General features: G+C 63.2%; 51 protein-coding genes (2 of these 51 only partly in view). 30 read left to right on the top strand and 21 right to left on the bottom strand.

Annotated features, from left to right (window positions below; all coding sequences use genetic code 11):
* Positions 1-127, bottom strand: partial view of a MarR family winged helix-turn-helix transcriptional regulator gene (locus tag JNB71_RS17830; RefSeq protein WP_220373154.1) — the 5' end (the start) only. It extends 320 nt beyond the left edge of the window; the window shows 127 of its 447 coding nt (coding positions 1-127); its start codon is at positions 125-127; its stop codon lies off the left edge, out of view.
* A gap of 75 nt (positions 128-202) precedes the next feature.
* Here JNB71_RS17830 and JNB71_RS17825 point away from each other — a divergent pair, with 75 nt between their 5' ends.
* The 16 genes from JNB71_RS17825 (at position 203) to JNB71_RS17750 (ending at position 25,145) form a co-directional block, all read left to right on the top strand.
* Complete coding sequence (locus JNB71_RS17825) at positions 203-931, top strand: DUF899 domain-containing protein (RefSeq protein WP_220373374.1); 729 nt, start codon at positions 203-205, stop codon at positions 929-931.
* A gap of 42 nt (positions 932-973) precedes the next feature.
* Positions 974-1,462 (top strand): DUF1579 domain-containing protein, encoded by a 489-nt coding sequence (locus JNB71_RS17820; RefSeq protein ID WP_220373153.1) that lies wholly within the window; start codon positions 974-976, stop codon positions 1,460-1,462.
* A gap of 47 nt (positions 1,463-1,509) precedes the next feature.
* Complete coding sequence (locus tag JNB71_RS17815) at positions 1,510-2,283, top strand: VOC family protein (RefSeq protein ID WP_220373152.1); 774 nt, start codon at positions 1,510-1,512, stop codon at positions 2,281-2,283.
* Positions 2,284-2,467: 184 nt separating this feature from the next.
* Entirely contained in the window at positions 2,468-5,797 is a 3,330-nt protein-coding gene (locus tag JNB71_RS17810; RefSeq protein ID WP_220373151.1) for a DUF2126 domain-containing protein, read from the top strand.
* Positions 5,798-5,804: 7 nt separating this feature from the next.
* Entirely contained in the window at positions 5,805-8,219 is a 2,415-nt protein-coding gene (locus JNB71_RS17805) for a circularly permuted type 2 ATP-grasp protein (protein WP_220373150.1), read from the top strand.
* 34 nt (positions 8,220-8,253) lie between these two features.
* Positions 8,254-9,132: a transglutaminase family protein gene (locus tag JNB71_RS17800; RefSeq protein WP_220373149.1), complete on the top strand. Its 879-nt coding sequence runs from the start codon at positions 8,254-8,256 to the stop codon at positions 9,130-9,132.
* Positions 9,133-9,390: 258 nt separating this feature from the next.
* Positions 9,391-11,856, top strand: a complete 2,466-nt coding sequence (locus JNB71_RS17795) for a glycogen/starch/alpha-glucan phosphorylase (protein WP_222857334.1) — start codon at positions 9,391-9,393, stop codon at positions 11,854-11,856.
* A complete protein-coding gene (glgB, locus tag JNB71_RS17790; protein WP_220373148.1) occupies positions 11,853-14,063 on the top strand; it encodes a 1,4-alpha-glucan branching protein GlgB in 2,211 nt (736 codons plus the stop codon). The genes JNB71_RS17795 and glgB overlap by 4 nt, the downstream gene beginning before the upstream one ends.
* Positions 14,064-14,186: 123 nt before the next feature.
* On the top strand, positions 14,187-15,446 hold the full coding sequence (gene glgC, locus JNB71_RS17785) for a glucose-1-phosphate adenylyltransferase (protein WP_220373147.1): 1,260 nt from the start codon (positions 14,187-14,189) through the stop codon (positions 15,444-15,446).
* Between the two features lie 3 nt (positions 15,447-15,449).
* A complete protein-coding gene (gene glgA, locus JNB71_RS17780) occupies positions 15,450-16,889 on the top strand; it encodes a glycogen synthase GlgA (protein WP_220373146.1) in 1,440 nt (479 codons plus the stop codon).
* A gap of 6 nt (positions 16,890-16,895) precedes the next feature.
* The gene (locus tag JNB71_RS17775; RefSeq protein WP_220373145.1) at positions 16,896-18,524 is read left to right on the top strand and encodes an alpha-D-glucose phosphate-specific phosphoglucomutase; all 1,629 of its coding nucleotides are present in this window, start codon (positions 16,896-16,898) and stop codon (positions 18,522-18,524) included.
* Between the two features lie 461 nt (positions 18,525-18,985).
* Positions 18,986-20,776, top strand: a complete 1,791-nt coding sequence (locus JNB71_RS17770; RefSeq protein ID WP_220373144.1) for a methyl-accepting chemotaxis protein — start codon at positions 18,986-18,988, stop codon at positions 20,774-20,776.
* Positions 20,776-21,255 (top strand): chemotaxis protein CheW, encoded by a 480-nt coding sequence (locus JNB71_RS17765; protein WP_220373143.1) that lies wholly within the window; start codon positions 20,776-20,778, stop codon positions 21,253-21,255. Before JNB71_RS17770 ends, JNB71_RS17765 begins: the two co-directional genes overlap by 1 nt.
* 280 nt (positions 21,256-21,535) lie before the next feature.
* A complete protein-coding gene (glgX, locus tag JNB71_RS17760) occupies positions 21,536-23,515 on the top strand; it encodes a glycogen debranching protein GlgX (RefSeq protein WP_220373142.1) in 1,980 nt (659 codons plus the stop codon).
* Between the two features lie 75 nt (positions 23,516-23,590).
* Positions 23,591-24,079 carry a MaoC family dehydratase gene (locus JNB71_RS17755; RefSeq protein ID WP_220373141.1) on the top strand — a complete coding sequence of 163 codons (489 nt, stop codon included), beginning with the start codon at positions 23,591-23,593 and terminating at the stop codon, positions 24,077-24,079.
* Positions 24,072-25,145, top strand: coding sequence for a DUF2332 domain-containing protein (locus tag JNB71_RS17750; RefSeq protein ID WP_220373140.1), 1,074 nt, complete (start codon positions 24,072-24,074; stop codon positions 25,143-25,145). The genes JNB71_RS17755 and JNB71_RS17750 overlap by 8 nt, the downstream gene beginning before the upstream one ends.
* A gap of 201 nt (positions 25,146-25,346) precedes the next feature.
* Here the strand turns inward: JNB71_RS17750 and soxG are convergent, their stop codons facing one another.
* From soxG to JNB71_RS17730, 4 genes are read right to left on the bottom strand one after another with little or no spacing between them, the layout of a single operon-like run.
* A complete protein-coding gene (gene soxG / locus JNB71_RS17745; protein ID WP_220373139.1) occupies positions 25,347-25,910 on the bottom strand; it encodes a sarcosine oxidase subunit gamma family protein in 564 nt (187 codons plus the stop codon).
* Positions 25,903-28,896: a sarcosine oxidase subunit alpha gene (locus tag JNB71_RS17740; protein WP_220373138.1), complete on the bottom strand. Its 2,994-nt coding sequence runs from the start codon at positions 28,894-28,896 to the stop codon at positions 25,903-25,905. The genes soxG and JNB71_RS17740 overlap by 8 nt, the downstream gene beginning before the upstream one ends.
* A complete protein-coding gene (locus JNB71_RS17735; protein ID WP_220373137.1) occupies positions 28,893-29,237 on the bottom strand; it encodes a sarcosine oxidase subunit delta in 345 nt (114 codons plus the stop codon). The genes JNB71_RS17740 and JNB71_RS17735 overlap by 4 nt, the downstream gene beginning before the upstream one ends.
* A 12-nt stretch (positions 29,238-29,249) precedes the next feature.
* On the bottom strand, positions 29,250-30,503 hold the full coding sequence (locus tag JNB71_RS17730; protein ID WP_220373136.1) for a sarcosine oxidase subunit beta: 1,254 nt from the start codon (positions 30,501-30,503) through the stop codon (positions 29,250-29,252).
* Between the two features lie 416 nt (positions 30,504-30,919).
* On the opposite strand from JNB71_RS17730, the gene rpsU reads away from it, so the two are divergent.
* Positions 30,920-31,156, top strand: a complete 237-nt coding sequence (gene rpsU / locus JNB71_RS17725) for a 30S ribosomal protein S21 (RefSeq protein WP_018327972.1) — start codon at positions 30,920-30,922, stop codon at positions 31,154-31,156.
* A 252-nt stretch (positions 31,157-31,408) separates the two neighbouring features.
* Positions 31,409-32,329, top strand: coding sequence for a tetratricopeptide repeat protein (locus JNB71_RS17720; RefSeq protein ID WP_220373135.1), 921 nt, complete (start codon positions 31,409-31,411; stop codon positions 32,327-32,329).
* A 174-nt stretch (positions 32,330-32,503) separates the two neighbouring features.
* Here JNB71_RS17720 and JNB71_RS17715 read toward each other — a convergent pair whose 3' ends face one another.
* The 4 genes from JNB71_RS17715 to JNB71_RS17700 all read right to left on the bottom strand — a co-directional run bounded on the left by JNB71_RS17715 (position 32,504) and on the right by JNB71_RS17700 (position 35,960).
* Positions 32,504-33,904, bottom strand: coding sequence for an NAD(P)(+) transhydrogenase (Re/Si-specific) subunit beta (locus JNB71_RS17715; protein WP_220373134.1), 1,401 nt, complete (start codon positions 33,902-33,904; stop codon positions 32,504-32,506).
* A gap of 12 nt (positions 33,905-33,916) precedes the next feature.
* Entirely contained in the window at positions 33,917-34,327 is a 411-nt protein-coding gene (locus JNB71_RS17710; RefSeq protein ID WP_220373133.1) for a proton-translocating transhydrogenase family protein, read from the bottom strand.
* Positions 34,328-34,388: 61 nt separating this feature from the next.
* Positions 34,389-35,540, bottom strand: coding sequence for a Re/Si-specific NAD(P)(+) transhydrogenase subunit alpha (locus JNB71_RS17705; RefSeq protein WP_220373132.1), 1,152 nt, complete (start codon positions 35,538-35,540; stop codon positions 34,389-34,391).
* A 195-nt stretch (positions 35,541-35,735) separates the two neighbouring features.
* On the bottom strand, positions 35,736-35,960 hold the full coding sequence (locus tag JNB71_RS17700; RefSeq protein WP_220373131.1) for an aa3-type cytochrome c oxidase subunit IV: 225 nt from the start codon (positions 35,958-35,960) through the stop codon (positions 35,736-35,738).
* A 358-nt stretch (positions 35,961-36,318) separates the two neighbouring features.
* On the opposite strand from JNB71_RS17700, the gene JNB71_RS17695 reads away from it, so the two are divergent.
* Positions 36,319-37,077, top strand: coding sequence for a gamma-glutamyl-gamma-aminobutyrate hydrolase family protein (locus JNB71_RS17695; RefSeq protein WP_220373130.1), 759 nt, complete (start codon positions 36,319-36,321; stop codon positions 37,075-37,077).
* Between the two features lie 18 nt (positions 37,078-37,095).
* Here the strand turns inward: JNB71_RS17695 and JNB71_RS17690 are convergent, their stop codons facing one another.
* The 3 genes from JNB71_RS17690 to JNB71_RS17680 form a co-directional block, all read right to left on the bottom strand.
* Positions 37,096-38,067, bottom strand: coding sequence for a 2-hydroxyacid dehydrogenase (locus JNB71_RS17690; RefSeq protein ID WP_220373129.1), 972 nt, complete (start codon positions 38,065-38,067; stop codon positions 37,096-37,098).
* Positions 38,068-38,095: 28 nt separating this feature from the next.
* The gene (locus JNB71_RS17685) at positions 38,096-39,124 is read right to left on the bottom strand and encodes a LacI family DNA-binding transcriptional regulator (RefSeq protein ID WP_220373128.1); all 1,029 of its coding nucleotides are present in this window, start codon (positions 39,122-39,124) and stop codon (positions 38,096-38,098) included.
* A 103-nt stretch (positions 39,125-39,227) separates the two neighbouring features.
* Positions 39,228-39,728: a MarR family winged helix-turn-helix transcriptional regulator gene (locus JNB71_RS17680; RefSeq protein WP_220373127.1), complete on the bottom strand. Its 501-nt coding sequence runs from the start codon at positions 39,726-39,728 to the stop codon at positions 39,228-39,230.
* 94 nt (positions 39,729-39,822) lie between these two features.
* Between JNB71_RS17680 and JNB71_RS17675 the strand changes: the two genes are divergently transcribed.
* From JNB71_RS17675 to JNB71_RS17665, 3 genes are all read left to right on the top strand, one after another.
* Positions 39,823-40,614, top strand: a complete 792-nt coding sequence (locus JNB71_RS17675) for a creatininase family protein (protein ID WP_220373126.1) — start codon at positions 39,823-39,825, stop codon at positions 40,612-40,614.
* Positions 40,615-40,758: 144 nt separating this feature from the next.
* Complete coding sequence (locus JNB71_RS17670) at positions 40,759-41,865, top strand: CobW family GTP-binding protein (protein WP_220373125.1); 1,107 nt, start codon at positions 40,759-40,761, stop codon at positions 41,863-41,865.
* Complete coding sequence (locus JNB71_RS17665) at positions 41,865-42,854, top strand: WD40 repeat domain-containing protein (protein ID WP_220373124.1); 990 nt, start codon at positions 41,865-41,867, stop codon at positions 42,852-42,854. Before JNB71_RS17670 ends, JNB71_RS17665 begins: the two co-directional genes overlap by 1 nt.
* 49 nt (positions 42,855-42,903) lie before the next feature.
* Here JNB71_RS17665 and JNB71_RS17660 read toward each other — a convergent pair whose 3' ends face one another.
* The 4 genes from JNB71_RS17660 to odc2 all read right to left on the bottom strand — a co-directional run bounded on the left by JNB71_RS17660 (position 42,904) and on the right by odc2 (position 46,569).
* On the bottom strand, positions 42,904-43,347 hold the full coding sequence (locus JNB71_RS17660; protein ID WP_220373123.1) for a glyoxalase superfamily protein: 444 nt from the start codon (positions 43,345-43,347) through the stop codon (positions 42,904-42,906).
* Between the two features lie 549 nt (positions 43,348-43,896).
* Complete coding sequence (locus JNB71_RS17655) at positions 43,897-44,580, bottom strand: OmpW/AlkL family protein (RefSeq protein ID WP_220373372.1); 684 nt, start codon at positions 44,578-44,580, stop codon at positions 43,897-43,899.
* A gap of 173 nt (positions 44,581-44,753) precedes the next feature.
* Positions 44,754-45,344 (bottom strand): GNAT family N-acetyltransferase, encoded by a 591-nt coding sequence (locus tag JNB71_RS17650; protein WP_220373122.1) that lies wholly within the window; start codon positions 45,342-45,344, stop codon positions 44,754-44,756.
* 91 nt (positions 45,345-45,435) lie between these two features.
* Positions 45,436-46,569: an ornithine/lysine decarboxylase gene (gene odc2, locus JNB71_RS17645; RefSeq protein WP_220373121.1), complete on the bottom strand. Its 1,134-nt coding sequence runs from the start codon at positions 46,567-46,569 to the stop codon at positions 45,436-45,438.
* A 700-nt stretch (positions 46,570-47,269) separates the two neighbouring features.
* Here odc2 and JNB71_RS17640 point away from each other — a divergent pair.
* The 3 genes from JNB71_RS17640 to JNB71_RS17630 all read left to right on the top strand — a co-directional run bounded on the left by JNB71_RS17640 (position 47,270) and on the right by JNB71_RS17630 (position 49,966).
* Positions 47,270-48,163, top strand: coding sequence for a LysR family transcriptional regulator (locus tag JNB71_RS17640; RefSeq protein WP_220373120.1), 894 nt, complete (start codon positions 47,270-47,272; stop codon positions 48,161-48,163).
* 118 nt (positions 48,164-48,281) lie between these two features.
* A complete protein-coding gene (locus JNB71_RS17635) occupies positions 48,282-48,923 on the top strand; it encodes a DUF1007 family protein (RefSeq protein WP_220373119.1) in 642 nt (213 codons plus the stop codon).
* On the top strand, positions 48,917-49,966 hold the full coding sequence (locus JNB71_RS17630; protein ID WP_220373118.1) for a nickel/cobalt transporter: 1,050 nt from the start codon (positions 48,917-48,919) through the stop codon (positions 49,964-49,966). The genes JNB71_RS17635 and JNB71_RS17630 overlap by 7 nt, the downstream gene beginning before the upstream one ends.
* A gap of 184 nt (positions 49,967-50,150) precedes the next feature.
* Here JNB71_RS17630 and JNB71_RS17625 read toward each other — a convergent pair whose 3' ends face one another.
* From JNB71_RS17625 to JNB71_RS17610, 4 genes are all read right to left on the bottom strand, one after another.
* Positions 50,151-50,366: a hypothetical protein gene (locus JNB71_RS17625; RefSeq protein ID WP_220373117.1), complete on the bottom strand. Its 216-nt coding sequence runs from the start codon at positions 50,364-50,366 to the stop codon at positions 50,151-50,153.
* On the bottom strand, positions 50,363-51,055 hold the full coding sequence (locus tag JNB71_RS17620) for a GNAT family N-acetyltransferase (RefSeq protein WP_220373116.1): 693 nt from the start codon (positions 51,053-51,055) through the stop codon (positions 50,363-50,365). Before JNB71_RS17620 ends, JNB71_RS17625 begins: the two co-directional genes overlap by 4 nt.
* Before the next feature lie 133 nt (positions 51,056-51,188).
* The gene (locus tag JNB71_RS17615; protein WP_220373115.1) at positions 51,189-51,953 is read right to left on the bottom strand and encodes a tellurite resistance TerB family protein; all 765 of its coding nucleotides are present in this window, start codon (positions 51,951-51,953) and stop codon (positions 51,189-51,191) included.
* 129 nt (positions 51,954-52,082) lie between these two features.
* The gene (locus JNB71_RS17610; RefSeq protein ID WP_220373114.1) at positions 52,083-52,721 is read right to left on the bottom strand and encodes a 2-dehydro-3-deoxy-phosphogluconate aldolase; all 639 of its coding nucleotides are present in this window, start codon (positions 52,719-52,721) and stop codon (positions 52,083-52,085) included.
* Between the two features lie 236 nt (positions 52,722-52,957).
* On the opposite strand from JNB71_RS17610, the gene JNB71_RS17605 reads away from it, so the two are divergent.
* The 5 genes from JNB71_RS17605 to JNB71_RS17585 all read left to right on the top strand — a co-directional run bounded on the left by JNB71_RS17605 (position 52,958) and on the right by JNB71_RS17585 (position 56,644).
* Positions 52,958-53,440: a CYTH domain-containing protein gene (locus tag JNB71_RS17605; protein WP_220373113.1), complete on the top strand. Its 483-nt coding sequence runs from the start codon at positions 52,958-52,960 to the stop codon at positions 53,438-53,440.
* Positions 53,424-54,329 carry a CHAD domain-containing protein gene (locus tag JNB71_RS17600; protein WP_220373112.1) on the top strand — a complete coding sequence of 302 codons (906 nt, stop codon included), beginning with the start codon at positions 53,424-53,426 and terminating at the stop codon, positions 54,327-54,329. Before JNB71_RS17605 ends, JNB71_RS17600 begins: the two co-directional genes overlap by 17 nt.
* Positions 54,330-54,466: 137 nt before the next feature.
* The gene (locus tag JNB71_RS17595; protein WP_220373111.1) at positions 54,467-55,159 is read left to right on the top strand and encodes a helix-turn-helix transcriptional regulator; all 693 of its coding nucleotides are present in this window, start codon (positions 54,467-54,469) and stop codon (positions 55,157-55,159) included.
* A 70-nt stretch (positions 55,160-55,229) separates the two neighbouring features.
* The gene (locus JNB71_RS17590; protein WP_220373110.1) at positions 55,230-55,598 is read left to right on the top strand and encodes a VOC family protein; all 369 of its coding nucleotides are present in this window, start codon (positions 55,230-55,232) and stop codon (positions 55,596-55,598) included.
* Between the two features lie 86 nt (positions 55,599-55,684).
* Complete coding sequence (locus JNB71_RS17585; RefSeq protein WP_220373109.1) at positions 55,685-56,644, top strand: rhodanese-related sulfurtransferase; 960 nt, start codon at positions 55,685-55,687, stop codon at positions 56,642-56,644.
* Positions 56,645-56,660: 16 nt separating this feature from the next.
* On the opposite strand, the gene JNB71_RS17580 is transcribed toward JNB71_RS17585, so the two are convergent.
* On the bottom strand, positions 56,661-56,743 hold the end of the coding sequence (locus JNB71_RS17580) for a GH1 family beta-glucosidase (RefSeq protein WP_220373108.1). The gene runs 1,291 nt beyond the window's last position; only the last 83 of its 1,374 coding nucleotides appear in the window; the start codon falls outside the window, past its right edge; the stop codon is at positions 56,661-56,663.

Below are 56,743 nucleotides of genomic sequence, written 5' to 3'. Positions count from 1 at the left end.
CGAGCGGACGCAGCGCCTCGTCGAATTTCCGCGCCAGTGCCCGCGCCGCACGCTGCACATGAAGGCACAGGCATGTGTCGCGCACATGAAGGGTGGTCTCGAACGGAATGACGCCAGGCTTTGACATTGGTCAATAATGTTGATATCAACGTATTTAGTCAAGCGGAATGAAACACGAATTCTTGAGGAGGAATGAACGATGTTGACAAATCCGGTTGTATCCCGCGAGGAATGGCTTAAGGCCCGCAAGGCGCTGCTGGTGCAGGAAAAGGAAGAAACGCGCCGGCGCGACAAGATCCGTGCAGCGCGCCAGAACCTGCCATGGGTCAGGATCGACAAGACCTATGCATTCGACACGCCGACGGGAAAGAAGACGCTCGCCGACCTGTTCGACGGCCGCAGCCAGCTGATGATCTACCATTTCATGTTCGGCCCCGACTGGGAGGCCGGCTGCCCCGGCTGCTCCTTCCTCGCCGACCATATCGACGGCACGCTTGCCCACCTCAATCATCATGACGTGACCTTTGTCGCCGTTTCCCGCGCACCCCTTGCCAAGATCGAAGCCTACAAGAGGCGCATGGGCTGGAAGTTCCCCTGGGTCTCGTCCTTCGGCAGCGATTTCAACTTCGATTTCCACGTCTCCTTCACCAAGGAAGAACTGGAAGGCGGCAAGGTCTTCTACAATTTCACCGAAATGTCCGGCGATCAGGCCAGTGACGAGCTTCCGGGCATGAGCGCCTTTGCCCGCGACGATGCCGGCAATGTCTACCACACCTATTCCGACTATGCCCGCGGCGGCGAGGAGATCCTGACGACGCTGATGATCCTCGACCGGGCGCCAAAGGGCCGCAATGAAACGTCGACCCTGAGCTTCGTGAAGCGTCATGACGAGTATGAGGATAAGGCGCAGCCGCACTCCTGCTGTGCCTGATTCTGTCGAGCCCGCCGATCGCCCGACGTGGAGGCCATTGCGATGAAAGCTGAAATTGTCGAGGAACACCGGTGGCTGGAGCAGCTGAAGGGCCGCTGGCGTGTCACCTTCGACATGCCGGCCGCCGACGGCGAACAGCCATCCGAGGCAGCATGGATCGACGAAACCCGCTCGCTGGGCGGCGCCTGGATTGTCTCGGAGATGACCGGGATCATGCCGGACGGCAGCAAGGCGACCAATCTCATGATGCTCGGCTATGATCCTGCGAAAAAGCGTTATGTCGGCTCTTTCGCCAGTTCGGTGATGACCTATCTCTGGGTCTACGAAGGCGCGCTCGACGAGACCGGCACGGTGCTGACGCTCGACTGCGAGGGTCCCGACTTCGAGAATGCTGGCAGGACGGCGCGCTACCAGGACATCATTACGATCAAGGACGAGAACACGCGGAATTTCTCGTCCCGCATGCAAAATCCCGACGGCACCTGGAAGCCTGTCATGTCTTCCGACTACAACCGAATTTCCGCAGCCTGAGACTTTGCCTTTTCGGCCACCGCGCAACCATTCAAGGGAGGATTGCAATGAGCAAAAAGCATGGAGCGTTCGTCTGGTACGAACTGATGACCACCGACATCGAGGCGGCCGAGGAGTTCTACGACGCTGTCGTCGGCTGGAGGTCCGAGGATGCCGGCATGCCCGGCATGGATTACACGCTGTTCAAGGCGGGCGACGTACGTGTTGCCGGCCTGATGACGATACCCGAAGAGGCCGCGAAGATGAACACGCCGCCGGCCTGGATCGGCTATATCGGTGTCGATGACGTCGATGCCGCGGCAAGGAAGATCGCCGAACTCGGCGGCAAGGTGCATCGCAAGCCGGACGATATCCCCAACATCGGCCGCTTCGCCATCGTCGCCGATCCGCACGGCGCGGTGTTCGCCCTCTTCAAGGGCGCTGGCGACGGCGAGATGCCCGAGATCGCCCGGGATGCCATCGGCAATGTCGGCTGGCACGAGCTGATGGCCGGCGACCTGTCCGTCGAGTTCCCCTTCTACCAGAAGCTGTTCGGCTGGGGGAAGGACGAGGCGATGGATATGGGGCCGATGGGCGTCTACCAGCTCTTCACCCACGACGGCGCGCAGATCGGCGGCATGATGACCAAGACGCCAGAAATTCCGGCGCCCTACTGGGGCTATTATTTCAACGTCGACGCGCTCGACGCCGCTGTCGAACGGGCAACCTCGCGCGGCGCCAAGATCGTCATGGGCCCCATGGAGGTCCCCGGAGGCGCCTGGGTCATTGGCGGCGTCGATCCGCAAGGCGCCCATTTCAGCCTGGTCTCGACGAAACGCTAGACCTGTCGTTTCATTTATATGCAACCACCGGCGGCTCGCTGCCGGTGGTCGCAGGCACCGCCGTCACCAGGTGCGGACACCGAGGGATCCTCCCTCGATATTTCAGCCTTGCAATCTTTCTTCGCATTGCACAAAGTCTTCCAAATGGTGGCAAAGACCCACCATCAAGGGGACAAAAATCCGCATGGCGATCAAGGCAAGCATTCACCACCTGACACACTACAAATACGACAAGCCGGTCCGGCTCGGCCCTCAGATCATCCGGTTGAAACCGGCGGCGCATTCGAAGACCAAGGTGATCAGCCACTCGCTCAAGGTCTCGCCCTCCAATCACTTTGTCACGCTGCAGCAGGATCCCTACGGCAATTATCTCTCCCGCTATGTCTTTCCCGATCCGGTCACCGAGCTGAAGATCGAGGTCGATCTGATCGCCGATATGACGGTCTACAATCCGTTCGATTTCTTCGTCGAGGAGGAAGCCGAAACTTTCCCCTTCCAGTACCCGGAGGATATCCGCGACGACCTGAAGATCTACATGCAGCCGGAGCCGATGAGCCCGGCGCTGGCCGATTATATCGCGTCTATCGACCTGACACCGGTGCGAACCATCGATTTCATCGTCGGCCTCAATGCCCGCCTGCAGCAGAAGGTCAACTACGTCATCCGCATGGAACCCGGCGTCCAGACACCGGAACAGACGCTCACGCTGGCCCTTGGCTCCTGCCGTGATTCGAGCTGGCTGCTCGTGCAGATCCTGCGCAATCTCGGGCTGGCCGCCCGTTTCGTTTCGGGCTACCTCATCCAGCTCACCCCCGATCTCAAGGCGCTTGACGGCCCGTCCGGCACCGAGGTCGATTTCACCGACCTGCACGCCTGGTGCGAAGTCTATATTCCCGGCGCCGGCTGGATCGGGCTTGATCCGACCTCCGGCCTGCTGACCGGCGAAAGCCATATCCCGCTCGCCGCCACGCCGCACTACCGCAACGCCGCGCCAATCTCCGGCGGCCTCTATGGCGACGCCAATACGGCGTTCGAATTCGACATGAAGGTGGCGCGCGTTGCCGAACATCCGCGCATCACCAAGCCGTTTTCCGAGGAGAGCTGGCTGGCGCTGAACGCACTTGGCGAACAGGTCGACAAGGTGCTCGCCGGCGGCGACGTGCGGCTTACCATGGGCGGCGAACCGACCTTCGTCTCGATCGATGATTTCGAATCGGAGGAATGGAACACCGGTGCCGTCGGCCCGACCAAGCGCGACAAGGCCGACCAGCTGATCCGCCGGTTGCGCGAACGTTTTGCCCCCGGCGGATTCCTGCATTACGGCCAGGGCAAGTGGTATCCCGGCGAAAGCCTGCCGCGCTGGACCTTCTCGCTCTACTGGCGCAAGGACGGCAAGCCGATCTGGTCCAATCCCGACCTGATCGCTGCCGAAGGCCAGGACACCAAGGTGACCGAAAGGCAGGCCGAGGCACTTCTCGCCGGCATCGCCGCCGAGCTTGAGATCGAGCCCGACATGATCATCCCGGCTTATGAAGACCCGGCGGAATGGATCATCAAGGAAGGCAGCCTGCCCGAAAACGTCGACCCCTCCAATTCCAAGCTCGAGAGCCCGGAAGAGCGCGCCCGCATCGCCAAGGTGTTCGAGCGCGGCCTGACCACCCCAACCGGCTACATCCTTCCCGTCCAGGCCTGGAATGCCAAGGCCGGCGGCCGCCGATGGGTGAGCGAGAGATGGCGCACCCGCCGCGGCAAGATTTTCCTCATTCCCGGTGATTCGCCGATCGGCTTCCGCATGCCGCTCGGCACCCTGCCCTACGTGCCGCCATCGCAATATCCCTATATCCATCCGGCCGATCCCTCGATCCCGCGCGGTCCGCTGCCCGACTACAGCGCGCCGGCGCGGGCGTTGGCCGAAGCGTCCCGCACGGCAAGCGAGCCGGGCCAGGGCCGCAACGAGCAGAACATCGCCGGATCAGCGGGCGACATCCGCGGCGCGGTGCGCACCGCGCTCACCGTCGAGCCGCGCGACGGCCGGCTCTGTGTCTTCATGCCGCCGGTCGAGCGTATCGAGGATTATCTCGATCTGATCGCCGCCGCCGAGAAGGCCGCCGCCGATCTCGGCCTGCCGATCCATATCGAAGGCTATGCGCCGCCGCATGACGAGCGCATCAACGTCATGCGCGTGGCGCCCGATCCCGGCGTCATCGAGGTCAATATCCACCCGGCATCCAACTGGCAGGATTGCGTCGCCATCACCACGGCGATCTATGAGGAAGCCCGCCAGTCGCGGCTCGGCGCCGACAAGTTCATGATCGACGGCCGCCACACCGGCACCGGCGGCGGCAACCATGTGGTGGTCGGCGGTCAGAACCCCAACGACAGCCCCTTCCTGCGCCGCCCCGATCTTCTGAAAAGCCTGATCCTGCACTGGCAGCGGCATCCGTCGCTGTCCTATCTCTTCTCCGGCATGTTCATCGGCCCGACCAGCCAGGCGCCGCGCGTCGACGAGGCGCGACACGACACGCTCTATGAGATGGAAATCGCCATGTCGCAGGTGCCGCCGCCAGGCCAGGGCGCGCAACCACTGCCATGGATGGTCGACCGCCTGTTCCGCAATCTCCTGACGGACGTCACCGGCAATACCCATCGCTCGGAAATCTGCATCGACAAGCTGTTTTCGCCGGATGGCCCGACCGGGCGCCTCGGCCTCGTCGAGTTCCGCGGCTTCGAAATGCCGCCGAACGCCCGCATGAGCCTTGCCCAGCAGGTGCTGATACGCGCCCTCATCGCGCGCTTCTGGCAGAACCCGGCCGAGGGCAGGCTGGTGCGCTGGGGCACGGCGTTGCATGACCGTTTCATGCTGCCGCACCATGTCTGGCAGGATTTTATCGACGTGCTGAACGATCTGCGCGCCAATGGTTTCGACCTGCGGCCCGAATGGTTCGAGGCCCAGCTCGAATTCCGCTTCCCCTTCTGTGGGGAGGTCGAGTATGAGGGCGCCAAGCTCGAACTGCGTCAGGCGCTGGAGCCATGGCACGTGATGGGCGAACAGGGCGCCGTCGGCGGCACCGTGCGCTACGTCGACAGTTCCGTCGAACGTCTGCAGGTGAAGCTCGATACCTCTAATCCCGAACGCTATACCGTCGCCTGCAACGGCCGGCCGGTTCCCTTGACCGGGACCGCCGTCAACGGCGTCTCGGTCGCCGGTGTCCGCTACAAGGCATGGCAACCAGCGTCGGGTTTGCACCCGACCTTGCCGGTTAACACACCACTTACATTCGACATTTATGATACATGGTCGGGGCGTTCGATCGGCGGCTGCATTTATCATGTTGCCCATCCGGGCGGGCGCAGTTACGACACGTTTCCAGTCAATGGCAACGAGGCGGAAGCCCGCAGGCTCGCACGCTTCGAGCCATGGGGGCATACAGCCGGCGCTTACGCCCTCGTGCCGGAAACCCGATCAGCGGAATTTCCCCTGACGCTGGATTTGCGGCGTCCGGCAGGAGTATAGGGCCTCGATGTCAAAGAAGCAGACGGCGGAAGCAGTGCGCGCGCAAAAGCGGGACGAGAATGACCCGGCATTCGGCTATCGCGCCCTTCCCGGCATTGCCGACGAGATGCTCGATACGCATGGCAATGTCCGGCCGGTCTGGCAGCATCTTCTCTCGACCATCGGCCACATGGACGAGACGGAGCTTGCCAACCGCTTCGCCCGCGCCGACCGCTATCTGCGCGACGCCGGCGTCTTCTATCGGGCTTACGGGACGAAGGAAAATTCCGAACGCAGCTGGCCGCTCTCGCATGTGCCGGTCCTGATCGACGATGTCGAGTGGCAGGCCGTCTCGAAAGGCCTCGTCCAGCGCGCCGAGTTGCTGGAGCGTATCGTCGCCGATATCTACGGTTCCAACCGGCTTGTCGCCGAAGGTTTCCTGCCGCCGTCGCTGGTGGCCGGCAATCCGGAATTCCTGCGCCCGATGGTCGGCGTGCTGCCGGCCGATGGGCATTTCCTGCATTTCTGTTCCTTCGAGATCGGCCGCGGCCCGGACGGCAATTGGTGGGTGCTGTCGGATCGCACCGAGGCCCCCTCCGGCGCCGGTTTCGCGCTTGAAAACCGCGTGGCGACCACCCGCGCCTTTTCCGATCTCTACGCCGAAACGCACGTCCATCGCCTTGCCGGCTTCTTCGGCGCCTTCCGTGATACGCTGCAATCGCGCAAGAAGCATCCCGACGACCGCATCGCCGTCCTGACCCCCGGTGTCGCCAACGAGACCTATTTCGAGCATGCCTACATCGCCCGCTACCTCGGCTTCATGCTGCTCGAGGGCGAGGATCTGACCGTCATCGATGGCCGCGTCATGGTGCGCACCGTCGCCGGCCTCAAGCCTGTTGGCGTGCTCTGGCGCCGCCTCGACGCAGCCTTCGCCGATCCGATGGAGCTCAACCAGCGCTCGCAGATCGGCACGCCCGGCATGGTCGAGGCGCTTCGCTCCGGCTCGGTGTCGATCGTCAACTCGCTCGGATCCGGCATCGTCGAAACCCGCGCCTTCCTCGCCTTCCTGCCGAAGATCTGCCGCCGTCTTCTGGGCGAGGACCAGATCCTGCCAAGCATCGCCACCTGGTGGTGCGGCCAGCAGCCGGAACGCGATCAGGTGGCAGGCAACATCGAGAAGATGGTGATCGGCCCGGCCTACTCGACGCGTCCCTTCTTCGACGACAACGACCGCTCGGTCCTCGGCTCGACGTTGCGAGACAATGCCAAGGTGTCGGTCTCCGAATGGCTGCAGACCGACGGCCCGAAGCTCGTCGGCCAGGAAGTGGTGACCCTCTCGACCACGCCCGCCTGGGTCAACGGCAAGCTGACGCCTCGGCCGATGAGCCTGCGCGTCTACGTTGCCCGTACCCGCGACGGCTGGCAGGTGATGCCGGGCGGCTTTGCCCGCATCGGCTCGCGCGCCGACGCCGCCGCGATCGCCATGCAGGCAGGCGGTTCGGCCGCCGATGTCTGGATCGTCAGCCAGAAGCCGGTGGAGCAGATGACGCTCCTGCCGGCCGAGGAGAGCTTCATCCGCATCATGCCCGGCAGCCTGCCGAGCCGAGCGGCCGACAACCTCTTCTGGCTCGGCCGCTATATCGAGCGGGCGGAAGGCGCATTGCGCATCCTGCGCGCCTGGCACGGGCGGTTTGCCGAAACCGCCAATACCCAGATGCCGCTCCTGAAGGACATCACCGACTATCTGGCTGGTCTCGATATCGACACCCGGCAGGCCGTACCGGAAAGCCTGGTCACCAACATCAACAGCGCGCTGTTCTCCGCCAGCAATATCCGCGACCGTTTCTCGGCCGACGGCTGGCTGGCGCTCAACGATCTCGCCAAGACCGCTCGCAAGTTCCAGTCGACGGTGCAGGCCGGCGACGATGCCACGCATGCGATGACGATCCTGTTGCGCAAGCTCGCGGGCTTTGCCGGTCTCGTCCATGAAAACATGTATCGCTTCACCGGCTGGCGCTTCCTGTCGATCGGCCGCTATCTCGAGCGCGGGCTGCACATGACCCGCCTGCTCGGCCATATGTCGGGCGAGGACGCGCCGGACGGCGCCTATGACATGCTGCTGGAGATCGGCGACAGCGTCATGACCCACCGCCGCCGCTACAACGTCAACACTGCAGCCCTCACCGTCACCGATCTGCTGGCGCTCGACCCGCTCAACCCGCGCTCGATCCTCTACCAGCTGAACGAGATCAAGACCGAGGTCGAGCAGCTGCCGAACGCCTTCTCGAACGGCCAGATGTCGCCCTTCTACCGCGAAGCCATGCGCCTCCACGCCGGTCTTGCCGTCATGACGCCTGACGCGATGAACGCTCTGGTCTACAATCGCCTCGAACAGGAACTGGGGCGCTTCTCCGATATCCTCGCGCAAACCTATCTCGGATAGGATAGAGAAGCCTTGCGCCGAAACTGAGAGTTCCATGCTCTACGACATCAATCTGCGGATCACTTACACCTACGAAGTCCCGGTTTCCGGCGGCCGCCATGTCGTTCGCGTGCTGCCCGTCTCGCTGCCGGACCGCCAGCGGCTGGTGGCGGGCACGGTCACCTGCACGCCGACGCCGGAGGAGCGCCGGGATAGCGGCGATTTCTTCGGCAATCCCTCGACTTCGATCCTGTTTCGCAAACAGCATGAAAAGCTGGTGATCCGCATGCAGGCGCGGGTCCAGCTCGAGCCCCAGCCATTGACCGCCGATTTTTCACCCGACCTTGCGGCCTTTCCGGCAGAGATCGGCGACGTCTGGTCGCTCGACCCCGATTCGCCGCACCATTTTCTCGGTGCCAGCCCGCGCCTGCCCGAGGATACGGCGATCGCCTCCTATGCCCGGGCCATTGCCAAGCCGGGCATGACGATCCGCCAGATCGCCACCGCCATCTGCGACCGGATCCACAAGGACTTCACCTACGACGCGAAGGCGACGACCGTCGATACGACACCGCGCGAGGCCTTCAAGCTGAAGCGTGGCGTCTGCCAGGATTTCACCCATGTGATGATCACCGCGCTGCGCAGCCTCGGCATACCCGCAGGCTATGTCAGCGGCTTCCTGCGCACCATCCCGCCGCCGGGCAAGGAACGTCTCGAAGGCGCCGACGCCATGCATGCCTGGGTACGTTTCTGGTGCGGAGCCACCACCGGGTGGATGGAACTCGACCCCACCAACAATATTGCTGCCGGACTGGATCACATCGTCGTTGGCCACGGCCGCGACTACAGCGACGTTGCACCCGTTATCGGCGTGTTGAAAAGCTACGGATCGCACAAGACGGAGCAGGCCGTGGATGTCATTCCGCTGCAGTGACCGCCCTGCGCGGGTGGGCGGCGAGCCCTCTGCTGGCGCCGATTGCCACCGCCAACCCCCGACTGCCCGGCAGACCGGACGGTTGTTTCGTCTGCCCGCCAAGGCTTGAAACCGCCCGTACAGCGCCGCTTCCATCCAATTTTCATCTTATTGAAAACGCTATTGCAAGCGCTTCGTATCGGTGCATAAATCGTTTTATGCCCCGTTGGTGTCCGCCTCCGGCCTTCCAAAGAGCTAAGAAAGGGTAAGCCTGTTTCCATGATCGATCGTCTGTCCAACGAAAAAATCCCGAGCGCCGCACCGCGTTCCTCGAACGCCGAAGTGCTCGCCAGGGAGATCATCGAACGCCTCACCTACCGTATCGGCAAGGACCCGAAAGTCGCAAAGCCGCACGACTGGCTGACGGCTGCAATCCTGGTGGTGCGTGACCGCATCACCGACAACTGGATGGAATCGACGCGCAAGACCTACGCCACCAATGCCAAGCGCGTTTACTATCTATCGCTGGAATTCCTGATCGGCCGCCTGATGCGCGACGCCGTCACCAATATCGGCCTGATGGACGAACTGCGCGACGCGCTCGCCTCCTTTGGCGTCGATCTTGACGTCATCGCCACGCTGGAGCCGGATGCGGCACTCGGCAATGGCGGTCTGGGCCGTCTCGCCGCCTGTTTCATGGAATCGATGGCGACCGTCGACATTCCGGCCTATGGCTACGGCATCCGCTACGTCCACGGCCTGTTCCGCCAGCAGATGGCCGACGGCTGGCAGGTGGAACTGCCGGAAACCTGGCTTGCGCACGGCAATCCCTGGGAATTCGAGCGCCGCGAAAGCTCCTATGAGATCGGCTTCGGCGGTTCGGTCGAAACCGTCAATGTCGACGAGGAAGTGACCCGCTACGTCTGGAAACCGGCCGAGCGCGTCATCGCCACCGCCTGCGACACGCCGGTGGTCGGCTGGCGCGCCAAGCGCGTCAACACGCTGCGGTTGTGGACTGCCCACCCGATCGATCCGATCCTGCTCGACGCCTTCAATGCCGGCGACCACATTGGCGCCCTGCGTGAAAGCAACAAGGCCGAAAGCCTCGCTCGCGTGCTTTATCCGGCCGATGCCACCCCGGCCGGCCAGGAACTGCGCCTGCGCCAGGAGTTCTTCTTCTCCTCTGCCTCGCTTCAGGACATCCTGCGCCGTCATCTTCAGCAGTATCCCGACTTCACCTCGCTGCCGGACAAGGTCGCCATCCAGCTCAACGACACGCACCCCGCGGTGTCGGTTGCCGAGCTCGTTCGCCTGCTGACCGACGTCCACGGCATGGATTTCGAAGCCGCCTGGGATATCGCCCGCCATACCTTCTCCTACACCAACCACACGCTGCTGCCCGAAGCGCTGGAAACCTGGCCGGTGCCGCTGTTCGAACGGCTTTTGCCGCGCCACATGCAGATCGTCTATGCGATCAACGCCAAGATCCTGCTCGAGGCCCGCAAGCAGAAGGCCCATAGCGACCGGGAAGTCCAAAACATTTCCCTGATCGACGAGAGCGGCGACCGCCGGGTGCGCATGGGCAATCTCGCCTTTGTCGGCTCGCACTCGGTCAACGGCGTCTCGGCCCTCCATACGGAGCTGATGAAGGAAACCGTCTTCGCCGACCTGCATCGGCTCTATCCGGAACGCATCAACAACAAGACTAACGGCATCACTCCTCGCCGCTGGCTGATGCAGTGCAACCCGGAGCTGGTGACGCTTATTCGCGGCGCCATCGGCGATGAATTCATGGACAATACCGAGGCCTTGCAGGCGCTCGATCCCTTCGCCGACAAGCCCGATTTCCAGGAAAAATTCGCCGCGATCAAGCGCGCCAACAAGGTCAAGCTCGCCCAGCTGGTGCAAAGCCGCATGGGCATCCGGCTCGATCCGTCGGCGATGTTCGACATCCAGATCAAGCGGATCCACGAGTACAAGCGCCAGTTGCTCAACATCGTCGAGGCGATCTCGCTCTACGACCAGATCCGTTCGCATCCTGAAAAGGACTGGGTGCCGCGGGTGAAGCTCTTCGCCGGCAAGGCGGCGCCGAGCTATCACAACGCCAAGCTGATCATCAAGCTCGCCAACGACGTTGCCCGCGTGATCAACAACGACCCGGCCGTGCGCGGCCTTTTGAAGGTGGTGTTCGTTCCGAACTACAACGTCTCGCTCGCCGAGATCATGGTGCCGGCTGCCGACCTGTCGGAACAGATTTCCACCGCCGGCATGGAAGCGTCGGGAACCGGCAACATGAAGTTCGCGTTGAACGGTGCGCTGACCATCGGAACGCTGGATGGCGCCAATGTCGAAATGCGCGACTGGGTCGGCGCGGACAACATCAAGATCTTCGGGATGACAGCGGAGGAAGTCTCCAAGGTGCGCGCCGAGGGGCACAATCCCCGCGCCATCATCGAGCAATCGCGCGAACTCTCGCAGGCATTGCAGGCGATCGCCTCGGGCGTTTTCTCGCCCGACGATCGCAACCGCTTCTCCGGGCTGATAGATGGCATCTACAATCACGACTGGTTCATGGTGGCGGCCGATTTCGACGCCTATGCCAAGGCCCAGCGCGAGGTTGATGCGATCTGGACGGACACGGCAAGCTGGTATTCCAAGACCATCCGCAACACCGCGCGGATGGGCTGGTTCTCCTCCGACCGCACAATCCGCCAATATGCCGGGGAAATCTGGAGAGCCGGATGACAACAGTGCCGAACGACGCCACGCCTACCGTTCCGCCAGCCAGCCTGTCGACGGAAGAGATTGCGGCGATCCTCGCTGGCACTCACAGCAATCCGTTCGCCGTTCTCGGCGTGCATCAGGCGGGCAAGGACTTCGTTGCCCGCTGCTTCATCCCGGGCGCCGAAACGGTGACAGCCGAGACACTGGCCGGCAAGGAGCTCGGTGCCCTTACCCGGCGCGACGATGCCGGCTTCTTCGAGGGCCCCGTTGCCGTCAAGAAGATCCAGCCGGTGCGCTACCGGGCCCGCAACGAGGGCGGCGAGTGGACCGTCACCGATCCCTACAGCTTCGGCCCCGTGCTCGGGCCGATGGATGACTATTACATCCGCGAAGGCTCGCATCTGCGCCTCTTCGACAAGATGGGCGCGCATCCGCTCAAGCATGACGGCGCCGATGGCTTTCACTTTGCCGTCTGGGCGCCGAATGCGCGGCGTGTCTCGGTCGTTGGCGATTTCAACGATTGGGATGGCCGGCGCCACGTCATGCGGCTTCGCCAGGACACCGGCATCTGGGAAATCTTCATTCCGGATATCCAGGCAGGCGCGATCTACAAATACGAGATCGTCGGCAAGAATGGCGAGCTCCTGCCGCTGAAGGCCGACCCCTTCGCCCGGCGCTCGGAACTGCGCCCGAAGAACGCCTCGGTGACAACAGGCGAAATCGACCAGGCCTGGGAGGACGCAGCGCACCGGGCGCATTGGGCAAGCGTCGACGCGCGCCGCCAGCCGATCTCGATCTACGAGGTCCATGCCGGCTCCTGGCAGCGCCGCGACGATGGCGAGATGCTGAGCTGGGACGAACTCGCCGACCGGCTGATCCCCTATTGCGTCGACATGGGCTTCACCCATATCGAGTTCTTGCCCGTCACCGAATATCCCTTCGATCCCTCCTGGGGCTACCAGACGACCGGGCTCTATTCGCCGACCGCCCGCTTCGGCGAGCCGGAAGGCTTTGCCCGCTTCGTCAACGGCGCCCACAAGGTCGGCATTGGCGTCATTCTCGACTGGGTGCCGGCGCATTTCCCGACCGACGCCCACGGGCTGCGCTGGTTCGACGGCACCGCCCTTTACGAGCATGAGGACCCCCGCCAGGGCTATCATCCCGACTGGAACACCGCGATCTACAATTTCGGCCGCGCCGAGGTGTTTTCCTACCTCGTCAACAATGCGCTCTACTGGGCCGAGAAGTTCCACCTCGACGGCCTGCGCGTCGATGCCGTCGCCTCGATGCTTTACCTCGACTATTCGCGCAAGCACGGCGAATGGGTGCCGAACGAATATGGCGGCAACGAGAACCTCGATGCCGTCCGCTTCCTGCAGACGATGAACAAGGAAGTTTACGGCAGCCACCCCGGCATCATCACCATTGCCGAGGAATCCACCTCCTGGCCCAAGGTCTCGCATCCGGTCCATACCGGAGGCCTCGGTTTCGGCTTCAAGTGGAACATGGGCTTCATGCACGACACGCTGCAATATTTCCAGCGCGAGCCGGTGCACCGCAAGTTTCACCACAATGACCTGACCTTCGGCCTGCTCTATGCCTTCAGCGAGAATTTCGTGCTGCCGCTCTCCCATGACGAGGTGGTGCACGGCAAGGGCTCGCTGATTGCCAAGATGGCCGGCGACGACTGGCAGAAATTCGCCAATCTGCGCGCCTATTACACCTTCATGTGGGGCTATCCGGGCAAGAAGCTCTTGTTCATGGGGCAGGAATTCGCCCAGTGGCGCGAATGGTCGGAAGACCGCGCGCTCGACTGGAACCTGCTCGAATATCCGCTGCACGAAGGCATGCGCCGGCTGGTACGGGATCTCAACGGCACCTATCGCAACAAGGCCAGCCTGCATGGCCGCGATTGCGAGGGCGACGGCTTCGAATGGCTGATCGCCGACGACCGCGACAACTCGGTCTTTGCGTGGCTGCGCAAGGCGCCCGGCGAAAAACTGATCGCCGTCGTCGCCAACCTGACCCCGGTCTACCGGGAGAGCTACACCATCTTGCTGCCTGTGGAGGGGCGGTGGAAGGAAATCCTCAACAGCGACGCCGAAATCTATGGCGGCAGCGGCAAAGGCAATGGAGGGGCAGTCCAGGCGACGAAGGATAGCGCAGGTGTCACAACGGCCACCATCACCCTGCCGCCTCTGGCGACACTGATGCTGGAGCAGGATTAGCCCACGCAAAGGCGGGCTCCCAAGGCCTGTCCATGCCGTGTGAAGCAAGAATATTGGGAGACGATGCCGGTCCGAGGAGATTGGCAGACCTCTCCGGAACCATACTATCGGGAGGAAAAATCAATGGAAAAACGCAGCCAGCCCCTCGCCCGTGACGCCATGGCCTATGTGCTCGCCGGCGGCCGCGGCAGCCGCCTCAAGGAATTGACGGATCGTCGCGCCAAGCCCGCGGTCTATTTCGGCGGCAAGGCCCGCATCATCGATTTCGCGCTGTCGAATGCGCTCAATTCCGGTATCCGCCGCATCGGCGTCGCAACCCAGTACAAGGCGCATTCGCTGATCCGCCACCTGCAGCGCGGCTGGAACTTCTTCCGACCCGAACGAAACGAAAGCTTCGACATCCTGCCGGCCTCGCAGCGCGTGTCGGAAACGCAATGGTACGAAGGCACCGCCGACGCCGTCTTCCAGAACATCGACATCATCGAGGATCACGGCGTCGAATACATGGTCATCCTCGCCGGCGACCATGTCTACAAGATGGACTACGAACTGATGCTGCAGCAGCACGTCGATTCCGGCGCCGACGTCACCATCGGCTGCCTGGAAGTGCCGCGCATGGAAGCGACCGGCTTCGGCGTCATGCATGTCGACGACAAGGACCAGATCATCGCCTTCGTCGAAAAGCCGGACGACCCGCCGGGAATTCCCGGCAATCCGGAGATGGCGCTCGCCTCGATGGGCATCTATGTCTTCCACACCAAATTCCTGATGGACGTGCTGCGCCGCGACGCGGCCGACCCCTCCTCCTCGCGCGATTTCGGCAAGGACATCATCCCCTACATCGTCCAGCACGGCAAAGCCGTCGCCCACCGCTTCAACCAGTCCTGCGTCCGCTCCGATTTCGAGCGCGAGGCCTATTGGCGCGACGTCGGCACGATCGATGCCTACTGGCAGGCCAATATCGACCTCACCCATGTCACGCCGGAACTCGACATTTACGACAGCACCTGGCCGATCTGGACTTTCGCCGAGATCAAGCCGCCGGCGAAGTTCGTCCATGACGACGAGAATCGCCGCGGCTCGGCAATCTCTTCGCTCGTCTCCGGCGACTGCATCATCTCCGGCGCGGCATTGCACCGCAGCATGCTGTTCACCGGCGTGCGCGTAAATTCCTTCTCCCGCCTCGATGGCGCGGTGATCCTGCCCAACGTCAAGATCGGTCGGCATGCGCAGCTGAAGAATGTCGTCATCGACAGTCGCGTCGTCATTCCCGAAGGCCTCGTCGTCGGCGACGATCCGGAATTCGACGCCAAGCGCTTCCGCCGCTCGGAAAACGGCATCTGCCTGATCACCCAGGCGATGATCGACAAGCTGGACCTGTAAGGCATGGAAGTTCTTTCCGTCGCGTCGGAAGTCTTTCCGCTGATCAAGACAGGGGGCCTCGCCGACGTGGCCGGCGCCCTGCCGGCAGCGCTGAAACCGCACGGCGTGCGCATGCGCACGCTGATGCCGGGCTATCCGGTCGTCATGCAGAAGCTCAGGAAGCCGCAAAAGGTCGGCGGCTTCAACAATCTCTTCGGCCATCCGGCCTCGATCCTCGGCGTCGATCATCAGGGTCTCGACCTTCTCGTGCTCGACGCGCCGGAGCTGTTCGATCGCGATGGCGGCCCCTATGTCGACAAGCGCGGTCTGGACTACCCCGACAATTTCCGCCGCTTTGCCGCCCTTTCGCTGGCAGCCGCCGAGATCGCCGCGGGACTGCTGCCGAGCTGGAAGCCGGACCTGGTTCACGTGCACGACTGGCAGGCGGCGCTGACACCGGTCTATATGCGCTTTGGCCCGGCCCATGGCATGCCGGTGGTGCTCACCATCCACAACATCGCTTTCCAGGGCCAGTTCGGCCCGGAGGTCTTCCCCCAGCTTGCCTTGCCGCCGGAGGCCTTCTCCGTCAACTTCGTCGAGTATTTCGGCGATGTCGGCTTCCTCAAGGGCGGCCTGCAGACGGCGAACGCCATCACCACCGTCAGCCCCTCCTATGCCCAGGAAATCCTCACGGCTGAATTCGGCATGGGCTTCGACGGCCTTCTGACGGCCCGCCTTTCCCACCTCAGCGGCATCGTCAACGGCATCGACACCGATGTCTGGAACCCGCAGACCGACCCGCATATCGCCGCGAATTACGGCCCGACGACGCTGAAGAAGCGCGAGATCAACCGCAAGGCCCTGTCGGAGCATTTCGGCTTCGACAATGCGCCCGGCCCGATCTTCTGCGTCGTCAGCCGGCTCACCTGGCAGAAGGGCATGGACGTGCTCGCAGAGGTGATCGACGACATCGTCGACAATGGTGGCAAGCTTGCCGTGCTCGGCTCCGGAGATGCGTCGCTCGAGAGCGCCTTCCTGACCGCCGCCGCCCGCCATCCCGGTCGGGTTGGCATGGTCACCGGCTATAACGAGCCGCTGTCGCACCTGATGCAGGCAGGCGCCGACGCCATCCTCATCCCCTCGCGCTTCGAGCCTTGCGGCCTTACCCAGCTCTACGGCCTGCGCTACGGCTGCGTGCCGATCGTTGCCCACACCGGCGGCCTTGCCGACACGATCATCGACGCCAACGAGGCAGCGCTTGCGGCACGCGTCGCCACCGGCTTCCAATTCTCGCCCGTTTCTGCTGCAAGCTTGCGTCAGGCGCTTCGGCGCGCGTTCGCTGCCTACCGGCAACCGAAGGTCTGGGCCCGCCTCCAGGCCCAAGGCATGAAATCAGACGTCTCCTGGGATTCGAGCGCGCATCGCTATGCCGATCTTTATTCCAGTCTTCTTGCGAAAGGCTAAGACCCTATGATCATCACCGTACAAACCACGCCCTATCTGGACCAGAAACCCGGAACCTCCGGCCTGCGCAAGAAGGTGCCGGTTTTCGAGCAGAAGAACTACGCCGAGAATTTCATCCAGTCGATCTTCGATTCGCTCGACGGCTTCAAGGGCGACACGCTGGTGATCGGCGGCGACGGCCGTTACTACAACCGCGAGGTCATCCAGATCGCCATCAAGATGGCGGCCGCCAACGGCTTCGGCCGCGTGCTGGTCGGCCGCGGCGGCATCCTGTCGACGCCCGCCGCCTCCAACGTCATCCGCAAATACAAGGCCTTCGGCGGCATCGTGCTGTCGGCCAGCCACAATCCCGGCGGCCCGACCGAGGATTTCGGCATCAAGTACAATATCGGCAATGGCGGCCCGGCCCCGGAAAAGGTGACCGACGCGATCTTTGCCCGCACCAAGACCATCGACACCTACAAGATCGTCGATGTTCCCAACGTCAATCTCGATATCGAGGGTAGCCAGGACGTGGCCGGAATGGAGGTCGTGGTGATCAACCCGGTCTCCGACTATGCCGATCTGATGGAAAAGCTGTTCGATTTCCCGGCGATCCGCCGTCTCCTGTCGAGCGGCTTCCGTATCGTCTTCGACGCCATGAGCGCCGTGACCGGCCCCTATGCCAAGGAAATCCTCGAAAACCGCCTCGGCGCCGCCAAGGGCTCGGTGCTCAACTTCGTCCCGCTGCCCGATTTCGGCGGTCATCATCCCGACCCGAACCTCGTCCATGCCCGCGCCCTTTATGAAGAGATGATGGGCGAGGACGCCCCCGACTTCGGCGCCGCGTCCGACGGCGACGGCGACCGCAACCTGATCATCGGCAAGGGCATCTTCATCACCCCGTCCGACAGCCTTGCCATCCTCGCGGCCAATGCCACCTGTGCCCCGGGCTATTCCAGGGGTCTTGCCGGCATCGCCCGCTCCATGCCGACCAGTGCGGCCGCCGACCGCGTCGCCGAAAAACTCGGCATCGGCATGTACGAAACCCCGACCGGCTGGAAGTTTTTCGGCAACCTGATGGACGCCGGCATGGTCACCATCTGCGGCGAGGAAAGTGCCGGCACCGGCTCCAACCACGTGCGCGAGAAGGACGGCCTCTGGGCGGTGCTGCTGTGGCTCAACATCCTTGCCGTGCGCATGGAAAGCGTCGCCGAGATCACCCGCCAGCACTGGACCACCTACGGCCGCAACTATTATTCGCGCCACGATTATGAAGAGGTCGATACGGACGCCGCAAACGGCCTGATGCAGGCGCTGCGCGACCAGCTTGCCACCCTGCCGGGCAAGAGCTTCGGCGCGCTCACGGTCGAAACCGCCGACGACTTTTCCTATAGCGATCCGGTCGACAAGTCGGTCAGCAGCAACCAGGGCATCCGCATCCTGTTCGAAGGCGGCTCGCGCGTCGTCTTCCGCCTGTCGGGCACCGGCACTTCGGGTGCAACGCTGCGCGTCTATATCGAACGCTACGAACCGGATGCCGACCGCCACCACTTCGAAACGCAGGAAGCGCTCGCCGACCTCATTGCCGTCGCCGACGAAATCGCCGGCATCAAGCAGCGTACGGGTCGGACGGAACCAAGCGTTATTACCTGAGCGGATGCCTCACGGCTTTTCCAGCCCCATGTCAACAGCACCCTTTGCGCGTCGTGTTTGACGCGCAAAGGGGAGATCGGCTTTCCGGACGGGAGAGGTCCGCCGAGTGATGCCGGCCTGCCAGTCCAGGACCTCGACGCCGCCACAAAGACCGCGTCAGCCGCGTTTGTGCCGAAACCTCTCGAGATGTGCCTGCAACGGGCTCGGACCATTCAAGCCGGAAACGGCGACGCCTCTGGCCCCGGACCCAGGATTGCAGCCTTACTTGGCCGCTTCCCAAAGACGTGGTTCGCCTTGGCGTGAAAGGCAAAAATATTCATTCTGATCGATAGAGAGGCATGAAGTTTAGAATATTCATTTATTCTTAAGTATGAACCCCCAGAATTCAGGTCATCGAGAGTGACACTTGTCACGGCCGTTTGGAGCGCACTTTCCACCCCGTGACGATTTTGGAGGACGATATGTTGGGATTTGGCGCAGGCTCGGATGCCAAGGCTGTACTGGAGGCGATGAGCAAATCTCAGGCGATCATCGAGTTCAAGCTGGACGGAACGATCATCACGGCGAACGAGAATTTCTGTCGCGCGCTCGGCTATCCGCTTTCGGAGATCGTCGGCAAGCACCACCGGATCTTCGTCGATCCTGCGGAAGTCGCAAGCGCGGACTACCGCGAATTCTGGGCAAAGCTCGGGCGCGGCGAGTTCGATCGCCGGCAATACAAGCGCATCGGCAGGGATGGCGGCGAAGTCTGGATCGAGGCGTCCTACAATCCGGTGTTTCGCGGCGGAAAACCCTACAAGGTCGTGAAATTCGCCACCGATATCACCGCACAGAAGCTGAAGGCAGCCGAGGATAGCGGCAAGCTCGAGGCCATTTCCCGCGCCCAGGCGATCATCGAGTTCACACCGAAGGGCGATATTCTTACCGCCAACGAAAACTTCCTGACAACGCTGGGCTATCAGCTGTCGGAAATTCAGGGCAAGCACCACGCGATGTTCTGCGAGCCCGGCTACACGAGCAGCGACGAGTATCGCGGGTTCTGGGCCAGGCTTGCCTCCGGCAAGTTTGTCGCGGATGAATTCCTGCGGATCGGCAAGGGCGGCAAGCGGGTCTATATCCAGGCGTCCTACAACCCAATTTTCGACATGAACGGCAAGGTGTTCAAGGTGGTGAAATTCGCCACCGACGTCACCACACGGGTGGGCAATGTTGACCAGTTGGCGAGCGCGCTGAACGCCCTGTCCGATGGCGACCTGACGCAGGCGCTCGATACACCGTTCCTGCCGACCCTGGAAAAGCTCCGTGTCGACTTCAACAGCGCCTCCTCGAAGCTGCGCGGCACGTTGCAGACGATCTCGCAGAATGCCGGTGCGATCGCGGCGGCATCCCAGCAGATCCAGTCGGCCTCCAACGACCTCTCGAAACGCACGGAACAGCAGGCGGCCTCGGTGGAGGAGACTGCCGCGGCACTCGAGGAAATCACCACCACCGTCGCCGACTCGAGCAACCGCGCCGAGGAAGCCGGGCAACTGGTGCGCAAGACCAAGGAAAATGCCGAGCATTCCGGCAATGTCGTCGGTCAGGCCGTCGAGGCCATGGGCAAGATCGAGAAGTCGGCGGGTGAAATTGCCAGCATCATCGGCGTTATCGACGAGATCGCCTTCCAGACCAACCTCCTGGCGCTGAATGCCGGGGTCGAGGCCGCCCGCGCCGGGGATGCCGGAAAGGGCTTTGCCGTCGTCGCCCAGGAGGTCCGCGAACTGGCCCAGCGCTCGGCCAAGGCAGCAAAGGAAATCAAGGAACTGATCAACGCCTCCAACGAGCACGTCAAGAGCGGCGTCACCCTGGTCGGCGACACGGGCAAGGCCTTGCAGCAGATCGTCTCCCAGGTCGTCCAGGTGGATGGAAACGTCGGCGCGATCGTGGAGGCTTCCAAGGAGCAGGCCACTGGCCTCAAGGAAATCAATACCGCCGTCAACACGATGGATCAGGGCACGCAGCAGAATGCGGCAATGGTCGAGGAAACGACGGCCGCCGCCCACAGTCTTGCCCGGGAGGCCGAGCAATTGTTCCAGCTTCTCGGCGAGTTCAACATCGGCTCGGGAGCTGCGACGCATCGCACTGCACCGGCGCCGGCCAGCCAGCATTCACGCCCTGTCGCATCCCCGGCGCGTCAGATGACGGCCAAGGTGGCCCAGGCATTCAACGGCAATGCGGCGCTCAAGGGCGGCGACAGCTGGGAAGAATTCTGATGGCGAAAGCGCAACACCTGGCCGGTCTCGTCGGCGATCAGATGGAAATCATCGCGTTCCGCCTGCAAGGGCAGGAATTCTGCGTCATGACCAGAACCATCCGCGAAATCCGTGGATGGTCACCCTCGACGCCGGTTCCGCGTTCGCCCCGCGAAATGCTTGGCGTGATGAACCTGCGGGGCCTTGTCATTCCGGTCATCGATCTGGCCACCAAGCTGGGAATGCCGGCAACGTCGCCGAATGAACGCAGCGCGATTGTGGTGGCGGAGATCCACACCATGATCGTCGGCTTTCTGGTGGATCAGGTTTCCGATATCTTGACGGTCAATGGCAGCCAGATCCAGCCTATTCCGGATGTTGTCACATCCTTCAATGGAAGCTTTTCCGATGGCATCATCACCCATGAAAACGGCATGATCTGCTTTCTCAATCTGGCCAGGATGTTTCCGGCAGACGAGACGCAATCCTACGCGGCTTAGATTAAATCAGACGCATTCTGCGGGGGTTAAAGAAAACATCCCGCTCATCCCCGCTTAAAACCTGTGGCGATGCCGTCCGTCGTCGGCTGCCCCGCGAGGACGGCAACGTCCCACCTCCCATTGGGGTGGCGAAGCAGTCACGGAAGCATGCGGGGCTCCGCCGCGAGGGCAGGGTGAAAACAATCCACTTGCAACGCGGCTCAAAGCAAGGACAAATCGCGGGGCATACCAGGCTGGTATCAAATCTTCGTTCCCGCCAGACCAATCCCAAGGTGACCCGATGCCTTCTGCGACTGCTCCCCTTCCCCTCGGCGCCACCATCGGAGCCGAGGGCACGGCTTTTGCAGTCCACGCCCCGGCCGCCGCGGGCATCGACCTCTGCCTCTTTGATGAAACCGGCGAGCGCGAGCTGCGCCGCCTGCCGATGCAGCGCGGCGAGGACGGCGTCTACAGCCTGACGCTCGCCGATGCACCGGCCGGTACGCGCTACGGTTTTCGCGCCTCGGGCACCTACGCGCCGGATCAGGGCCTGTGGTTCGATCCCGCCAAACTGCTGGTCGACCCCTATGCCCGCGAGCTCGACCGCCCCTTCCGCTACGATCCACGCCTGTCCGTGTTCGGCAACGATACCGAAGATCTCGTGCCGAGGGCGATCGTCACGGCACCGGTGACGGCGCAACTGGCTGCACCGCTTTTCCAGGCCGGCGGCCTGATCTACGAAGTCGCCGTCCGCCCCTTCACCCGATTGCATCCGGACATTCCGGAGAACCTGCGCGGCACGGTCGCAGCGCTGGCGCATCCGGCTGTCATCGCCCACCTGAGCCGCATCGGCGTCTCCGCCGTCGAGCTCATGCCGATCACCGCCTGGATCGACGAACGCCATCTGCCGCCGCTCGGCCTCACCAACGGCTGGGGCTACAATCCGATCGCCCTCATGGCGCTCGATCCACGCCTCGTGCCCGGCGGCATGACGGAACTGCGCGATACCGTGGCGGCCCTGCATGCGGCAGGCATCGGCGTCATCCTCGATCTGGTCTTCAACCATTCCGGCGAGAGCGACCGGCTGGGCGCGACGCTCTCGATGCGCGGCCTCGACAACCACACCTATTACCGCCACGCCGAAGGGCAGCCCGGCGAACTCGTAAACGATACCGGCTGCGGCAATACCATCGCCTGCAACCACCCGGTCGTGCGCCGCCTGATCCTCGACAGTCTCCGCCACTTCGTCCGTTCCGCCGGCGTCGACGGCTTCCGCTTCGACCTCGGCACCATCCTCGGGCGGGACATGAACGGCTTCCACAGCGATGCCGCGCTGTTGACGGAAATGCTGGCCGATCCGCTCCTCATGGACCGCATCATGATCGCCGAACCCTGGGACATCGGCCCCGGCGGCCATCAGCTCGGCAATTTCCCGGCCCCCTTCCTCGAATGGAACGATCGCGCCCGCGACGACCTGCGCCGCGCCTGGCGCGGCGACCGGCACGTGGTCGGCGATCTGGCAACCGCGCTGGCCGGCTCCTCCAGCATCTTCTCGCGGGCCGGCGGCACGCAAACGCGCAGCGTCAACTTCATCGCCGCCCATGACGGCTTCACGCTGATGGACCTCGTCTCCTATGCCGGCAAGCACAATGAGGCCAACGGCGAAAACAACCGCGACGGCCACAACGAAAATCACTCCTGGAACAATGGTGCCGAGGGTGCGACAGATGATCCGCAGGTCCTCGCCTTCCGACGCCGCGACGTCATGGCCCTGCTCTCGACCTTGTTTGCCACGCGCGGCACGGTCATGCTGACGGCCGGCGACGAGGCCGGCCGCAGCCAACACGGCAACAACAACGCCTATTGCCAGGACAACGAGATCACCTGGCTCGACTGGACGGCACTGGATGAGGACCTCATCGCCCATACCGCCACCCTGTCGCAGATCCGCCGGCGCTTCGACGTCTTCCGGGAGACCGCCTTCTTTACCGGAAACGGCGATGTCGAATGGCTGAGACTCGACGGCCAACCGATGACCGTCGGCGATTGGGAAAGCCCCGCCACCGACAATCTGACGATGGTGCTTGCGACCCGCGACGTCGTACAGAACCGAAGCACCCGCCTTGCCGTCGTCATCAACCGCAGCCATGCCCCGCACCCCCTCCATCTGCCTGCGCGGCAGGATGCCCGGTGGCAGAGCCTTTTGCCTGCGCAGGAGGCCGGCAACGGCATGATCGCCGCGCGAAGCGTCGGTTTTCACGTCGAAATTTTACAGGCCTGAACCACGCAACCGATTGCCGTTTTTCAAAAGAGCGGCATATAGAAGGCAGGGGGATGTTTTTGATCGGGAAAGAGAATGCCGCAGGAAATTTCGCTGTCTGACGTCAAGGACTTGGTCGGCAAGGAGATCGGGGTCTCCGACTGGATCACGGTGACGCAGAAGATCATCGACGGTTTCGCCGACGCCACCGACGACCACCAGTTCATCCACACCGACCCGGTGCGGGCGGCCGCAGAAACGCCCTTCGGCGGCACGATCGCGCACGGCTTCCTGTCGCTCTCGCTGTTGTCGGCGATGAACTACAATTGCCTGCCACGCGTGCGCGAGCAGACCATGGGCATCAATTACGGCTTCGACAAGGTGCGCTTCATGACGCCGGTGAAGTGCGGCGCGAAGGTGCGCGGCCGCTTCACCATGGCCGAAGCCCGCTTCCGCGGCGCCGGCATGCTGATGGTCACCTATGACGTCACCGTCGACATCGAAGGCGAGCGCAAGCCGGCGCTCACCGCCAACTGGCTGACCATCATCCAGTTTGACCCGAAGGACCGGCCAGCCGATGCCTGAGCGGGCGGCGACCGAAGAGGCGGTGCGTCTGGCTTTCACCCAGCAGGCAAGTGCCTGCCGGGGTCTCGGCTCCCCCTTCACCGCAAGTCTCTGCGCGCTTGCCGCCGAAAGGCTCTCCGCGAGTCATGCTGTCGGCGAAAAAATCCTTTCATGGACGGACGATCCCGCGCCCAGTGGCGCTTCGGTGCCGCTTCGCCTCGCCGGCGCGCTGCATGCCCTGGTACTCGCCGGTCTCGACCGCGCGCTCGCCGAAGTCTACCCGCCGAATAGCGCAGAACCGGACGACCTCTGGAACGCCGTCGAAAACGCCTGCCGCACCCATGCGACCTTCATCCTCGATCGCCTGAAATCGGCGCCGCAGACCAATGAGGTGCGCCGCTCCGCCGCCCTTCTTCCTGGTTTTCTGGTCATTTCCAGCCTGTTCGGCAAGCCGCTGGTGCTTTCGGAAATCGGTGCCAGTGCGGGCCTGAACCTGCAGTGGGATCGCTATGCCTACCGGCTCGGCGCCCTTGCCTGGGCCGCCGGGCCGTCGCCGGTGGTCATCGCGCCGGAATGGAAAGGCCCCAACCCGCCGAATGTGGCGGTTGATGTCGCCGGCCGCGCCGGCTGCGACCTCAACCCGCTGGATCCGGCCCGTGAAGAGGACGCCCTGCGGCTCCTCTCCTACATCTGGGCCGACCAGACCGATCGGCTGGACCGCACGCGGCTCGCGCTGGCCATCGCCGCCGCGCATCACCAGACCGTTGAAAGGGCGGACGCCGTGGCCTGGCTGGAGCAGCGCCTTGGACAGGTTCACGCAGATCGGGTCCATGTGATCTACCACACCATCGCCTGGCAGTACCTGCCGCACCCCTTGCAGAAGAAGGGCGAAGCGCTGATCAGCATGGCGGGGGCGCGCGCAACGCCGGCCGCACCGCTGGCGCGGCTGCAGCTGGAAGCGGATGACCAGAAACACAGCGCCGCGCTGACCCTGCAGATCTGGCCGTCAGGCGAAAAACACCTGATCGGCCGCGCCGATTTTCATGGCCGCTGGGTGGAATGGACCGGCTGGCCCGGCCTGCATTGAGGCCGATCGGCTCCGGTATAGCGGCCAATGCCCCTCACCCTGACCGCGTGCGGGGAGAGGAGATGACCGAATTCGCCGCTTGTCCCTTCACCCGTTTACGGGGAGAAGGTGCCCGCCCTTACTTCTCAAACAAAGAAGGGCGGATGAGCGGCTCGCGGGCGGCGTGTTATAACCGGAACCCGCATAAGGCTGGCATGGCGATCAGTTGCCCGCATCCTCGGCAGCTTCATTCAGAAGCCCCGAAACGTAGGGTGCGAACGAGCGCCAGCACTCGACCCGGAACGTATCCTCGGCGGTGCGGAAGAGCACCACTTCCGCCTTGCCGAGAACGGTGCGCGAGCAGGCGCCGACCGGGAAGATGCCGAGCGACAGATCCTGCGGGCAGCCGCCATTGATCGCCACCTCGGCGCCGCGGCCCTTGACGATGACGGCGGTGTTGCGGTGGGAAATATCGGTCGCCGAATGGAGCGTGCCGCTCGATGCGACGGCGCCCATCATGTCGGCCCCGTTCTCGTCGATGACCAGCCACTCGTCCGGCCCGAGCCACAGCGCATGGCGGCCATGCGATGAAGCGGATGTTTTGGGCCGGGTGGGAAGCGACAGGCCGAGCGCGAGGGAAAGCGCCGCAACGGCGTCCGGCTTTGCCCGCAGCGACAGGCGGGTGGCCGGGGCTGCCGCCGAAAGGCTTGCAGCGCCAGAGCCGCCATGGAAGCCGGAAAGCGGCAGGGTACGGGTAGCGAGGTCAGCCCCAATCAGATCAGCCATTGATGCGGCCTCCTTCCTTGTCAAAGAACACCATTTCGCTCACCTCGACGGCGATCGTCCTGTCGGGCATCGGCACGTAGAGCGTCTCGCCGAGCCTCGCCTTGCCGCCGGCAACCAGCGCCAGCGCGATCGACCGGCCGCAATTCTCCGACCAGTAGGACGAGGTGACATGCCCGATCATCGTCATCGGCAGCGCCTGGTTCGGATCGGCAACGATCTGCGCGCCCTCCTCGAGCACAACCTTCGGATCCTTGGTCAACAGCCCGACAAGCTGCTTGCGGCCCTCGGCCACCAGATCGGGACGGCGCAGGCCGCGGATGCCGACGAAGTCCGTCTTCTTCTTGCCGACCGCCCAGCCGAGCGACGCATCGTCCGGCGTCACCGTGCCATCGGTGTCCTGGCCGACGATGATGTAGCCCTTCTCGGCGCGCAGGATGTGCATCGTCTCGGTGCCGTAGGCGCAGGCGCCCATCGGTTCAGCCCGCTCCCAGATCGCTTGCCAGATGGCCGGACCGAAATCGGCCGGCACGTTGACTTCGTAGCCGGCTTCGCCGGTGAACGACATGCGGAACAGCCGGGTCGGCACGCCGCATATCTTGCCTTCGCGAACGCTCATATGCGGGAAGGCTTCGTTGGAAAGATCGATGCCTTCGACCAGCGGCGCGATGATCTCGCGGGCCTTCGGTCCCTGCACGGCGATGACGGCCCACTGCTCGGTGGCCGACGTCAGCCAGACGTTCAGATGCGGGAACTCGGTCTGGAGATAGTCTTCCATGTGGTTCATGACGCGGGCAGCACCGCCCGTCGTCGTCGTCACGTGGAACCGGTCCTCGGCCATGCGACCGACGACGCCGTCGTCATAGACGAAGCCGTCCTCGCGCAGCATGATGCCGTAGCGGCAGCGGCCGGGCTTCAGCGTATCCCAGCTGTTGGTGTAGATCAGGTTGAGGAACTGCGCCGCATCCGGACCGACGACCTCGATCTTGCCGAGCGTCGAGGCGTCGAAGATGCCGGCGACCTCACGCACGGTCTTGCACTCGCGGTTGACCGCCTGATGCATGTCCTCGCCGGCGCGCGGATAGTACCAGGCGCGCTTCCACTGGCCGACATCCTCGAACACCGCGCCCTGGGCTTCTTCCAGAGCGTGCATCGGCGTCTTGCGGGTCGGGTCGAACAGCTCGCCGCGCGAATGGTTGATCAGCGCGCCGAAGGTTACCGGCGTATAGGGCGCGCGGAAGGTGGTGAGGCCGACCTTCGGAATTTCGCGGCCAAGCGTTTCGGCAGCGATCGCCAGGCCATGGATGTTGGACAGCTTGCCCTGGTCGGTCGCCATGCCGTTGGTGGTGAAGCGCTTGATATGCTCGATCGAGTGCATGCCTTCGCGCACCGCAAGGCGGATGTCCTTGGCACAGACGTCGTTCTGGAAATCGATGAAGGCCTTGACGGTCGTGTCCGGTCCGGCCCCTTCGGCCGCCCCCGCCATGCCGCCGGTCCAGGCGAAGGCGTTGCTGCCGTGAACCTCGATCTTCTGCGCGGCCGTAAAGCCCGATGCGTTCGACATCAGTTCGCCGGCCGCCAGCGATTCCTCGATGGTTGCCTGCAGGTCGTTGGTGCCATTGCAGGCGCCGACGGAAAGACAATCCTGCGCGTAGGTGCCGGGCAGGAAGCGCTGGCTTTCGTAATCGTAGGCGACCTTGCCGCGCGACTGCGAGAACATGTGCACCGACGGCGTCCAGCCGGCCGAGACCAGCAGCGCGTCGATGGCGATCGATCGGCCGCGGCCGCCGCCGTTGCGGGCAACTGACATCGACGAGACGCGCAGCTTGCCCGTGGTATCGACGACGGCGTGGCCGGCGAGAACCTCGATGCCGAGCTTGCGGGCTTCGGCCAGAACCGCCTCGCCCGGCTTCTCGCGGCTGTCGACGATCGCCGCAACCGTGATGCCGGCGCGCTTGAGGTCGAAGGCGGCCTCATAGGCGCTGTCGTTGGCGGTATAGACCCCGACCTTCTTGCCGACGGCAACGCCGAAATGATTGAGGAAGGTGCGGGCCGCCGACGCCAGCATGATGCCGGGGCGGTCGTTGTTGGCGAACACCATATGGCGCTCGATGGCGCCGGTGGCGATGATGACGCGCTTGGCGCGGACCTGCCAGAGGCGTTCGCGCGGCAGCTTCCTGTCGGGCTTGGCCAGATGTTCGGTGACGCGCTCCGTCAGGCCGACGAAGTTCTGGGCGTAGTAACCGAAGGCGGTCGTGCGCGGCAGGACGGTGACGTTCTCCATTGCGGCCAGTTCGGCAGCCGTCGCTTGAGCCCAGGTGAAGCCCTCGATCCCGTTGATGGTGACGCTCTTATCGTAATGCAGCGCACCGCCGACTTCCGCCTGCTCGTCGCAGATGATGACGCGCGCACCGGTCCTGGCAGCGGCAAGTGCGGCCGATAGGCCGGCGACGCCGGCGCCGATCACCAGCACGTCGCAATGGGCATAGCGGCTGGAATAGTGGTCGGTGTCGTCCTCGGTCGGCGAGACGCCGAGACCGGCGGCGGCGCGGATCCTGGGTTCATAGACGTGCTTCCAGGCCTGCTTCGGCCACATGAAGGTCTTGTAATAGAAACCGGCGGCGAAGAAGGGCGACAACAGGTTGTTGACCGCACCGACATCGAAGGAAAGCGACGGCCAGCGGTTCTGCGAAATCACCTTCATGCCGTCGAAGACTTCCTGAACCGTGGCACGCACGTTCGGTTGCTTGCGGGCAGCATCACGCTCGACGCCGATCAGCGCATTCGGCTCCTCGGCCCCTGCCGAAACGATGCCGCGCGGGCGATGATACTTGAAGGAGCGGCCGACGAGATGGACGCCGTTGGCGAGAAGCGCCGAGGCGACCGTGTCGCCTTCAAGCGCCGCGAAGCTCTTGCCGTCGAAGAAGAAACGCGCAGTCTTTGCAGGGGTGAGACGGCCTGCACCGGGGATACGATTGGCGCCGCTCATTTCGCGTTCGACTCCGTGGCTTCATAGGTTTCGACGGTGGCTTCGGTGGCCGGGCGCAACGTGCTGATATCGGGCTTCGGCAGGCCGGCCTTGTAGGTCGTCACGAACTTGTCGCTGACCGTGTCGCGGGCGGCGTTGAAGAAACGGCCGCAGCCGTTCAGGTGCCGCCAGCGCTCGTAGGTCAGGCCCTTGACGTTGTCGCGCAGGAAGAAGAACGCCTCGAATTCCTCGTCGGTCAACTCGGTGATGTTGGTCGGCCGGGCGATATGAGCATCGCCGGCCTGGCGGAATTCGAGCTCGGAACGCTCTTCCTCGCAATAGGGGCAATAGATCAGAAGCATGGTGTTTTCCCCTTAGTGCGCAACGGCGGCGGCTGCCGCTTCGTCGATCAGGCGGCCGGTGCGGAAGCGTTCCAGCGTGAACGGCGCGTTGATCCTGTGCGGCGCGTCATTGGCGATGGTGTGGGCGAAGACATTGGCCGAGCCCGGCGTTGCCTTGAAGCCGCCGGTGCCCCAGCCGCAGTTGACATAGAGGCCGGGAACCGGCGTCTTGGCCAGGATCGGCGAGCGGTCCGGCGTCACGTCGACGATGCCGCCCCAGGAGCGCATCATCTTCATGCGGCGGAAGATCGGGAAGAGTTCGCAGATCGCATCCAGCGTATGGGTGATGATCTGCAGGCCGCCGGTCTGGGAATAGGAGGAATACTGGTCGGTGCCCGCACCGATGACCAGCTCGCCCTTGTCGGACTGGGAGATATAGGCATGCACCGTGTTCGACATGACGACGCAGGGGAAGATCGGCTTGACCGGCTCCGACACCAGCGCCTGCAGCGGATAGCTGACGAGCGGCATGCGCACATCGGCCATCTCCATCAGCACCGAGGTATGGCCGGCGGCGACGACGCCGACTTTCTTGGCGCCGATGTAACCGCGATTGGTCTCGACACCGGCAATCGCGCCGTTGGCATGGCGGCGAAGGCCGGTGACCTCACAGTTCTGGATGATGTGCACGCCGCGGTCGGCGGCCGCGCGGGCATAGCCCCAGGCAACGGCATCGTGGCGGGCCGTGCCGCCGCGCCGCTGCAGGGCAGCACCGTTGATCGGATAGCGGGCCGTGCGGGAAATATCGAGCGGCGGGCAGAATTCCTTGGCCTGCTCGGGCGTCAGCCATTCGTTGTCGATGCCGTTCAGCCGGTTGGCGTGAATGTGGCGCTTGAACACCTGCTGGTCGTGGATATTGTGCGACAGCATCATGACGCCGCGCGCCGAATACATGACGTTGTAGTTCAGGTCCTGGCTGAGGTTGTCCCAGAGCTTCAGCGCATGGTCATAGATGCCGGCGCTTTCGTCATACAGATAGTTGGAGCGGATGATCGTGGTGTTGCGGCCGGTGTTGCCGCCGCCGAGCCAGCCCTTTTCGAGCACGGCGATATTGGTGATGCCGTGCTCCTTGGCGAGGTAATAGGCCGTGCCGAGGCCATGGCCGCCGGCGCCGATGATGATGACATCATATTCCTTGCGCGGCTCGGGCGACGTCCACTGCGCCTCCCATCCCCTGTGGCCGCGCATCGCTTCGCGAGCGACAGCAAAAACCGAATATTTGCGCATCCGCCTTCACACTCCGTAGATCCTGCCGTAAGGCCGGTGAATTTCCCTGGTCGACGCTAGAAATCGCAAATCCCGAACTTCCGCAACGTTTCTTTTGCGACGCGAGACGGCGCGAGTCGCACGAGTTGCGACATGCCGCATTATTGATTGCCGATCACTATATTCTGGCGCACGACCGGGCTGGACCTGACACGCGTCATATGGCGCAGTCATGACCAGCGAGCGGTTTTGCCGGAAAAACCACGGCCATTCCGGCAAAATTGCCAGGGCCGGACAACTCGCGTCTGGACTTTGACGGATCGATCTGGTATCCGCTCTCATCAATCGTAGGGCTTCCGGCTCTGCGAACGTATTTTATTGCCTCGTTGACCTGACTTCATGAGGCGATCACTCGAAACCAAAGGAACGGGATTAACGTGCAGGTACTAGTCCGCGACAACAACGTCGATCAAGCGCTTCGCGCACTCAAGAAGAAGATGCAGCGCGAAGGCATTTTCCGCGAAATGAAGATGCGCGATTACTACGAGAAGCCGTCCCAGAAGCGCGCCCGCGAAAAGGCTGAAGCCGTTCGCCGCGTTCGCAAGCTGGCTCGCAAGCGCGCACAGCGCGAAGGTCTTGTTACGGGCGGCCGCACTGCGGCTCCGGCACGCTGATCCGCGCTTCCCGCACATAGCACGCGTAAGTCCGGCGGGGGCGACATGGTCGCCGCCGCCTTTTCTGTTTGAAGCGCCGCATCAGGCCGATTCAAACCTTGTGTGGCCGGACGGTGTCCGGACACATACCGCTAGTGCGCGAGGCGCGCTAAAATGTCTGCGGACATGGAGCCGGCATCCACAGAGATGCATGTGAGTCGCTCCTGTTGAAACTGCGCATGGCGATCCGGTAAGCCACTGCAAGCCCGGACCATGCGCCCGAGGCTTCGCTTAATTGAGGGAACAATCTTGACATTGACTGCCAAGACTGCGGATTTTTCCGATCATTCCGGCCTGTGCGCCGCCCGCCGGAGCGGTTTTGCTCTTGCCTCCATGCTGGCGGTCACCGCGGCACTGGCGCTTTCGGGCTGCACCACGGCGGAAACGTCGAGCGACATGATACGCGTCGAACGGGCCCAAGGATCCGAGCAGAATATCGCCTCCCTCTCCGGCGTGATCTCGGCCAATCCGAGCGATCCGGAAGGTTACAACGTCCGCGGCTCGGCTTACGGCCGCGCCGGCGAGTTCCGCCGCGCGCTTGCCGACTTCAACAAGGCCATCGAGCTCAATCCGCGCTTCTACCAGGCCTATGCCAACCGGGCGCTGGTCGAGCGCAACATGGGCGACCAGGCGGCGGCGCAGGCCGATTACAACACGGCCCTGCAGATCAATCCGCGTTATGACGTCGCCTTCATCGGCCGCGGCAACCTCTATCGCCAGGCCGGCCAGCTCGATCAGGCCTTCAGCGATTTCAACAAGGCGATCGAACTCGACACCACCGACCCGCGCGCCTACCACAATCGCGGCCTGATCTATCAGGCGCGCAAGCAGCATACCCAGGCGATCGAGGACTTCTCGACCGCCATCTCGCTGGCGCCGAATTCACCTGAGCCCTACAACGGCCGTGGGATCTCCTATGTCGCCCTGAACGACGACGACAATGCGTTTTCCGACTTCAACACCGCGATCAACCTGAACGGCAAGGTCGCCGAATCCTGGGCCAACCAGGCCCTCGTCTATGAGCGCCGCGGCGACAAGGCGAAGGCCGCGAAGTCCTATTCCTATGCGCTCAAGCTCGATCCGAAATACGAGCTTGCCCGTAGCGGCCTCGCCCGCGTCAAGGCAGGCGCCTGACGGGAGGCGCCTCCCGCACACCGAAACGGCCAAACCGACAAAACCCGCTGCCATCGCAGCGGGTTTTTGTTGCCGTGCGTTGCCGTGCAGCGGAGCCGTCGAATCTGGACACGTTAACGGCAAAAGCCCGCCGTTCTGGCGGGCCTTTGCTTCCTTGTCAGGGTAACGGATGCCTCAGTGATTGACCGCCTTGACGATATCGTCGGTCATTTTCTTGGCGTCGCCGAGCAGCATCATGGTGCCATCCTTGTAGAACAAGGTGTTGTCGATGCCGGCATAGCCGGAGCCGAGCGAGCGCTTGACGAACAGGCAGGTCTTGGCCTTGTCGACGTCGAGAATCGGCATGCCGTAGATCGGCGAGGTCTTGTCGTCGCGCGCCGCCGGGTTGGTGACGTCGTTGGCGCCGATGACATAGGCGACGTCGGCCTGGGCAAATTCGGAGTTGATGTCCTCCAGTTCGAATACCTCGTCATAGGGCACGTTGGCTTCGGCAAGCAGCACGTTCATGTGGCCGGGCATGCGGCCGGCGACCGGATGGATGGCGTATTTCACCTCGACGCCGTTGGCCTTCAGAGCATCGGCGAGCTCCCGCACCGCATGCTGGGCCTGCGCCACCGCCATGCCGTAGCCGGGCACGATAATAACCTTGGAGGCATTGGCCATGAGGAAGGCAGCGTCGTCGGCCGAGCCCTGCTTGACGGTGCGCTGCACGCCGTCGTCGGCCGCGGCCGCGCCGTTTTCGCCGCCGAAGCCGCCGAGGATGACCGAGATGAACGAGCGGTTCATGCCCTTGCACATGATGTAGGACAGGATCGCACCCGACGAGCCGACCAGCGCGCCGGTGACGATCAGCGCCAGGTTGCCGAGCGTGAACCCGATGCCGGCCGCCGCCCAGCCGGAATAGGAATTGAGCATCGACACGACGACCGGCATGTCGGCGCCGCCGATCGGCACGATCAAGAGGACGCCCAGCGCCAGCGACAGGACGACGATTGCCCAGAAGTCAAAATGGCTTTCGGAAACCGCCAGACCGATGATGAAGAAGACGATCAGCGCCAAAAGCGCGATGTTGATCAGATGCCGGTACGGCAGCATGATCGGCTTGCCCGACATGCGCCCGTCGAGCTTGAGGAAGGCGATGATCGAGCCGGTGAAAGTAATGGCGCCGATGGCGACGCCAAGCGCCATTTCGACCAGAGCCTGGGCATGGATCGAGCCGATCTCGCCAATGCCGAAGGAAGACGGCGTATAGAGCGCCGAGGCGGCAACGAGGACCGCGGCGAGACCCACCAGCGAATGGAAGCCGGCGACCAGCTGCGGCATCGAGGTCATGGCGATCGAGCGGGCGATATAGGCGCCTGCGCCGCCGCCGATCGCAAGGCCGACGACGATCAGCACGAACCCGCCCAGCGACGGCGTCGCCAGGAGCAGCGTCGTGACGATGGCGATGCCCATGCCGGTCATGCCGAGGATATTGCCGCGGCGCGAGGTGGTCGGATGCGACAGGCCGCGCAGCGCCATGATGAACAGCACGCCGGAGACGAGGTAGAGGAAGGCTGCAATATTGGGTGACATCAGCTCAGGCCCTCACTTGTCTTTTTTCTTGTACATGGCGAGCATGCGCTGGGTGACGAGGAAGCCGCCGAAGATGTTGACCGAAGCGAGGATCAGCGCGACGAACCCGAAGCCGGTGGCAAGGCCGGAGGCCGAGATGCCGACCGCCAGAAGCGCGCCGACGACAATGACGGAGGAGATGGCGTTGGTTACGGCCATCAGCGGCGTGTGCAGCGCAGGCGTCACCGACCAGACCACGTAATAGCCGACGAAGATCGACAGGACGAAGATCGCGAGCTGGAAGACGAAGGGGTCGATCGCCCCCCCGCTCAAGCCATGGGCGGCAGCACCCGCTGCATCCGGCACATATTCGGCTGCCGTGCGCACCGCTTCGACCGCCCGGTCGAGGTCGCCGAGAGCCTTGTCGAGAAGGTCATTGGCCATCAAACATCTCCCTTGGAACGGCCGCGCTTCCCCCGAAGCGCCAAGCCGCCCTCTCCAATTCTCAAGCGGTGACTGCGGCCGGGGCCGGCACGAAATTCGGATGCACGATGGCGCCGCCATGCGTCAGCATCGTCGCCTTGACGAGCTCGTCCTCGACGTTGAGCGCCAGCGCCTTGGTCTCCTTGGACACCATGGTCTCGAGGAAGGTGACGAGGTTCTTGGCGTACAGCGACGAGGCGGAGGCGGCGATGCGGCCGGGCACGTTCAGATAGCCGACGACCTTGACCCCCTCGACCTCGACCACCTGGTCGGCGACCGCGCCCTCGACATTGCCGCCGCGCTCGACGGCGAGATCGACAGCCACCGAGCCGGGCTTCATCGCCTTCAGCATCTCGCGGGTGATGAGCCGCGGCGCCGGGCGCCCGGGGACCAGCGCCGTGGTGATGACGATGTCCTGCTTGGCGAGATGCTCGGCGGTCAGCGCCGCCTGCTTGGCCTTGTACTCGGCCGACATTTCCTTGGCGTAGCCGCCTGCGGTTTCGGCCGCCTTGAATTCCTCGTCTTCCACCGCGATGAACTTTGCGCCGAGCGAGGCGACCTGTTCCTTCGAGGCGGGGCGCACGTCGGTGGCGGAAACCACGGCACCGAGACGGCGCGCCGTCGCGATCGCCTGCAGGCCGGCGACGCCGGCGCCCATGACGAACACCTTGGCGGCCGGAACCGTGCCCGCCGCCGTCATCATCATCGGCATCGCCCGGTCGAATTCGTAGGCAGCGTCGATCACCGCCTGGTAGCCGGCAAGATTCGCCTGGCTCGACAAGACGTCCATTGACTGCGCCCGGGTTATGCGCGGCATCAGTTCCATGGCGAAAGCGGAAACACCGGCGCTCGCCATGTCGGCAAGCGCCTGCTCGCTGCCATAAGGATCCATGATCGCCAGCACGATCGCACCCGACTTGTAGGAAGCGACCTCGGAGGAGGACGGTCGGCGCACCTTCAGCACCACATCGGCGCTCGCAGCGTCAGCGGCAGAACCGATCCGCGCACCCGCCTTTTCGAACTCGCCATCGGGAATGCGCGACAGCAACCCGGCACCCGCCTCGACGACGACGTCGAAGCCGAGCGACGTCAGCTTCCTCACGCTTTCCGGCGACGCCGCAACGCGGCCTTCGCCCGAGAAGCTCTCCAAGGGTATGAATACGATCTCTGCCACAGGCTCTCCTCCCCGAGACGGGATTTTGGAACATGGCCGAACCGCCAGCTCTCAAAATATCCCGCACATTCGATATTCGCGCAAAACCGGCAACGGCCGGTCGCGGGCATGCCTTTCCAGGTCCGCGCCGGACGGACCAAGTGAAAACGGACTCGCTCCCAAGCGCCCGCCTTCGTCAAAACTTTGGAAAGCCGATCAGCGCAGAAGCACGAAGCCGGCAAGGTTGAGGAGGATGAACAGCACGAGCGCGGTAAAGAAGCCGGCAGTCGTGAAGAACGCGGCGGCCATGGCGATCAACAGCGCCGCGCAGAACAGCGTCCCGAACTTCGTAGCTTCGATGAAGAAGTTGTAGGTCTTCTCGTGTTCGGAATAGTCCATCGGCGCGCCCGTTTCGACCGGTCCCGAATGATGTTCAGCCATGATGCATGTCTCCCTGGATACCATGGCACCGCACTTAACAGGCCGGCGGGCACCATGCCTCGTCTCAAAATTCATTGCATGCGCATCTGCGTGCCGCAAGCTGCCAATTACGCATAGCTGCCCTTACACAATGTGACAGCTGAGCGCAACGGAAACCGGGAGGCAGGCGGGAGACAGGCCAGCGACATGAGGACGCGGTAAAGCAGGGCAAAATCCGACGCGCATCTGCACAAGGGACGGAAACATTGGGTGACAAGGAGAGTTGACTTTTGTTTCGCGCCTGAGAGCAATGGCAAGAGACGTGAAAAGAGGCTTCGAGTCGCCGAGAGTGGACCGAAGCCACAGCTGGAGACCCGCAATGCCCAAACCTGTTGTTGCCATACCGGCCGATTTCAGGACCATCGACGGCAACGTCTGGCATGCCACGCCACATCAATATGTCCGCGCCGCCGTCGAAGGCTCCGGCGTGATGACTTTCCTGGTGCCGGCGCTCGAGACCGGCAACGACACCGATGAAATCCTCGACCGCGTCGACGGCGTGCTCGTCAGCGGGTCACGCAGCAATGTGCATCCCTCGCTCTATGGCAAGCAAGCCACCGAAGCGGACGGGCCGTTCGATCCGGGCCGCGACGCGACGAGCCTTCCGCTGATCCGGCGGGCGCTGGAGCGCGGCGTGCCGCTGCTCGCCATCTGCCGCGGCATTCAGGAACTGAACGTCGCGCTGGGCGGCACGCTGGCAAGCGAGATCCACGAAAGGCCCGGTATCTGGGATCACCGCAAGCCGGATGTGCAGGAACTCGATATCGCCTACGGCATCCGCCAGAAGGTCATCGTCAAGGAAGGAAGCTGCCTTGCTTCCGTTCTCGGGACCGGCGAGGTGCAGGTGAATTCGCTGCACCGGCAGGCGATCTCCGAGGCCGCACCGCGTCTCGCCGTCGAAGCCATCGCCGAAGACGGGACCATCGAGGCCGTGTCGGTGATCGACGCAAAGGCCTTTGCCGTCGGCGTGCAATGGCACCCGGAATACTGGGTCGGCCAGGACCGCCCCTCATCGACCCTGTTTCAGGCTTTCGGCGACGCGGTTCGCGCCTATGCCGCCTCGAAGGCGAAGAGCTGACGGTCCTGCCCGGTCCCTTCAGGCGATCTTACGGGTGAACGGCGTCTCATCCACAGGGGTCAGCGCGGCGCCCGTCTCGAACCAGGCGATCAGATTGTCGACAACCAGATCGGCCATGGCGTTGCGCGTCGCCTGCGAGGCCGATCCGACATGCGGCAGCAGCGAAACGTTGGGCAGCGCCAAAAGCGCGTCCGGCACATAGGGTTCGTTCTCGAATACGTCGAGACCGGCCGCGGCGATGACACCACGCTGCAGCGCATCGGCAAGTGCCGCCTCATCCACGGTCGCGCCACGCCCGATATTGATCAGCACCCCCTGTGGCCCGAGCGCCTGCAGAATCTCGGCATTGACGGTCCGGTGGGTGGCTTCGGTGTTCGGCACGATGACGATGATCGTGTCGACCGCCTCCGCCATCGCCTTCAGCGTCGGAAAATGGCGGTAAAGGAGGCCCGGGCGCGGCGTGCGGGTATGATAGGCGATGGCAAGGCCGAAGCTTTCGAGACGCCTGGCGATTGCGAGCCCGATACGGCCGAGCCCGTAGAGGCCGACGGTGCGGCCGCGCAGCGTCAGCGGCGTCAGGGCAAAGGCGCCCTCGCTCGGCCAGCGCCCCTGCCGCAGCCATTGCTCGGCGGCAGGAAGCTGACGCACCGTATTGATGAGCAGGCCGATCGCCGTGTCCGCCACTTCTTCCGTCAGCACATCCGGCGTGTTGGTGACGACGACGCCGCGCTTTGCCGCATGTGCGGCATCGACGCCGTCATAGCCGACGCCGAAATTCGCAATGATTTCCAGGTTGGGCAGCGCATCGATGAAATCGTTGGGGCATTTTCCCTGCACCGCGACGCCGGAGACACCGGCAGCGATGTCGGCGGTGATGAGTGCAGGATCGGCGGCCGAGACGAAGACCGTCGCAAAATGATCCGGCAGGCGATCGAGCACACGCTTGTTCATCCTTCCAGGCACAAGAATACGGGGGCGGCCTTGCGGCATCTTTCGCTCCTTCCGGGATCGGATCGGATTATTCGGTTGAAGGCGGCCGAAGCGGGCCCGTCGACTGGCGGATCCGCATTTCGGGCTTGATGAGATGGATGCCGTCCGGCTCGTGGCTGCCGTTGAGCTTGTCGAGCAGGGCGCGCGCGGCGCTGCGGCCGACATCAGACTGGCCGTTCCAGACGGTAGTGAGCGCCGGCGTCGCAATCGAGGCTTCCTCGAGGTCGTCGTAACCGGTGACCGACACATCGCGTCCGGGGACGAGGCCGGCGCGGGCAATGCCGTTCATCATGCCGATGGCGACGAGATCGTTCCAGCAGACGACCGCGGTCGGTTTCTGCGGCAGGGACAAGAGATGTACCGCCGCCTCGAAGCCGCCCTGCATCGAGCGAGGGCCGGGAATGCGCAGGTTCGCATCGACATCGATATTGGCCTTGCGCAGCGCATTGACATAGCCCTGATAGCGGTCGCGGCCAGTCGACGTCTGATCCGTGCCGCCGACCATAGCAATGACGCGGTGCCCGAGGCTGATCAGGTGATTGGTGGCCAGCGAGATGCCATAGGCGTCGTCACCGCGGAAGATCGGTACGTCGAGACCTTCGATCGAGCGGGCGATCAGCACCGCCGGCATGCCGTTGTCTTCGGCAAGGCGGATGTCCTCCGGCGGCGTGCCGATGGCCGGCGACATGATGACCCCGTCGCCGCCCAGTTGCAGCAGGGTCTCGATGAAGGCGCGCTGCTTTTCGACGGAATCATAGTGGTTGGAAAGAATGAACGTCTGCCGGTCGCGATCGAGTTCGGCCTCGATGGCCTTGAGGATCTCGCCGTAGAACGGGTTCATGATGTCGTGCACGACGACGCCGATGATGCCGGAGCGGGATGTGCGCAGGCTGGCGGCGCGGCGGTTGTAGATATAACCGAGCGCCCGCGCCTGGTCCTTGATCTTGTCGCGGGTGATGGCGGCAACGAGCGGGCTGTCGCGCAATGCCAGTGAAACGGTCGCCGTGGAGACCCCAAGCGTTTCGGCAATGGTTGAGAGCTTGATCTTCTGCGCCACGTTTCCCCCTTCAGCTTCCCGGTTTGGCACCGGTATTTTTAAATCCTCTTTAAACTGTTTAAATTAGCACTGCAATCGCCAAATTGTGGCGCGTTCTTCAGAATTATTCCACCGCGCCGGTGCTCTGGAGATTGCCGTCGACGACGCGCAGCAGCTTCATCAGCGTCTTGATCTGCTTTTCGCTCAGGCCCTTGGTGGCGATTTCCTCGGAGGTTTTGCCTGCGGCGGCGATCGTCTGGAGGCGGTCGCGGCCGCTGGTGGTCAGGTAGACCTTGGTCAGCCGGGCATCCTCCTCGTCCGCCCGCCGTTCCAGAAAGCCCTGCGCCTCCATGCGGCCGATCGTGCGGGTCATGGTCGGCGCCTTGACGCCGAGCTTCATGGCCAGCACCCCTGCCGTCAGCCCGTCGGTTTCGGCAAGCGCCAGCATCACGCCGTCCTGACCTGCATAAAGACCGCTTTCAAGTAGATTGCGCGACAACACGGTGCGCATTGAGCGCGCCGCCTGCACCAGCACGGAGGCAAGATCCTGGGCCTCGACGGCAACGTCCTGATGTTTTTTCTTGCCGTTTTTGGTTTTTTTCTCGGCCTTGTTCTTCTTTCCCATTGGTCCTCCACCAAATTTCTTGCGCGGCCACCTGTCCACTGTATGACTCGAATAATACCTACACCGCAAGTATGACCGAAGGGCTGACGCAAGCATGGCATTCCCTGCACCCCGTTGGAAAGACAATGATTCCGATCTTGCTCCTGCGACCCGGGCAGACTGGATCGCGGTGCTGCCGCTGGGTGCGACCGAACAGCATGGACCCCACCTGCCCTTCGACACCGATACGCTGATTGCCGAGGGGCTGGTCGAGCGGTTGATCGGCCGACTATCACCCGCTTTGCCCGTGACTTTCCTGCCGGCGGAACCGGTCGGCTACTCGATCGAGCACATGGACTTCGACGGCACACGCTCGCTCGCCTACGACGAGGCGGTAGGACGGTGGCTCGGGATCGCGCAGGACCTGCACCAAAAGGGCATCCGCAAATTCGTCATGCTGAACGCCCATGGCGGCAATTCGTCCTTGATGACGATCGTCACCACGGAAGCCCGGGTGCGGTTCAACATGCTGGCGGTCGCGACGAGCTGGACGCGCTTCGGCCAGCCGGACGGCTGGATCAAGCCGCAGGACAAGGCGATCGACATTCACGGCGGCAATATCGAAACGTCGGTGATGCTGGCGCTTCATCCCGATAAGGTTGACATGGCGAAAGCGGCACGATTCGGGTCGGCCCAGAGCGATTTTGCCGAACGCTACAAGCACCTGCGCGCCTATGGCCCACACGCCTTCGGCTGGAAAATGTCGGACCTGAACGAGGCGGGCGTCGCCGGCGATGCTGCAGCCGCAACGGCCGAGCGGGGCGAGCAACTGATCGCTCACGTGGTTTGCGGGATCATCGATCTGCTGGAGGATGTCGCGGCCTTCGATGTGTCTATATTCCGATAGCAACGGGCGACCATCGACCACGAACTGTCGACACCGGCAAGACGCGCGGAAGAATACGGGCCTGGCATTTGCGCTGGCGCGTTCCATCTCCTATATCAGCACCAACCGATGCCGACGCATCCCGAATTTTCTTGAGGTTTCCCCATGACCGAAGCAACCACCGCCAAGCCCATTCCCGTTACTGTGCTCACCGGCTATCTCGGCGCCGGCAAGACGACGCTGCTCAACCGCATTCTTTCGGAGAACCATGGCCGGAAATATGCCGTCATCGTCAATGAATTCGGTGAGATCGGCATCGACAACGACCTGATCGTCGAATCCGACGAAGAGATCTACGAGATGAACAATGGCTGTGTCTGTTGCACCGTGCGCGGCGACCTGATCCGCGTCGTCGAAGGCCTGATGCGTCGTCCCGGCCGCTTCGATGCGATCATCGTCGAAACCACCGGCCTTGCCGATCCCGTCCCCGTTGCCCAGACCTTCTTCATGGACGACGATGTGCGCGCCAAGACCGAGCTCGACGCGGTCGTCGCGCTCGTCGACGCCAAGCATCTGCCGTTGCGCCTCAAGGACAGCCGCGAAGCGGAAGACCAGATCGCCTTTGCCGATGTCGTGCTCCTGAACAAGACCGACCTGGTGACGCCGGAAGAACTGGCGAAGGTCGAGGCAACCGTCCGCGTCATCAACCCGACCGCCCGCATCCATCGGACCGAACGCTCCGAGATCGACCTGACGAAGGTTCTCGACCAGGGTGCCTTCAATCTGGAACGGGCGCTGGAAAACGACCCGCATTTTCTCGATCAGGACGATCACGACCACGATCATGACCACGCCTGTGGCCCGGATTGCACCCACGACCACCACCATCATGATCACGACCATCATGGCCATGACCACCATCATCATGACCACGGCCCCTCGCCGATCCACGACGTCACGGTGCAATCCGTTTCGCTGCGCGGCGGCGAGATGAATCCGGACCGTTTCTTCCCCTGGATCCAGAAGATCACCCAGACGGAAGGCCCGAACATCCTGCGGCTCAAGGGCATCATCGCCTTCAAGGGCGACGAGGAACGCTATGTCGTCCAGGGTGTGCACATGATCATCGAGGGCGACCACCAGCGGCGGTGGAAGGACGGCGAGAAGCGCGAAAGCCGCCTCGTCTTCATCGGCCGCGAGCTTGACCGCGAGAAGCTCGAACGCACCTTCAAGGCCTGCGAGGCCACTCCCGCCGAGGCCGCAGCGCACTGATGCCGACAGTTGCTCCCCTTGATCTCGAAGGCCACGTCGCGGGCGTGGCCTTTCTCGGCGAAGTGCCGTTCTTTGCCGAATCCTCCGGCCTGATCCATCGCCTCGACCATGGCCACAAGACCGTGAAAGCCCACGATGGCCTTCTCTGCTGCGTGCGCGACGAAGCGACCGACACGCTGCTGACCGGCGGCGAGGACGGCAAGGTGCTGCGCGTCAAGGCGGACGGGACGACGACCGAAATCGCCAGCGTCCCGCGCAAATGGATCTCTCAGGTCGCCGCCGGCCCGCAGGGGTCTGTCGGCTATGCCTACGGCAAGACGGCGCATGTCCGCCTCGCCGACGGTTCTGTCAAGGATTTCACCGAGGAGCGCACCGTCGAAGGCATCGCCTTCGCGCCAAAGGGGATGCGCATCGCGCTTGCCCGTTACAACGGCGTGTCGCTCCACTGGGTCGCAATGGCCGGGCAGCCGACGGCACTTGAATGGAAGGGCGCCCATACCGGCGTCACCTTCTCGCCCGACGGCCGCTTCGTCGTCACCACCATGCAGGAAAACGCCCTGCACGGCTGGAAGCTCGACACCAAGCCCGGCGCCGAAACGCGCCACATGCGCATGACCGGCTATCCGGCCAAGGTGAAATCGACATCCTGGTCGGTCAAGGGCAAATGGCTCGCTTCCTCCGGGGCACCAGCTGCCATCGTCTGGCCTTTCCAGGCCAAGGACGGACCGATGGGCAAGGCGCCGCTCGAACTCGGCACCCGCGCCAATATCATGGTCACCCAGGTCGCCTGCCACCCGGTCGAGGAGATCGCGGCAATCGGCTATGCCGACGGCATGATCCTCGTCGTCCGCTTCGCAGACAGCAAGGAAGTGCTGCTGCGCCGCCCCGGCAAGGGCGCCATCACCGCCATGGCCTGGAGCAAGAACGGCCGGCAACTCGCTTTCGGCTCGGAAGCCGGCGATTGCGGCGTGGTCGATATCGCCGCCTGATCTCCTGTTGCGGAAAACAGACATCGCGGGCCGCGAAGGCGCGCGATGATCACCACATCAGTTCGACATGCGGCCTTCCGTTCGACGTCTTTTCGACCGTCCGGCCGGTTTCGTCGATCGTGCAGTGGACGCGCTTGCGGAAGGCCGAGAAGCTGTCGAATGTGACGACGTCGACGGCCTCATCCAGGTCGAGGGTCAGCCGGTAGCGGCCGGGCTGGGCGGTGACGGCCTGGACGCCGAGGATCTTCGCCTCGAAGGGCTGGCCGAGATAATGGCCCTTTACGCGCGAGCCAAGCATCCAGGGATTGAGCGGCGGGCGATTACCGGCGACCGCGTGAAGCGTGTTCCAGTCGCGAAAGCCGTATTGCGCGGCCAGAAGTTCGAGGGATTTCGAGTGGGTGATATCCTGCCCTTCGGCCGACAAACCGGCGCGAAGCCGTTTCGCCTGATCCTTCAGGGCATCGAGGGACGGAAGCGGGATTGATCCGCGCATAAGAGGTCTCCAGCAGGAGCGTGCCGTCTTTCGGAGGGAGTCCGCCTTGCCGCCGTTCGCACGCCATGATGATGGACGACCGAATTGGGAACGAGAGACTTCACCAAAAGCCTGGAAGCTTGCGGACGGCCGGGGCTCTCACCCGTGCCATCGCCTGTAGTTCATCCGGGCGGCGCTGTCAATTTCGCGCATGGCGAAACCCCGCTCCGGAGACAGTCGGGCTCCGGAGCGGCGCTGCTTGGGATGGGCAGGCAGCGGTGTCGGTTTGGTAGATGTGTCAGGCTTTGCTGCCTGCCGGCACCGGATTTTCCGGGCATTTGCCCATCACTCCGGCACCGCCTTCAGGACCGGACCGCGCCGGGAGGCGAGGCCGGTTCGCGAACCCGGTTTCCCGCCCTGAAGACAGGTCAAGAGTGCCACCAGACGGCGCCCCGGGGAAAAAACGGCCGCAACAAAGCGTCCGCCCTTCTGCAAACGGCTGTTTTGCCAGGAACATTTGTTCATGCGCGGCAGGAAGCCGTCCCCGTTTGCGGCAGCGTGATCGGGCGGTCAGAAGCGGTAGCTGACACCGGCGCCGATCAGCCAGGGATCCAGCTTGGCCTTGCCGGATAGCGCCGTGCCGCCAAGATTGGCCTTCCATTCCGGTTCGAGGAACAGCTTCTTGACATCGAGGTTGAGACCCCAATGCTCGTCGAGCTTGTAATCGAAGCCGACCTGCAGCGCAGCGCCGAAGGTGTCGTCGATTTTCAGGTCCGTGAACGCGCCGGCATCGGATTGATTGTAGAAGATGGTGTAGTTCACGCCCGCGCCGACATAGGGCTTGAAAGCGCCGAAATCGGTGAAATGGTATTGCACCGTCACAGTCGGCGGCAGCAGCCAGGCCTTGCCGACCTGCCCCAGTCCAGCGATGGAACCTTCGGTATAGACCTTGGAACTGGTCGTGCCGAGAATAAGTTCGGCGGCGATGTTGTCGGTGAAGAAATAGGTGATGTCGAGTTCGGGCGTGATCGAATCCGAATAGGACAGATCCGACCCCGGAATGCCATCGACCGAACCGCTGTCGTGGGTGATGACGCCGAGAGCCCGCATACGAATCATCCACGGGCTTTGCGCAGTGTCCTCCAACGCAGCCGGTGCGACCAGCGGTGCCGTCAGATCGCCGGCGTGGGTGGCAACACCCGCGAACATCAGCGTTGCAAAGGCAGCCACCGCTCCGGGTGCCGTCGTCTTCATAGTCATCATTCTCTCCTTCAGCATCGAATCGGCCACTAGAACCGGAACGAGCATTTGGAGAAACGAGACGGAAACGATTTGAGCCAGATCAAGCGCCACGCCACAAAACGCAAATGTGGCATTTTGAGCACAGGAGAATTCCCGTTCGTGGCGAGCGCCACGAACGGCGCCTCTCAGGCGGCCCGGCGCAGTTTCGGCATGGCGAGCTTGCGGCCGCTGGCGACCAGCATGCCGGCAGCGCCTTCCAGCCAGCCGTCCTTCAGCTCCAGGCCCAGGAAACGGTTGCGCTCGAACGGGCCGGGCATGACGAGGTGCTGCGCCTTGGCGGCGAAAAAGCCGAAGCGCTCGTAGTAGGGCGCATCGCCGACGAGCAGGATGGCGCCGTGGCCGCGGGTCTTCGCCTCGCCGATGGCGGCACGCATCAGTGCGCCGCCGATGCCCTTGCCCTCATGGGCGGCATCGACAGCGAGCGGGCCGAGCAGCAGGGCTTCGACCGGCGAACCGTCACGGCCGACACCGGCTTCGACGTTCCAAAGCCGCACCGTACCGATGACATGTCCGTCCGGATCGCGGGCAACCAGCGCCAGGCCCTCGGCCGGCACGCGGCCGCGGCGCAGCGCTTCCGACGACTTGCGGCGGCGGTTCGGCCCCATGGCGCGATCGAGCAGGTTTTCCCGCGCGACGACGTCGCCGGGGTTTTCCACGTCGATGGTGAAGGCATTCTGCGCGAAGAACGCGCGGACAGAATCAAGAACAGCGGCCATTTTGGCCTCCCGTACCCAATACCGTTATCAGCGGCGATGAACGAAAATTGTGAACTTGCTGCCCCGGCCTTAAAAAACCGGAGCAGGCCTGTCAGATGACGTAGGACTTCAGCGGCTCGAAGCCATTGAAGGCGACGGCCGAATAGGTCGTCGTATAGGCGCCAGTGCCCTCGATCAGGACCTCGTCGCCGATCGTCAGCGAGATCGGCAGCGGATACATGTTCTTCTCGTACATCACGTCGGCCGAATCGCAGGTCGGGCCGGCGAGCACGCAGGGCTCCATCTCGTCAGCGTCATGCGCGGTGCGGATCGGGTAGCGGATCGCCTCGTCCATGGTTTCGGCGAGACCGCCGAACTTGCCGATGTCGAGAAAGACCCAGCGGTGGTTGTCGTTGTCCGACTTCTTCGAAATCAGCACGACTTCCGACTTGATCACGCCGGCATTGCCGACCATGCCGCGGCCCGGCTCGATGATGGTTTCGGGCAAGTTGTTGCCGAAGTGCTTGCGCAGCGCAGAAAAGATCGCCTTGCCATAGGCCTCGGCGGACGGCACGTCACGCAGGTACTTGGTCGGGAAACCACCGCCCATGTTGACCATCTTGAGCTCGATGCCCTGCTTTGCCAGTTGCACGAAGACGCGCTTGGCGTCAGCAAGGGCCGAATCCCAGGCGTCGACCTTGGTCATCTGCGAACCGACATGGAACGAGACGCCATGGGAGGTGAGGCCCAGCTGATGGGCGTAGACGAGAACGTCGACGGCCATCTGCGGAACGCAGCCGAACTTGCGCGACAGCGGCCATTCGGCGCCTTCGCCATCGGTCAGGACGCGGCAGAACACCCGTGCGCCCGGAGCCGCGCGGGAAATCTTTTCGACTTCCTCGTGGCTGTCGACCGCAAAGAGCGAAACGCCGAGCGCATGCGCCCTGGCGACGTCGCGTTCCTTCTTGATCGTGTTGCCGAAGGAGATGCGGTGGGCGGTCGCGCCGGCATCGAGCGCCATTTCGATTTCAGCGACGGACGCGCAATCGAAGCTGGAGCCCATCGAGGCGAGCAGGCGCAGGATTTCCGGCGCCGGGTTGGCCTTGACGGCATAGTAGATCGAGCTGTCCGGCAGGGCATGACGGAAAGCCTTGAAATTGTCGCGCACGACATCGAGGTCAACCACAAGGCACGGGCCTTCGGGACGTCGGGTGTTCAGGAAGTCGATGATGCGTGCAGTCGTCATAAGGGTATCCCCAATCAGTTAGGCTCCGGCAAGCCGGAGGACAAAGGGCATACGCGAACACGTCCTGGTACCAGCCGGTGGAGACCCCGGGACCAGACATGCGCACGATGCGCGGATGGTGAACAACGCCCCGCCAAGAGCTTTGTTCGGCTTTGTCTGCCATTGATTGGAGGGAGAACCCTACCGCACTTCCGGCAATGAAGGTGTGCCTCTTCAGTAACCCCGGCTGATGGAAAGCCGGAAGAGAACAAAAAGGCCCGCACCGTCGTTGCTTCAGATGTCCTCGCATTTTCCGGTTGGCCGGAGTAGCGACTGGAGGGGTTAATTCCAGGTACCTTACCGATTTCCTCACCAATTCGAGGGTTCGGCGGACACCCATGGGCACGTGCGACTTTGGGCTGAGTGGGAGATAAGAAAAAACCCTGTCGTAATCAAGCATTTTTTCCCGTTTTTCTGTTGAATTTTTTGCCGGGACGGAAACAATCACGACGTTCACATTTAATGAACAATGAGGGGCGCCGGAACGGATGGACCAACCCGTTGATTTCCAATGGTTTCGTTTCAAAAAACTGCCCCCTCTTTCGCAAATTGCGGCAAGCGATATCGGCAGTGCGAAAGACCGCCGTTCGATGGTGCAATGCGGTCGCCCGAAGGCGGCGCAAATCGAATGCGTTAGTTGTGCAAAAGGAATGATGGACGGATGGATACTCTGACCCGGATTCGCGCGTTCATCGACGTGGTCGATGCCGAGGGCTTCTCCGCCGCGGCCCGTCGCGGCGGACGCTCCAAGGCGCTACTCTCCAAATATGTGCGCGAACTCGAGGACGAGCTCGGCGCCCTGCTCCTCAACCGCACGACCCGGCAATTCTCCCTGACGGAGGCCGGGCACACCTATTACCGGACGGCGTCCGAAATCCTCAAGGAGATCGACAACCTCGCCGACCTCGTGCGCGCCGGCAATTCCGACCTCAAGGGCCGCTTGCGCATTTCCGCGCCGCGCACCTTCGTCGATGCGGAGATCGGCCAATCGCTGATCGATTTCGGCAAGGCGCATCCGGAACTGTCGCTGGAGATCGTCTCCGACGATCGGTTCGTCGACCTGGTGGAGGAGGGTTTCGATGTCGCGATCCGCATCACCAAACTGGAGGATTCGACGCTGATCGCCCGCAAGCTGGACGACTTCCAGGTGCAGATCTGCGCATCGCCGGCATTTCTGGAAAAGAACGGCCCGATCAACCATCCCGCCGAACTGTCGCGGCACGCCTGCATCATCGACACCAACGGTCGCTCCTACAGCAACTGGCGCTTCGTCGAACCGGATGGCACGACGTTCAGCGTACCGGTGGGCGGGCCGATCGAGGTCAACAGCCCGCTTGCCGCCGTGCGCGCGGCCGAATCGGGCATCGGCATATCGGGCGTTCCGGAATTCATCGCCCGGCCGAAGATCGCCGCCGGAACGCTCGTGCCGATCCTGGAAACCTATCTTCCCAAGGACCGCGGCATCTATGCAATCTATCCACATCGGCGCTACCTGCCGACGAAAGTGCGGACCTTTGTCGATTTCCTCTATAACTGGTTCCGCAAGAACACCTGAAATTGTCGACTTTGCCGCCGTTGCAAAGTCCCAATTCCGTCCCATTTGACATCCATTGCAGGATATATTGGGCAGATCGATCGGCTGCGCCGGTGCAGCGAAGGGAAGCACGACCACCATGAAACCATTGCCCCTGATCCTGGCGGCCGCGGCCTCCCTTGCCCCCGGCGCCGCCCTCGCCCACCCGCACATCTTCGCCGAGGCGCGCCTGGAGATCGTCGCCGACGGGACCAACCAGATCACCGAACTGCGCAATGTCTGGCGGTTCGACGAGCTGTTTTCGTCCAGCGTCGTGATGGATTTCGACAAGAACTCCAACGCGCAGCTCGATGCCGACGAGTTGCAGGAGGTCGGCCAGACCGTTCTCGATTCGCTTGCGGAATACAATTACTACACGACGGTCAGCGACAACGGCAAAACCATCAAGGTCAACAAGCCCGACGCGATCACCGCCGACTACAAGGACGGCCAGTTGCTTCTGATGTTCGCCGTCAAGCCGGCGGAAGCGATGCCGCTCAAGGGCACCCTGTCGTTCGGCGTCTACGATCCGACCATGTATACGGCGATGGATTTTCCGACCGATGAGGACCTGGTGCCGGTCGGCGATCAACTGAAGGCGTGCGAACACAAGGTGGTGCGCCCGGATCCGGACGAGGTTCTGGCGCAGAACCAGGCGAGCCTCACCGACGCCTTCTTCAACGACCCGACGGGGACGGACATGTCGAAAATCTTTGCGACGAGGATCGAATTCAAATGCTGACGGCGCGTCAATCCCTGCGTCCGCTCGGCATCGCGCTCGCTCTGGTAGCTGTCGCCGTCACGGTGGCCCACGCCCAGTCGCCGCTCGGCATCGGCACGGCCGAGCCGGCCTTCAAGACGACGGGCCTGTTCGGTGGGTTCTTCTCCTTCGTGAACATGGAGCAGCAGCGTTTCTACCATACGCTGACGCAAGCGATCAAAGGCATGCGGGAAAACCCCTGGCAGCTCTGGTCGCTGATCGGGCTCTCCTTCGCCTATGGTGTTTTCCACGCCGCCGGCCCCGGCCACGGCAAGGCGGTGATCTCCTCCTATATGATCGCCAATGAGACCGAGCTGAAGCGCGGTGTGCTCCTGTCGTTTCTCTCCTCGATGATGCAGGGCGGCGTTGCCATCCTGCTGGTCGGCGCGGCCTACCTGGTGCTGCGCGGCTCCTCGATCTCGATGACTGAGGCGACGCATTTTCTCGAGGTGGTGAGCTACGCGCTGATCGCCGCCTTCGGTGGCTGGCTGCTGTTTCGCAAGCTGCGCGGGCTGCGGGAGCGCCGGCTGGTGCCGGCACTGGGCCAGGATCACCGCCACGGCGCCCATCAGCACGATCATGGTCACCATGATCATGTGCATCATTCCCACGACGGCCATCATGGCCACAGCCATGGACCGGGCGAGGTCTGCGACACCTGCGGTCATGCGCATGCGCCTGATCCGTCGATGCTCAAGGGCGATCGCTTCGCGCTGCGCGAAGCCTGGTCTGCGATCATCGCCGTCGGCCTGCGGCCCTGTTCCGGCGCGCTGATCGTGCTCAGCTTCGCGCTGTTGAACGGGCTCTATCTCGGCGGCGTGCTCTCGGTCTTCGCCATGTCGATCGGCACGGCCATTACCGTCTCGGTGCTGGCAACGTTGGCAGTAACCGCCAAGGACCTCGCCGTTCGCTATGCCGCGAGCGGAAACGCGGCGATGCGGATCAGCAATGGCATCGAAATCTCCGGAGCGCTGCTGGTGCTGGTGCTGGGCGTCGTGCTGCTCGGGGCCTCGCTGCAGGGGTGAGACTTCCTCTCCTCCCCTGCGGGGAGAAGTGCCGAGCGTATGCGAGGCGATGAGGGGTTTCTCGACGACTTCGGTGCCAGCCGCCCCCTCATCCGCCCTTCGGGCACCTTCTCCCCGGCGGGGAGAAGAGGAAGAACGAAGCAAGTCGGCACGAAAAACCGTTTCGCCCTTCTCCCGGAACTTCCTACAGCCCGCGTCGCCGCTGGTGGCGCGCCCGCAGCCAGAAGATCAGGAAGAAGCCGAGCACGAACAGCGCGCCGACGACGGCCGCCAGCCACGGCGAGATATCGCCGAGCGACAGCATGATCGTCGGCAGGATGAAGAAGCCGAAGCCGACGACGGCGATGATGATGGCGGCCGCTATGGCCGGCGAGCGGTCTTTCTTTTCCGGCGCGGTCATGCCGTCTCCTTCTGCGCCAGCGCTGCGCGAATATCTTCAAGCCTGCGTTTCTGCGTTCCGTCGGCTGAAAAATTGTCCGGTGACAGCCAGGCTTCGAAGGCTAACTTGAGCTGCGGCCATTCACCGTCGATCATCGAAAACCAAGCCGTATCACGGTTTGCCCGTTTGGAAATCATATGCTGGCGGAAAACCCCTTCGAAGGTGAAGCCGAGGCGGTTCGCCGTCTTCTTGCTCGCTTCGTTGCGGTTGTCGCATTTCCACTCGTAGCGGCGATAGCCGAGATCCTCGAACGCGTGCCTGGCCATCAGGTAATGTACTTCGGTGGAAAGCGGCGAGCGGGCCATGGCGAAGGAATGCGCGACGCCCCCGACCTCGACCACGCCGTTTTCCGGGTCGGGACGCATGTAGTTGGCCATGCCGACGACATCGCCGCTTACCTTGTCGTGGAACACTTCGGTGATCCAGCCGGATTTCTGGACGGCGGATAGCCAGGCATCGAAATCCTCGATGCCGCGGAAATCGTCCTGCGAGAAATACTGGAGGCGCGCATTGATGTCGAGACCGCCAAAGGCGGCCCACAGCGCGGCCAGGTGTCTGGCGCGATCATAAGGCTCGATGCGGACATACCGGCCTTCCAGGGTCACCGGCTTCGGCGCCGGGCAACCGGTCCAATTCGTCAAATCGCGCATTTGCTGCTCTCCCGAGACACCACACAGCCGGCTCGGATCGGCCCGGGGATCACCCGAGCCGAATTCCTCAAGCTTTGCCGCTGGCATAGGACAGCTCAGGCATCCGCACAAATGCAAAGTGGTGATGGATGGATCACCACGGCGACTTGATCGGCGGCTCGCCGGTCCGGGGAACGGAGGTTTTCGGTTCGGCAACGGGCGTCTTGGCGGCCGATACCGTCGCCTCGATATGATCGACCAGCGCATCGGCAAGGCCGAGGCGGCCGGCGAGGAGATCGAGGTAGCCGCGTTCCGCGCGGCTGTCCGGCTCGATGGCAAGGCGCGAAGCGGTGTAGAGCTCGACGCGTTCCTCTTCCGTCGTTGCGGCCGCGACGATCGCGTCGAGATCGACGGGATTGCTCAGCTCGTCATCGAGGAACTGTTGTGCTTCGGAATCGAGCCCCGAAAGCCTGACTTTGTCCATGATGCGGGCGCGCTCGGCATCGTCGATATGACCATCGGCGCGGGCAGCGGCGATCATGGCGCGAACCAGGACGAGGACGAAATCGTTGCGAACGACGGCAGGTTCGGTGCTGAAACCGGAATCGGCCGGGGGCGGCAGAAGCTCGGGCAGCGGCTGCCCTTCGGGCTGCGCGACAGGCTCCTTGCCGGCCTGGTAATTCTTGTAGGCCTGGTAGCCGAGACCGGCGATGGCGGCGAGGCCGCCGAGCTTCAGCGCAGCGCCCGTGACTTCCCGGCCGGCGCCGGTACCGAGCAGCACGGCGGCGATCGCGCCGGCGGCGAGCGGATTGTCCTTGGCCATCTGGGTGACCTGCCCGGCACGCCCGCGCACGGTGCCGCCGGCGCCCGGGACCTGCGAACCCAGGAATTGATCGAGCAATTTCTTCGCGTCAAACATAAGGTCACACTCCCTTGGCCGGTCGAAGTCGGATTGAGACATAGGAATGCGACGAGGGAAATACAAACGCTGAGACGAAAAAGGCCGTGCCCGAGGGCACGGCCTTTTCGGCGCATCCATGCGCGGCAATCAGCCCTTCAGGGCGAACGCTTCGGCAGCAAGCCTGGTGATGCCGGCCCAGTCGCCCTTGGCGACCAGGTCCTTCGGCGCCACCCAGGAGCCGCCGACGCAGACGACGTTCGGCAGCGACAGGTAGTCCTTCGCATTCGACAGCGAGATGCCGCCGGTCGGGCAGAACAGCGTGCCGGCGAGCGGCGAGGACAACGCCTTCAGGTAAGCCGCGCCACCGGCCTGCTCAGCGGGGAAGAATTTCATGACTTCGTAGCCTTCCTCGCGCAGGCCCATGACTTCGCTGGCGGTGGCGGCGCCGGGCAGAAGCGGGACGTCGGAATCATTGGCAGCGTCGATCAGTTCCTGCGTCGTGCCGGGGCTGACGATGAACTGGGAGCCGGCTTCTACCGCCGCCTGGTACTGGGCTGCGTTGAGGATGGTGCCCGCACCGGCAACAGCGCCCTCGACTTCGTTGGCAACGGCGCGGATCGCTTCGAGCGCGGCCGTCGTGCGCAAGGTGATCTCGATCGCCTTCAGACCGCCTGCGACCAAAGCTCGCGCCAGAGGCACCGCGGTTGCGACGTCGTCGATGATCAGCACCGGCACCACCGGCTGCAATTTCAGGACGGAAAGAAGTGTATCGGTTTTCTTGCTCATGCCGGCCGCCTTTGCTTTAAAACGATTGAAATCGCAGTTCGAATACTCTTCCCGTCCGCTTTTGTCGAGAACAAACGGGCGTTTTCGAAGCTTATTCGAGCAGGATGACGCGGACTTGACAACAGAGCACCGCAGCGGGTCGATACCCGCCCCCTAACCCGAAGTGCTTGCTTGTTAGCGCGTCACAAACCTGTAATCTATGCATAATCGACCTCCGCGAAGCAGCGAGCAATGCGATGGCCAAGGAAATTGAGCGCAAGTTTCTGGTAGCTTCCGACGGATGGAGAAGCGAGGCGGGGCGCGGCACATGCCTGCTGCAGGCTTATGTCGTAACAATGGATGACCGCTCGGCCCGCGTGCGGCTGATGAACGACGAACGCGCCAAGCTGACGATCAAGATCACCAACGGCTCGATGACGCGAGACGAATTCGAGTATGACATTCCCGTCGCCGATGCGAAGGAACTGATGGCGAAGGCGATCGGCCTCGTCATCGAGAAGACCCGCTATGAAGTGCAGCATGGCGGCTTTGTCTGGGAAGTCGATGTCTACGGCGGCGCGCATGAAGGCCTCGTCATCGCCGAGGTCGAGTTGGGCGCCGAAGGCGACGCGCCGGACCTGCCCGCCTGGCTGGGTGCCGAAGTGACCAGCGACCCACGCTATTCGAACCAGTTTCTGGCCACCTTGGCTTCAAAGAGCGAGCATGACCTATCATATTGACCCTTCTGAGAACTTCACGAAGGAAATCCGGGCGGTTGGCAGCGAGCAGCTGAACCTCGCGATTGCCGCCTTGACGGAGCGCCCAAAGGGGTTGCTGGAAGCGATCCATGATGCCCGCAAATGCTTCAAGCGGTTGCGTTCCCTCTATCGCCTAACCGCCAGCGCGGCACCCGATTTCAGGCAGGCCGAAAACGCGCGCATACGGGACATGGCAAGAACGCTTTCGACGTTTCGCGATGCGACGGCTCTGACTGAAGTCTGCCAATATCTGCTCAAGCACGCACAAAGCAACGAGGAGCGCGCTGCACTGAAGCGGATCGCCAAGATACTGGCGGTCCGGCGCGACCAACTTGCGGCTGATGAGAAACCGCTGGAGGAAAACGTGGCGATGGCGATTGCAACCTGCGGCCAAGCCCTGGAAGCGCTGTCTCATGCGACTTTCGAGGATGACGGCGACAGGAACGCCAAACACCTGGCGAGAAGTTGGCGCAAAATGCTGAAGCGCGCCGCGGCGGCACGCGAGACCTGCAAGGACACGACGGACGCGCATCTGTTTCACGAACTGCGCAAACGCTGCCAGGACTATCGCTACTACCTCTATCTGCTGCAGCCGCTCTGGCCCTCTGCGATGCATGCAAAGAGGGTCGAGGCGACCGAGGTCGTCGATCTGCTCGGCCACCACAACGATCTCGCGCTGCTTACTTCCCTCGTCAACGAGCAGCCGGACCTTTTCGGCAAAAGCGAGGACCTCATGCATCTCCTGTCGGCGGTGATCACGCGACAGGAGGCTCTGCGCAAATCAGCCGTTACCGCTGCCGGGTCCGTTTTTCGCGATGATCCGGTGGACGAAAGCCGGAAAATCCGACTGTTGTGGCAGGACGCGGCCTGAAACGACTGCATAATTGTCTCATTGCCGCTCATTCGGTCTGCTTGTTCCCTCGTAAACGCGGCACCTGACAAGACGCTCGGTGCTGTGAAGTGACATTTGGGGATTGATGCTGCCATTTCGTGGCAGTACGGTGCGGCATGACCCGCTCCACCCGGCTGCTCGACCTTATCCAGCTTCTGCGCACCTACCGCCGCCCGGTGAGCGGCGCAGCACTGGCGCAGCGCCTCGGCATCAGCATCCGCACGCTCTACCGCGACATCGCCACCCTGCAGGCGCAGGGCGCCGATATCCAGGGCGCCCCCGGCTTCGGCTATGTACTGAAGCCCGGCTTCCTGATGCCGCCGATGATGCTCAGCGAAGAGGAGATCGAGGCGCTCGTGCTGGGTGCCCGCTGGGTGGCGGCGCGAACCGACGACGAACTGAAGGACGCCGCCCGCAATGCGCTGGCAAAGATCGCCGCCGTGCTGCCGGCCGACCTCCGGCGGGAGCTGGAGACCAATTCCCTGCTCGTCTCCTCCGCCAGAAAACCTGTTGTCGGCATCACCGATCTGGCGGCGGTCCGCGAAGCGATCCGTCAGGGCTTCAAGCTCGATATCGGCTATGCCGACATAAACGGCCGATCGACGAACCGCCGCATCTGGCCGTTTGCGCTCGGCTATTTCGAGGAAACCCGCGTTCTCGCCGCCTGGTGCGAGCTGCGCGAAGATTTCCGGCATTTTCGAGCCGAACGGATTGCCTCGATGATCGTGACGGATATCCGCGTTCCGCAAACGCGACGGCACTTGCTGGCGGAATGGCGCCGGGTCCACAATGTGAAGAACGACATGTGATCCTACTGCCAGAAACTGACAGCAGGCCTCAATAAAACGGTCTCCGCAAACCACGAAGGAGACGACCATCATGACAGCCGATTACATCCTGCTCGCCGTCGACAGCCCGGCAGAAAGCGCCAATTTCTACCAGGTCGTTCTCGGCACGACACCGCTCGAGCTTTCGCCGACTTTCGCGCTGTTCAAGATGAACGAAAGCACCAAGCTCGGCCTCTGGTCGAGGAAGACCATCGAACCCAAGGTGGTCGTCGATGCCGGCGGCAGCGAGCTGGCGATCTCCGTTGACGACCGCGAGCGCGTCGATGCGCTGCATGCCGAATGGAGCAAGAAGGGCGTCACCATCCTGCAGGAGCCGGTGGCGATGGACTTCGGCTATACCTTCACCGGCGCCGACCCGGATGGCCACCGCCTGCGCGTCTTCACCCCCGAAGGCATCTGACACCAAATGCCGCGGCCCGGCGGCCTCGAACCGTCGGGCCGCGATGCGGATTGCGCGAAAGAGCCGAAAGCTGTATTTCACGCCGCATGACAGACACGCTCAAAACCCCTCGCCCGGAGACCCGCCTCCCGGATGCCAACGGCCAGTTTCTGGTGGCAGCGCTTTACCATTTCGTTTCCTTCGACCGGTTCGCCGACTTCCGGCAACCGCTGCAGGCGATGTGCGACGACAATCAGGTGAAGGGGACCCTGCTGATTGCGCACGAGGGCATCAACGGCACGATTGCCGGGCCGCAGGACGGCATCAAGGCCGTTCTGGCCTTTCTCCGCAGCCAGCCGGAATTCACTAACCTCGAGCACAAGGAAAGCTGGGCGTCGTCCATGCCCTTCCTGCGCATGAAGGTGCGGCTGAAGAAGGAGATCGTCACCATGGGCGTCGAGAATATCGACCCCAACCGGGTGGTCGGCACCTATGTCGCGCCGCAGGACTGGAACGCGCTGATCTCCGATCCGGATACGCTGGTGATCGACACCCGCAATGACTACGAGACAGCGATCGGCACCTTCCGCGGCGCCATCGACCCGAAGACGAAGAGCTTTCGCGACTTCCCCGATTGGGTGAAGAACAATACCGATCTCGCCAACAAGCCGAAGATCGCCATGTATTGCACCGGCGGCATCCGCTGCGAGAAGGCAACGGCCTTCATGAAGGAACAGGGCTTCGAGGAGGTCTACCACCTCAAGGGCGGAATCCTCAAATATCTGGAGGAGATGCCGCAGGAACAAAGCCTGTGGGACGGCGCCTGCTTCGTCTTCGATGACCGCGTTTCGGTGACGCATGGCCTGCAGGAAGGCGAGCACACGCTCTGCCACGCCTGCCGCCAGCCGCTGACGCCGCAAGACCTGACCTCGCCCCACCACGAAGAGGGCGTTTCCTGCGTGCACTGCCACGACAAGCGCACGGAAGAGGACCGCAAGCGCTACCGCCAGCGCCAGCAGCAGATCGAGCTCGCCAAGAAGCGCGGCGAGCGGCACCTGGGAAGCTGACCATCGAACAAGGCGGTCACGCCGCCTTGTGATTGCCCTTCGGGAACTGCCCTGCCAGTTCCTTGTACCAGTGGCCGCTCTTCTTGATGGTGCGGACCT

This window comes from Rhizobium herbae (assembly GCF_019511375.1).
GTDB classification, from domain to species: domain Bacteria; phylum Pseudomonadota; class Alphaproteobacteria; order Rhizobiales; family Rhizobiaceae; genus Pararhizobium; species Pararhizobium herbae_A.
The sequence above is the reverse complement of the archived record's forward strand: the minus strand, read 5'-3'. Positions and strand labels throughout refer to the sequence as shown.

What these genes read in the sequence shown, in the direction of transcription:
- JNB71_RS17820 (WP_220373153.1), top strand. Translation starts at nt 974, where the DNA reads ATGAAAGCTGAAATTGTCGAGGAACACCGGTGGCTGGAGCAGCTGAAG.
- JNB71_RS17815 (WP_220373152.1), top strand. Translation starts at nt 1,510, where the DNA reads ATGAGCAAAAAGCATGGAGCGTTCGTCTGGTACGAACTGATGACCACC.
- JNB71_RS17810 (WP_220373151.1), top strand. Translation starts at nt 2,468, where the DNA reads ATGGCGATCAAGGCAAGCATTCACCACCTGACACACTACAAATACGAC.
- JNB71_RS17805 (WP_220373150.1), top strand. Translation starts at nt 5,805, where the DNA reads ATGTCAAAGAAGCAGACGGCGGAAGCAGTGCGCGCGCAAAAGCGGGAC.
- JNB71_RS17800 (WP_220373149.1), top strand. Translation starts at nt 8,254, where the DNA reads ATGCTCTACGACATCAATCTGCGGATCACTTACACCTACGAAGTCCCG.
- JNB71_RS17795 (WP_222857334.1), top strand. Translation starts at nt 9,391, where the DNA reads ATGATCGATCGTCTGTCCAACGAAAAAATCCCGAGCGCCGCACCGCGT.
- glgB (WP_220373148.1), top strand. Translation starts at nt 11,853, where the DNA reads ATGACAACAGTGCCGAACGACGCCACGCCTACCGTTCCGCCAGCCAGC.
- glgC (WP_220373147.1), top strand. Translation starts at nt 14,187, where the DNA reads ATGGAAAAACGCAGCCAGCCCCTCGCCCGTGACGCCATGGCCTATGTG.
- glgA (WP_220373146.1), top strand. Translation starts at nt 15,450, where the DNA reads ATGGAAGTTCTTTCCGTCGCGTCGGAAGTCTTTCCGCTGATCAAGACA.
- JNB71_RS17775 (WP_220373145.1), top strand. Translation starts at nt 16,896, where the DNA reads ATGATCATCACCGTACAAACCACGCCCTATCTGGACCAGAAACCCGGA.
- JNB71_RS17770 (WP_220373144.1), top strand. Translation starts at nt 18,986, where the DNA reads ATGTTGGGATTTGGCGCAGGCTCGGATGCCAAGGCTGTACTGGAGGCG.
- JNB71_RS17765 (WP_220373143.1), top strand. Translation starts at nt 20,776, where the DNA reads ATGGCGAAAGCGCAACACCTGGCCGGTCTCGTCGGCGATCAGATGGAA.
- glgX (WP_220373142.1), top strand. Translation starts at nt 21,536, where the DNA reads ATGCCTTCTGCGACTGCTCCCCTTCCCCTCGGCGCCACCATCGGAGCC.
- JNB71_RS17755 (WP_220373141.1), top strand. Translation starts at nt 23,591, where the DNA reads ATGCCGCAGGAAATTTCGCTGTCTGACGTCAAGGACTTGGTCGGCAAG.
- JNB71_RS17750 (WP_220373140.1), top strand. Translation starts at nt 24,072, where the DNA reads ATGCCTGAGCGGGCGGCGACCGAAGAGGCGGTGCGTCTGGCTTTCACC.
- soxG (WP_220373139.1), bottom strand. Translation starts at nt 25,910, where the DNA reads ATGGCTGATCTGATTGGGGCTGACCTCGCTACCCGTACCCTGCCGCTT.
- JNB71_RS17740 (WP_220373138.1), bottom strand. Translation starts at nt 28,896, where the DNA reads ATGAGCGGCGCCAATCGTATCCCCGGTGCAGGCCGTCTCACCCCTGCA.
- JNB71_RS17735 (WP_220373137.1), bottom strand. Translation starts at nt 29,237, where the DNA reads ATGCTTCTGATCTATTGCCCCTATTGCGAGGAAGAGCGTTCCGAGCTC.
- JNB71_RS17730 (WP_220373136.1), bottom strand. Translation starts at nt 30,503, where the DNA reads ATGCGCAAATATTCGGTTTTTGCTGTCGCTCGCGAAGCGATGCGCGGC.
- JNB71_RS17720 (WP_220373135.1), top strand. Translation starts at nt 31,409, where the DNA reads ATGCGCCCGAGGCTTCGCTTAATTGAGGGAACAATCTTGACATTGACT.
- JNB71_RS17715 (WP_220373134.1), bottom strand. Translation starts at nt 33,904, where the DNA reads ATGTCACCCAATATTGCAGCCTTCCTCTACCTCGTCTCCGGCGTGCTG.
- JNB71_RS17710 (WP_220373133.1), bottom strand. Translation starts at nt 34,327, where the DNA reads ATGGCCAATGACCTTCTCGACAAGGCTCTCGGCGACCTCGACCGGGCG.
- JNB71_RS17700 (WP_220373131.1), bottom strand. Translation starts at nt 35,960, where the DNA reads ATGGCTGAACATCATTCGGGACCGGTCGAAACGGGCGCGCCGATGGAC.
- JNB71_RS17695 (WP_220373130.1), top strand. Translation starts at nt 36,319, where the DNA reads ATGCCCAAACCTGTTGTTGCCATACCGGCCGATTTCAGGACCATCGAC.
- JNB71_RS17690 (WP_220373129.1), bottom strand. Translation starts at nt 38,067, where the DNA reads ATGCCGCAAGGCCGCCCCCGTATTCTTGTGCCTGGAAGGATGAACAAG.
- JNB71_RS17680 (WP_220373127.1), bottom strand. Translation starts at nt 39,728, where the DNA reads ATGGGAAAGAAGAACAAGGCCGAGAAAAAAACCAAAAACGGCAAGAAA.
- JNB71_RS17675 (WP_220373126.1), top strand. Translation starts at nt 39,823, where the DNA reads ATGGCATTCCCTGCACCCCGTTGGAAAGACAATGATTCCGATCTTGCT.
- JNB71_RS17670 (WP_220373125.1), top strand. Translation starts at nt 40,759, where the DNA reads ATGACCGAAGCAACCACCGCCAAGCCCATTCCCGTTACTGTGCTCACC.
- JNB71_RS17665 (WP_220373124.1), top strand. Translation starts at nt 41,865, where the DNA reads ATGCCGACAGTTGCTCCCCTTGATCTCGAAGGCCACGTCGCGGGCGTG.
- JNB71_RS17660 (WP_220373123.1), bottom strand. Translation starts at nt 43,347, where the DNA reads ATGCGCGGATCAATCCCGCTTCCGTCCCTCGATGCCCTGAAGGATCAG.
- JNB71_RS17655 (WP_220373372.1), bottom strand. Translation starts at nt 44,580, where the DNA reads ATGAAGACGACGGCACCCGGAGCGGTGGCTGCCTTTGCAACGCTGATG.
- JNB71_RS17650 (WP_220373122.1), bottom strand. Translation starts at nt 45,344, where the DNA reads ATGGCCGCTGTTCTTGATTCTGTCCGCGCGTTCTTCGCGCAGAATGCC.
- odc2 (WP_220373121.1), bottom strand. Translation starts at nt 46,569, where the DNA reads ATGACGACTGCACGCATCATCGACTTCCTGAACACCCGACGTCCCGAA.
- JNB71_RS17640 (WP_220373120.1), top strand. Translation starts at nt 47,270, where the DNA reads ATGGATACTCTGACCCGGATTCGCGCGTTCATCGACGTGGTCGATGCC.
- JNB71_RS17635 (WP_220373119.1), top strand. Translation starts at nt 48,282, where the DNA reads ATGAAACCATTGCCCCTGATCCTGGCGGCCGCGGCCTCCCTTGCCCCC.
- JNB71_RS17630 (WP_220373118.1), top strand. Translation starts at nt 48,917, where the DNA reads ATGCTGACGGCGCGTCAATCCCTGCGTCCGCTCGGCATCGCGCTCGCT.
- JNB71_RS17625 (WP_220373117.1), bottom strand. Translation starts at nt 50,366, where the DNA reads ATGACCGCGCCGGAAAAGAAAGACCGCTCGCCGGCCATAGCGGCCGCC.
- JNB71_RS17620 (WP_220373116.1), bottom strand. Translation starts at nt 51,055, where the DNA reads ATGCGCGATTTGACGAATTGGACCGGTTGCCCGGCGCCGAAGCCGGTG.
- JNB71_RS17615 (WP_220373115.1), bottom strand. Translation starts at nt 51,953, where the DNA reads ATGTTTGACGCGAAGAAATTGCTCGATCAATTCCTGGGTTCGCAGGTC.
- JNB71_RS17610 (WP_220373114.1), bottom strand. Translation starts at nt 52,721, where the DNA reads ATGAGCAAGAAAACCGATACACTTCTTTCCGTCCTGAAATTGCAGCCG.
- JNB71_RS17605 (WP_220373113.1), top strand. Translation starts at nt 52,958, where the DNA reads ATGGCCAAGGAAATTGAGCGCAAGTTTCTGGTAGCTTCCGACGGATGG.
- JNB71_RS17600 (WP_220373112.1), top strand. Translation starts at nt 53,424, where the DNA reads ATGACCTATCATATTGACCCTTCTGAGAACTTCACGAAGGAAATCCGG.
- JNB71_RS17595 (WP_220373111.1), top strand. Translation starts at nt 54,467, where the DNA reads ATGACCCGCTCCACCCGGCTGCTCGACCTTATCCAGCTTCTGCGCACC.
- JNB71_RS17590 (WP_220373110.1), top strand. Translation starts at nt 55,230, where the DNA reads ATGACAGCCGATTACATCCTGCTCGCCGTCGACAGCCCGGCAGAAAGC.
- JNB71_RS17585 (WP_220373109.1), top strand. Translation starts at nt 55,685, where the DNA reads ATGACAGACACGCTCAAAACCCCTCGCCCGGAGACCCGCCTCCCGGAT.